The organism is Kiloniella sp. (genome assembly GCF_048259265.1).
Taxonomy (GTDB): Bacteria; Pseudomonadota; Alphaproteobacteria; order Kiloniellales; family Kiloniellaceae; genus Kiloniella.
In genome coordinates this window covers 27870-85540 of record NZ_JBLXHT010000015.1, presented here as the reverse complement: position 1 = coordinate 85540, position 57671 = coordinate 27870, and the positions used below count along the sequence as shown (strand labels likewise).

Annotated in this window: 47 protein-coding genes (1 of these 47 only partly in view); 9 read left to right on the top strand and 38 right to left on the bottom strand. The window is 43.6% G+C overall.

The window, feature by feature from the left end:
* On the top strand, positions 1-420 hold the final stretch of the coding sequence (locus tag ACN0QW_RS18385) for a benzoate/H(+) symporter BenE family transporter (RefSeq protein ID WP_417433585.1). It extends 807 nt beyond the left edge of the window; only the last 420 of its 1227 coding nucleotides appear in the window; the start codon falls outside the window, past its left edge; the stop codon is at positions 418-420.
* Positions 421-452: 32 nt separating this feature from the next.
* Here ACN0QW_RS18385 and parC read toward each other — a convergent pair whose 3' ends face one another.
* From parC to folK, 9 genes are all read right to left on the bottom strand, one after another.
* Positions 453-2705, bottom strand: coding sequence for a DNA topoisomerase IV subunit A (parC, locus tag ACN0QW_RS18380; RefSeq protein WP_417433583.1), 2253 nt, complete (start codon positions 2703-2705; stop codon positions 453-455).
* Between the two features lie 135 nt (positions 2706-2840).
* Complete coding sequence (gene recO / locus ACN0QW_RS18375; protein ID WP_417433582.1) at positions 2841-3554, bottom strand: DNA repair protein RecO; 714 nt, start codon at positions 3552-3554, stop codon at positions 2841-2843.
* 100 nt (positions 3555-3654) lie between these two features.
* On the bottom strand, positions 3655-4605 hold the full coding sequence (gene era, locus ACN0QW_RS18370) for a GTPase Era (protein ID WP_417433580.1): 951 nt from the start codon (positions 4603-4605) through the stop codon (positions 3655-3657).
* Positions 4605-5321, bottom strand: a complete 717-nt coding sequence (gene rnc, locus ACN0QW_RS18365; RefSeq protein WP_417433578.1) for a ribonuclease III — start codon at positions 5319-5321, stop codon at positions 4605-4607. The genes era and rnc overlap by 1 nt, the downstream gene beginning before the upstream one ends.
* Positions 5308-6087, bottom strand: coding sequence for a signal peptidase I (lepB, locus tag ACN0QW_RS18360; protein WP_417433576.1), 780 nt, complete (start codon positions 6085-6087; stop codon positions 5308-5310). Before lepB ends, rnc begins: the two co-directional genes overlap by 14 nt.
* 65 nt (positions 6088-6152) lie before the next feature.
* The gene (acpS, locus tag ACN0QW_RS18355) at positions 6153-6560 is read right to left on the bottom strand and encodes a holo-ACP synthase (RefSeq protein WP_299373728.1); all 408 of its coding nucleotides are present in this window, start codon (positions 6558-6560) and stop codon (positions 6153-6155) included.
* A gap of 43 nt (positions 6561-6603) precedes the next feature.
* Positions 6604-8751, bottom strand: coding sequence for a RelA/SpoT family protein (locus tag ACN0QW_RS18350; protein WP_417433574.1), 2148 nt, complete (start codon positions 8749-8751; stop codon positions 6604-6606).
* A 120-nt stretch (positions 8752-8871) separates the two neighbouring features.
* Positions 8872-9246, bottom strand: coding sequence for a DNA-directed RNA polymerase subunit omega (gene rpoZ, locus ACN0QW_RS18345; RefSeq protein ID WP_299373725.1), 375 nt, complete (start codon positions 9244-9246; stop codon positions 8872-8874).
* Positions 9247-9378: 132 nt separating this feature from the next.
* Positions 9379-9891 carry a 2-amino-4-hydroxy-6-hydroxymethyldihydropteridine diphosphokinase gene (gene folK / locus ACN0QW_RS18340; RefSeq protein ID WP_417433571.1) on the bottom strand — a complete coding sequence of 171 codons (513 nt, stop codon included), beginning with the start codon at positions 9889-9891 and terminating at the stop codon, positions 9379-9381.
* A gap of 375 nt (positions 9892-10266) precedes the next feature.
* Here folK and ACN0QW_RS18335 point away from each other — a divergent pair, with 375 nt between their 5' ends.
* Entirely contained in the window at positions 10267-10926 is a 660-nt protein-coding gene (locus ACN0QW_RS18335) for an NYN domain-containing protein (RefSeq protein ID WP_299379265.1), read from the top strand.
* A gap of 86 nt (positions 10927-11012) precedes the next feature.
* On the opposite strand, the gene smpB is transcribed toward ACN0QW_RS18335, so the two are convergent.
* Positions 11013-11501, bottom strand: coding sequence for an SsrA-binding protein SmpB (gene smpB, locus ACN0QW_RS18330; RefSeq protein WP_299379264.1), 489 nt, complete (start codon positions 11499-11501; stop codon positions 11013-11015).
* Between the two features lie 4 nt (positions 11502-11505).
* The gene (gene dapA / locus ACN0QW_RS18325) at positions 11506-12399 is read right to left on the bottom strand and encodes a 4-hydroxy-tetrahydrodipicolinate synthase (protein ID WP_417433569.1); all 894 of its coding nucleotides are present in this window, start codon (positions 12397-12399) and stop codon (positions 11506-11508) included.
* A 251-nt stretch (positions 12400-12650) separates the two neighbouring features.
* Between dapA and ACN0QW_RS18320 the strand changes: the two genes are divergently transcribed.
* From ACN0QW_RS18320 to ACN0QW_RS18310, 3 genes are all read left to right on the top strand, one after another.
* Positions 12651-14720 carry a lytic transglycosylase domain-containing protein gene (locus ACN0QW_RS18320; protein WP_417433567.1) on the top strand — a complete coding sequence of 690 codons (2070 nt, stop codon included), beginning with the start codon at positions 12651-12653 and terminating at the stop codon, positions 14718-14720.
* Positions 14721-14841: 121 nt separating this feature from the next.
* Positions 14842-15525 carry a haloacid dehalogenase type II gene (locus ACN0QW_RS18315; protein ID WP_417433565.1) on the top strand — a complete coding sequence of 228 codons (684 nt, stop codon included), beginning with the start codon at positions 14842-14844 and terminating at the stop codon, positions 15523-15525.
* Positions 15526-15547: 22 nt separating this feature from the next.
* On the top strand, positions 15548-16531 hold the full coding sequence (locus ACN0QW_RS18310; protein WP_417433563.1) for a threonine ammonia-lyase: 984 nt from the start codon (positions 15548-15550) through the stop codon (positions 16529-16531).
* Here ACN0QW_RS18310 and ACN0QW_RS18305 read toward each other — a convergent pair.
* A complete protein-coding gene (locus ACN0QW_RS18305) occupies positions 16528-17193 on the bottom strand; it encodes a bactofilin family protein (protein ID WP_417433561.1) in 666 nt (221 codons plus the stop codon). The two genes, ACN0QW_RS18310 and ACN0QW_RS18305, sit on opposite strands and share 4 nt — an antisense overlap.
* On the bottom strand, positions 17174-18769 hold the full coding sequence (locus ACN0QW_RS18300) for a peptidoglycan DD-metalloendopeptidase family protein (protein WP_417433559.1): 1596 nt from the start codon (positions 18767-18769) through the stop codon (positions 17174-17176). Before ACN0QW_RS18300 ends, ACN0QW_RS18305 begins: the two co-directional genes overlap by 20 nt.
* A 485-nt stretch (positions 18770-19254) precedes the next feature.
* On the opposite strand from ACN0QW_RS18300, the gene ACN0QW_RS18295 reads away from it, so the two are divergent.
* Positions 19255-21579, top strand: coding sequence for a methyl-accepting chemotaxis protein (locus tag ACN0QW_RS18295; protein WP_417433557.1), 2325 nt, complete (start codon positions 19255-19257; stop codon positions 21577-21579).
* A gap of 89 nt (positions 21580-21668) precedes the next feature.
* Here ACN0QW_RS18295 and ACN0QW_RS18290 read toward each other — a convergent pair whose 3' ends face one another.
* The 6 genes from ACN0QW_RS18290 to ACN0QW_RS18265 all read right to left on the bottom strand — a co-directional run bounded on the left by ACN0QW_RS18290 (position 21669) and on the right by ACN0QW_RS18265 (position 29752).
* Positions 21669-23231 carry an alkaline phosphatase family protein gene (locus ACN0QW_RS18290; RefSeq protein WP_417433555.1) on the bottom strand — a complete coding sequence of 521 codons (1563 nt, stop codon included), beginning with the start codon at positions 23229-23231 and terminating at the stop codon, positions 21669-21671.
* 181 nt (positions 23232-23412) lie between these two features.
* A complete protein-coding gene (locus tag ACN0QW_RS18285; protein ID WP_299379693.1) occupies positions 23413-24420 on the bottom strand; it encodes a hypothetical protein in 1008 nt (335 codons plus the stop codon).
* Positions 24417-24932 (bottom strand): (2Fe-2S)-binding protein, encoded by a 516-nt coding sequence (locus tag ACN0QW_RS18280; RefSeq protein WP_299379690.1) that lies wholly within the window; start codon positions 24930-24932, stop codon positions 24417-24419. The genes ACN0QW_RS18285 and ACN0QW_RS18280 overlap by 4 nt, the downstream gene beginning before the upstream one ends.
* Positions 24925-27696, bottom strand: a complete 2772-nt coding sequence (locus ACN0QW_RS18275) for a xanthine dehydrogenase family protein molybdopterin-binding subunit (RefSeq protein ID WP_417433553.1) — start codon at positions 27694-27696, stop codon at positions 24925-24927. Before ACN0QW_RS18275 ends, ACN0QW_RS18280 begins: the two co-directional genes overlap by 8 nt.
* Positions 27697-27897: 201 nt before the next feature.
* Positions 27898-28851, bottom strand: coding sequence for a nucleoside hydrolase (locus tag ACN0QW_RS18270; RefSeq protein WP_417433551.1), 954 nt, complete (start codon positions 28849-28851; stop codon positions 27898-27900).
* Between the two features lie 4 nt (positions 28852-28855).
* Positions 28856-29752, bottom strand: coding sequence for a ribokinase (locus ACN0QW_RS18265; RefSeq protein WP_417433549.1), 897 nt, complete (start codon positions 29750-29752; stop codon positions 28856-28858).
* A 438-nt stretch (positions 29753-30190) separates the two neighbouring features.
* Here ACN0QW_RS18265 and hppD point away from each other — a divergent pair, with 438 nt between their 5' ends.
* Positions 30191-31294 carry a 4-hydroxyphenylpyruvate dioxygenase gene (gene hppD, locus ACN0QW_RS18260; RefSeq protein WP_417433547.1) on the top strand — a complete coding sequence of 368 codons (1104 nt, stop codon included), beginning with the start codon at positions 30191-30193 and terminating at the stop codon, positions 31292-31294.
* An 82-nt stretch (positions 31295-31376) separates the two neighbouring features.
* Here hppD and maiA read toward each other — a convergent pair whose 3' ends face one another.
* The 13 genes from maiA to ACN0QW_RS18195 all read right to left on the bottom strand — a co-directional run bounded on the left by maiA (position 31377) and on the right by ACN0QW_RS18195 (position 46934).
* Positions 31377-32030, bottom strand: a complete 654-nt coding sequence (gene maiA, locus ACN0QW_RS18255; protein WP_417433545.1) for a maleylacetoacetate isomerase — start codon at positions 32028-32030, stop codon at positions 31377-31379.
* 3 nt (positions 32031-32033) lie between these two features.
* Positions 32034-32531 carry a MarR family winged helix-turn-helix transcriptional regulator gene (locus tag ACN0QW_RS18250; protein ID WP_417433543.1) on the bottom strand — a complete coding sequence of 166 codons (498 nt, stop codon included), beginning with the start codon at positions 32529-32531 and terminating at the stop codon, positions 32034-32036.
* A 75-nt stretch (positions 32532-32606) separates the two neighbouring features.
* Entirely contained in the window at positions 32607-33911 is a 1305-nt protein-coding gene (locus tag ACN0QW_RS18245) for a TRAP transporter large permease (protein ID WP_417433541.1), read from the bottom strand.
* Positions 33911-34438 (bottom strand): TRAP transporter small permease, encoded by a 528-nt coding sequence (locus tag ACN0QW_RS18240; RefSeq protein WP_417433539.1) that lies wholly within the window; start codon positions 34436-34438, stop codon positions 33911-33913. The genes ACN0QW_RS18245 and ACN0QW_RS18240 overlap by 1 nt, the downstream gene beginning before the upstream one ends.
* 78 nt (positions 34439-34516) lie before the next feature.
* Entirely contained in the window at positions 34517-35542 is a 1026-nt protein-coding gene (locus ACN0QW_RS18235; RefSeq protein ID WP_417433537.1) for a TRAP transporter substrate-binding protein, read from the bottom strand.
* A gap of 131 nt (positions 35543-35673) precedes the next feature.
* Positions 35674-37737 carry a CocE/NonD family hydrolase gene (locus ACN0QW_RS18230; protein WP_417433535.1) on the bottom strand — a complete coding sequence of 688 codons (2064 nt, stop codon included), beginning with the start codon at positions 37735-37737 and terminating at the stop codon, positions 35674-35676.
* Positions 37738-37869: 132 nt separating this feature from the next.
* A complete protein-coding gene (locus ACN0QW_RS18225; protein WP_417433533.1) occupies positions 37870-38709 on the bottom strand; it encodes an alkaline phosphatase family protein in 840 nt (279 codons plus the stop codon).
* 71 nt (positions 38710-38780) lie between these two features.
* On the bottom strand, positions 38781-40415 hold the full coding sequence (locus tag ACN0QW_RS18220) for an ABC transporter ATP-binding protein (protein ID WP_417433531.1): 1635 nt from the start codon (positions 40413-40415) through the stop codon (positions 38781-38783).
* The gene (locus ACN0QW_RS18215; RefSeq protein WP_299371865.1) at positions 40415-41236 is read right to left on the bottom strand and encodes an ABC transporter permease; all 822 of its coding nucleotides are present in this window, start codon (positions 41234-41236) and stop codon (positions 40415-40417) included. Before ACN0QW_RS18215 ends, ACN0QW_RS18220 begins: the two co-directional genes overlap by 1 nt.
* Positions 41237-41248: 12 nt before the next feature.
* On the bottom strand, positions 41249-42208 hold the full coding sequence (locus tag ACN0QW_RS18210; RefSeq protein ID WP_417433529.1) for an ABC transporter permease: 960 nt from the start codon (positions 42206-42208) through the stop codon (positions 41249-41251).
* A 10-nt stretch (positions 42209-42218) separates the two neighbouring features.
* On the bottom strand, positions 42219-43805 hold the full coding sequence (locus ACN0QW_RS18205; RefSeq protein WP_417433527.1) for an ABC transporter substrate-binding protein: 1587 nt from the start codon (positions 43803-43805) through the stop codon (positions 42219-42221).
* Positions 43806-44272: 467 nt separating this feature from the next.
* Positions 44273-45766, bottom strand: a complete 1494-nt coding sequence (locus tag ACN0QW_RS18200) for an aldehyde dehydrogenase family protein (protein WP_417433525.1) — start codon at positions 45764-45766, stop codon at positions 44273-44275.
* 58 nt (positions 45767-45824) lie between these two features.
* Positions 45825-46934 (bottom strand): mandelate racemase/muconate lactonizing enzyme family protein, encoded by a 1110-nt coding sequence (locus tag ACN0QW_RS18195; RefSeq protein WP_417433524.1) that lies wholly within the window; start codon positions 46932-46934, stop codon positions 45825-45827.
* Positions 46935-47053: 119 nt separating this feature from the next.
* On the opposite strand from ACN0QW_RS18195, the gene ACN0QW_RS18190 reads away from it, so the two are divergent.
* Positions 47054-47962 carry a LysR substrate-binding domain-containing protein gene (locus tag ACN0QW_RS18190; RefSeq protein ID WP_417433522.1) on the top strand — a complete coding sequence of 303 codons (909 nt, stop codon included), beginning with the start codon at positions 47054-47056 and terminating at the stop codon, positions 47960-47962.
* Positions 47963-47981: 19 nt separating this feature from the next.
* Here ACN0QW_RS18190 and ACN0QW_RS18185 read toward each other — a convergent pair whose 3' ends face one another.
* The 6 genes from ACN0QW_RS18185 to ACN0QW_RS18160 form a co-directional block, all read right to left on the bottom strand.
* On the bottom strand, positions 47982-49607 hold the full coding sequence (locus tag ACN0QW_RS18185) for a GMC family oxidoreductase (RefSeq protein ID WP_417433520.1): 1626 nt from the start codon (positions 49605-49607) through the stop codon (positions 47982-47984).
* A 172-nt stretch (positions 49608-49779) separates the two neighbouring features.
* On the bottom strand, positions 49780-50562 hold the full coding sequence (locus ACN0QW_RS18180; protein ID WP_417433518.1) for an enoyl-CoA hydratase-related protein: 783 nt from the start codon (positions 50560-50562) through the stop codon (positions 49780-49782).
* A complete protein-coding gene (locus tag ACN0QW_RS18175; RefSeq protein WP_417433516.1) occupies positions 50562-52640 on the bottom strand; it encodes an acetate--CoA ligase family protein in 2079 nt (692 codons plus the stop codon). Before ACN0QW_RS18175 ends, ACN0QW_RS18180 begins: the two co-directional genes overlap by 1 nt.
* Before the next feature lie 32 nt (positions 52641-52672).
* Positions 52673-53833, bottom strand: coding sequence for an acyl-CoA dehydrogenase family protein (locus ACN0QW_RS18170; protein ID WP_417433514.1), 1161 nt, complete (start codon positions 53831-53833; stop codon positions 52673-52675).
* Between the two features lie 206 nt (positions 53834-54039).
* Positions 54040-55533 (bottom strand): carnitine 3-dehydrogenase, encoded by a 1494-nt coding sequence (locus ACN0QW_RS18165; protein ID WP_417433512.1) that lies wholly within the window; start codon positions 55531-55533, stop codon positions 54040-54042.
* Between the two features lie 41 nt (positions 55534-55574).
* Positions 55575-56468 carry a 3-keto-5-aminohexanoate cleavage protein gene (locus ACN0QW_RS18160; RefSeq protein ID WP_417433510.1) on the bottom strand — a complete coding sequence of 298 codons (894 nt, stop codon included), beginning with the start codon at positions 56466-56468 and terminating at the stop codon, positions 55575-55577.
* Positions 56469-56628: 160 nt separating this feature from the next.
* On the opposite strand from ACN0QW_RS18160, the gene ACN0QW_RS18155 reads away from it, so the two are divergent.
* Positions 56629-57603: a GlxA family transcriptional regulator gene (locus ACN0QW_RS18155; RefSeq protein WP_417433508.1), complete on the top strand. Its 975-nt coding sequence runs from the start codon at positions 56629-56631 to the stop codon at positions 57601-57603.
* Positions 57604-57671 lie beyond the last annotated feature (68 nt).

The following is a 57671-nucleotide window of genomic DNA, read 5'->3' as shown; positions in this document are numbered from 1 at the left end:
GCCGTTAATCTGGCAGCTATTACAGCAGCAATGTGTGCGAGCGAGGATGCTCATCCGGATCCGACAAAACGTTATTGGTCTGCGGTTATAAGTGGTCTTGGTTATATCGTATTTGGCTTACTTTCCGGGCTTGTGACAACATTTGCTGTTATTGCCCCCGGCATATTGATTGCGGCTGTAGCCGGCCTTGCTTTGATCGGTGCTTTTTCCAATGCTGCTCTGGCTGCATTTAATGCCCCAGATATCAGAGAAGCATCGGCTGTTACCTTTCTTATCACTGCCTCTGGTGTTTCATTTTTTGGAATTTCTGGCGCTTTTTGGGGGCTATTGGCGGGCGGTTTAATTCTTTATATAACGCATCTATTTTCTCTAAGGAAGAATCACGTAGCTTTAAGTCAAGAATACAACGACAAATCATAAGGCGATATCAACATATGATATCGCCTTATGATTTAATTAAATTTGTTTGTTCTTGGGAAGCCAGTCGGCGGCAAACGTCCTGCACTTGCCCTACGTCCATGCCAATCAATGATTTCATTACGTGTCCATGTACGCCCTGACGTATCACACCAGGTTAGTCCCTCACCTTTTTCCAAACCATTTTTAAAGGTTTTGATATCGGATAGACCGCCGTCTTTATATTTTTGGAGAATAACACCGCGACCTCTTGCCATTTCTGGTAGCTCTTCAAGTTTGAAGACCAACAGTTTCCTGTTCTCGCCAATGACGGCCACCATGTCATCGTGCTCACTAATTTGGTAACAGATGAAAGCGCTTGCCCCATCGGCCACATTTAGAACTTGTTTGCCTGTCCTGGTTTGGGCAATGACATCGCTTTCATTTATCTGGAAGCCTCTACCATCTGTAGAAGCCAGTAACAGCTTTTGTCCTGGGCGATAAACAAGAATATCGACAATATCCTGATCATTCGGCAAATCCAGAATAAGACTTAGGGGTTCACCAAAGCCACGGCCACCTGGTAGTTTGTCAGCACCTAATGTATAGAAACGTCCGTTAGTCGCAAAAACAAGGAGCTTGTCAGTTGTTTGTGCAAGTAAAGAGAAACGTCCTGTATCGCCCTCTTTGTATTTGGCATCACTTGTGTCGTCTTGATGACCTTTTAGCGCGCGGATCCATCCCTTTTCAGAGCAAAGGATCGTCAAGGGTTCTTTTTCAATTACAGCTTCAAGCGGTACAATAACATCCGTTGGCGCGTCCGTAACTTCGGTACGACGTTTACCAAGTTCTGTTTTCTGACCATAGGCTTTACGCAAGTCTTTAATTTGATTACCAACGATTTCCCATCGGCGTTCTTCCCTTGCCAAAATATCTTCCAGATCAGCTTTTTCAGCTGTCAGATCATCATGTTCGCCCTTAATGGCAATTTCTTCAAGCTTTCTCAAGGCACGTAAACGCATGTTGAGAATAGCTTCAGCCTGTATCTCAGAAAGCGAAAAGCGTTTTATAAGTGCTTGTTTCGGTTTATCTTCTTCTCGGATAATCTTGATAACTTCATCCAGATTAAGATAAGCAATCAAATAACCTTCAAGAATTTCAAGGCGGTTTGCAATTTTACCCAGACGGTAATTACTTGCCCTGACAAGAATAACATGTCGATGATCCAGGAATGCCTGTAAGACTTCACGCAAATTCATCACGCGTGGAACCTGATCTGCATCCAGAACGTTCATATTTAAACTTGCCCGACTTTCCAGTTCAGTCAACTTAAACAGAGATTCCATCAAGACCACAGGATCGACATTACGGCTTTTGGGTTCAAGAACGACACGAATATCTTCAGCGGACTCATCGCGAACATCGTTGAGCAAAAAGAGTTTTTTATTGTTAATAAGCTCAGCAATCTTCTCGATAAGTTTGGACTTTTGAACCTGAAACGGGATTTCGGTGATGATAATCTGATACTGTCCTGATTTCAGGTCCTCGGTTTCCCATTTGGCCCTAACCCGAAAAGAACCGCGCCCAGTGCTGTAGGCTTGCAGAACGGCATCGCGTCCTTCAACCATAACACCACCCGTGGGGAAATCTGGCCCGGGGATAAAATCTATAAGTTTATCAAACCCAACATTTGGGGTCTTGATCATATATAGAAGCGCATCACATATTTCACCAACATTATGTGGAGGGATAGATGTTGCCATACCCACGGCAATACCCTGTGCCCCGTTTGCTAACAGGTTGGGAAAAGCAGACGGTAAAATGCAGGGTTCATCAGATTCACCGTCGTATGTCGGACGCATATCAACAGTATCTTGATCAATGTCCTTAAGAAGTTCGCCGGCAATAGCAGTCAGGCGGGCTTCTGTATACCGCATTGCCGCGGCATTATCCCCGTCAATATTACCAAAGTTACCCTGACCATCAATGAGAGGAAATCTCAAGGAAAATTCTTGCGCTAATCTGACAAGGGCGTCATAGATCGATTGATCACCATGGGGGTGGAATTTACCCATGACATCCCCGACAACACGGGCTGACTTTTTAAAACCAGATCCGGGATCAAGTTTTAGTTGTCGCATAGCATAGAGAAGACGTCGATGGACAGGCTTTAAACCATCGCGAACATCCGGTAAGGATCTGGACATGATAGTTGATAGTGCATAACTGAGATAACGGTCAGAAAGTGCATCAACGAAACGAATATCCCGAATTTCTTGGGATGGAACTCTATTTGAAGAACTACTCATATACCCCTCACAAACTCTTCTGTCATTTTACCCAACAGTTCCATCGAAGCAACTTGTTTGAATGAATAAGGGGCTGTTAAGAAAAAGAAATCATCAATTAACGGGAAAAGATAGTAAGTTTAAACAATAACTAAGCTATAAAAAATTTTCAATTAGACGATCACGCACCGACGGTAGTGATTTATCGTGGGGATGAAACAGGTGACGTTCTAAAAAATGCCCTGCAATTTTGAGCCCTTGAGAAATTTCGGTCGTCCCGCCGCCGCCTTGCCCTAGTAAGAATAATGGTAGCGGAAAAAGCTTATCTTTGTATGGCTCTCCTGCTGCGAAAGATACCGCTCGGCCGGATTTAGGACTGATGTAAGCAAGCTGATCATTATTACCGCCACCAGCACAAGCAGTAAGGTCGATACCAAACCCCAATGCTGATAGCTGAGCCAGTTCCCAGCGAACGTAAATCTCGCCCCAAAAATCACTTTCGAGATGTTCTAAAAGAACGAGAAAACCTTCATAAAAGGATGAATTTTCCTCGCGTTCAGGAACTGATTGCTCGCAGATTGCGGCAGCAGATAACAAAGCAGCAAGACGCCCAGGCTCATCAAAAAGACGACCAGAAATATTATCCAGAACTTCGCCATCATAATGTCCTAAATGTTCAGCTAAACGCCCACCCCACCGAACATGCAGGCGGTTTCCCGGCTCATATGTTGAGCGTTTTTTGATACTTTGCCCGCCCCTTACCAAGCCAGCATGGCGTCCGTGCTGACGGGTTAAGACCTGTGCAACCAGATCATTTTCACCAAAGGGCCGCGCAGAAAGAAGTATCCCCTCGTCTTCCCAATGTATCATCACCCAACTTTCCAAAGAACAGAAAGTGAACATTGTAATCGTTTTCAAATCAGAGATCTAGAAAAGAGTACAGTGAACCATAAAAAAATATTGTTAGATTTTAACTGTTAAAATCCAACCCCATTTCCCGATATCTTTCCGGGTCATCAGCCCACTTTTCACGCACCTTTACATAAAGAAAGAGATGTACTTTTCGCCCTATTGTTTCTTGTAAATCATGTTGGGACTTGGACCGGATCAACTTTATTGTTCGACCGCCCTTGCCCAGACACATTGCTTTATGTTGTTCTCGTTGAACATAAATTGTCTGGGATATCTTGACGCTACCATCGTCAAACTCTTCCCAATTCTCGGTTTCGACCGTTAAATTATAAGGAAGTTCATCATGAAGGTTCAAAAACAGTTTTTCGCGTGTAATTTCTGCGGCAATAGATCTCATGGGGTGATCTGACAGTTGATCCTCGGGATACAACCACATACCCTCGGGGACAATGCTAGCAAGGTGATCCATTAGGTCGTTTACGCCATCACCTTCTTGCGCAGAAATCATGAATATTTCCGAGAAAACACCCATGGCCATAAACTCTTGCGCCAAAGCCAATAGTTTTTCCGGTCTTATGGAATCAATTTTATTCAGCGCCAAAATTGCTTTACGTTCCTGCTTTTCCAGCCCGGCGATAATAGCACGTGTATCTTCGCCAATTTTCTTTTTAGAGGCATCGTGCAGAACAACCACAATTTCTGCGTCCCCTGCGCCCTGCCAAGCTGATGATACCATGGCACGTTCCAAGCGTTTTTTCGGTGCAAATATGCCAGGCGTATCAACAAAAATAAGTTGCGCATTTTTATGCATCGCGATCCCGCGAATTTGTGACCTTGTGGTTTGGACTTTGTGGGTCACAATGGAGACTTTTCCGCCGACCATCCGGTTCATCAGGGTAGATTTTCCGGCGTTAGGGGCCCCGATAAGCGCGATAAATCCACAGCTCATATCAGAGGGTAAGTCAGAGCTATCTTTCACTTCGGAAGGTGTTTCTTGATTGTTACTCATTATGAGATGCCATTTTCACTGATAAGTCGTAGAAGTTCGTTTGCCGCTTCTTGCTCGCCTTTGCGTTTGGAATTACCTTGCTTAATAACAGGATCAAGACCTTTGACGGAAACTTGGATATTAAAAAGAGGCGCATGTGGCGGCCCTGAACGAGAAATTTCCTGGTAGGTTGGAAGCGGCAACCCACGGCCTTGGGCCCATTCCTGAAGGGTTGATTTTGCATCTTGTGGCGGGGAAAGATCCTGATTTAAAAGTGGTTTCCAGTTCTTTTCAATAAAGCTCTGGGCCGCTGCATATCCCCCGTCTAGATACAGAGCACCGATTAAAGCCTCACAAACATCCGCTTGAAGGGCCGGATTTTCCCGTTCACCACTTTCTTCTTCGCCTTTTGCCAAGACAATCAACTTATCAAAGCCAAGCTTTTGTGCAACAAGCGCGAGGGCTTCTCTACGAACCAATGCGGTAAAGCGTTTTGCCAAAGAGCCTTCGCTTTCCTTTGGAAAACTCCGCAAAAGCATATCTGCAATAACAAGCCCCAGAACTCGGTCCCCCAGGAACTCTAATCGTTCATAGCTATCAGCGACGATCAAATGACGCCCACAAGCACTCGGATGTGTCAGGGCTTGTTTGACTAAATTTGGTCGATTAAAGTTATGTCCTAGTTTATCCGTAACCACAGCAAGATTATGGATAAAGGTTTCATCAGTTGATGCCATTAAAGATGCGTCCAAATCTGATCATTGAGGGCCATTTCCAAACTTCCCACCAATCGCCGTAATCTTCGCCACCATCATCACCGCGGTGTGAGAAGAATAGCATGTCTGCCCGGCCAATAAGGTTTTCATATGGTACAGGGCCAACCTCATTTAATACTCGGCTATCCGTACTATTGTCACGATTATCCCCCATAAAGAAATAATATCCATTTGGTACAAGGTAAGGCCCAAAGTTATCTAAATATCCCGTATCGCTTTTCTCCCAAATTAAATGCTTTACACCATTGGGTAACGTTTCTTCATATTCATAAGCTTTAAGAGGAATTCCATCGCGACCGTCGCCAATTCTGACAAGCTTTCGTGGAACAACTTCATTATTAATATAGAGTTGTCCCTGTTTCACTTGAATTGTGTCACCGGGCAAACCAATAAGGCGTTTAATAAAATCAATATTGACGTTTGTTGGCTTCCGAAAAACGATGACATCGCCTCGCTCGGGCTCACTGCCAAGAATGCGGTCTTCGAAACTATCACCAAATATTTTTGCACCAAAGGGGAAGGAATACTTACTGACGCCGTAGGAAAATTTAGAAACAAAAAGATAGTCACCGATTAAGAGCGTCGGTTTCATTGAGCTTGAAGGAATATTAAAAGGTTCAAACAAAAAAGTTCGTACCGTCAAAGCGATTAACAGTGCGTAAACAACTGTTTTGACAACACCTTCGTCTTCTTTTGTTTTTTCCACGTCTTCTGACCCAGTCGTCATTTGTTAATTCCATTATTACTTCGGTAAAATAAGTACTTTACCTAATTATTTAACTATGTCCCGATTTAACGATGCGCCGGAATAGCAGAGATAATTACAAAAGCCTGCGCATGAGGGTAATCGTCAGATATAGTCACATGTAGTTGTGCTGTCATCCCCTGTGGGACAATATTATTTAAATGTTCACGTGCCACGCCAGTGAGTTCAAGTGCTGGCTGACCTCTGGAATTGTTCGTAACACCAATATCAGTAAAGAGCACGCCCTGTCGCCACAAACCTGTACCAAGAGCTTTTGCACAAGCTTCTTTTACTGCAAAACGTTTTGCATAGGTCGCTGCGGGATCTGGCCGAGATGCCGCCCTCTTCTTTTCTACATCGGTAAAAATCCGATTAACAAACCGATCCCCATATTTATCGAGAGACTTTTCAATCCGCCTGATATCTACAAGATCATTTCCAATGCCCAATATCATCGTGAACCCAGGGTTTCAGTGATATGATACGTAGAAAGGCAGGTCAATTTCGGGCTCTTTCAACTGAATTCACAACCGACATAGCCCGAAGCGCAGCCGTAATATCCGCCAGATGCTTAACATCAGTAACTTCGACGTCGATCATCATTTCAAAGAAATCCATAGAACGATGAACGATCTTTAAGTTGCTGATATTCCCTTGATTTTTTCCAATAACAACGGATAGACCACCAAGGCAACCGGGTTCATTGGCAACAATCAGTTTAAGTCGGGCCGTGTGTTGCGGGCCTTCAACCTCCATGGAATCCCAAGAAACATCAATCCATCTCTCTGGTGTGTCTTGATAATTAACCAAGTTATCACAATCAATTGTATGGATTGTAACGCCTTTGCCAGTCGTAACGATTCCAACTATGCGATCGCCAGGTAACGGATGACAGCAACGGGCATAATGTACGGCCATTCCCGGAATAAGCCCCTTGATGGGGAGTCCATTATCTTTGGAACCTGATGTCTTTTGCTTCTTACGCTGTGATCCTGGGCTTGGGGATTTCGGCAAAACACGGGCGCCGGGATAAACCGCAACAAGCACTTCTCGGGCAGAGTGATGTCCTTGCCCGACACTGACATAAAGATCTTCGGATTGATCCATATGGAACTTGCCAAGAATGCCTTCAATGCCCTTTTCCGTAAACTCGTAACCTTCTTGACGGAAGACCTTCTGAACCATTTGATGGCCGAGAGAGTTGTACTGATCACGTTCCTGAAGTCTTATGTATCGGCGAATACAGGCTTTGGCCTTACCTGAAACAACAAACTTTTCCCAATCCGGTGATGGCTTCTGGTTCTTGGATGTTAAAATCTGGACCTGATCACCATTATGCAAAATGGACCTAAAAGGTACCATTCGGCCATTAACCTTGGCCCCGACACAGGTATTTCCAACCTCGGTATGTACGGCATAAGCAAAATCAATTGGGGTCGAACCACTCGGTAAGGAAAGCAGTGCCCCTTTCGGCGTAAAGCAGAAAACCTGATCCTGAAACATTTCCATCTTGGTATGTTCCAGAAACTCCTCTGGATTTGATGCGTGATCCAAAATATCCAGGAGTTCACGAAGCCAGCGGTATTGACGCCCCTCCATGTGTTCTCCGCCCTGCTTGTAAGACCAGTGAGCTGCGACACCCATTTCCGCAATATCATGCATTTCTGCCGTGCGGATCTGTATTTCAATTTTGTGTTTTTCAGGCCCAATCACACAGGTGTGGATCGACTTGTAACCGTTGGGTTTTGGCGTTGATATGTAATCTTTAAAACGGCCAGGAACAACAGGGTAACTACCGTGGATGACCCCCAAAGCCTGATAGCAGTTAGCCATATCTTTAACGATAAGACGGAATGCCATGATATCTGAAAGCTGCTCAAAGGTGACAGCTTTGCGCTGCATCTTCTTCCAAATAGAATAAGGCGCTTTGAGACGACCAAAAACTTCACCCTCAATTCCCTGAGCTTTAATTACCTTGTTCAGCTCATCAATGATCTTTTTGGCAAGGTTATCATCATCCTCACCTTTCAGGAAATCCAAACGCTTAACGATAGATTCACGCGCTTCTGGATTAAGTTCAGCAAAAGAAAGATCTTCTAGTTTATCTTTAAATCTATGCATACCGATACGCTCGGCCAAGGGGGCATAGATATCCATAGTTTCACGGGCGATACGGCGGCGTTTTTCTTCTTTTTTGATGTATTTAAGCGTTTGCATATTATGCAAACGGTCCGCCAGTTTTACCAATAACACCCTGATGTCATCAGACATAGCCAGAACAAGCTTACGAAAGTTTTCAGCGTATTTACTTTCTTCGGATTGTAGCTCTAGTCGGGTAAGCTTTGTGACCCCATCAACGAGTCTGGCAATGTGGGCGCCAAAAGCCTTTTCAACAGTTTCCAGACTGGCTTCGGTGTCTTCGACGACATCGTGCAGCAAGGCTGTTATGATGGAATTATGATCCAATTTCAGATCAGTAAGGATACCCGCGACCTCAACAGGGTGCGAAAAGTACGGATCTCCTGATGCCCGTTTTTGAGACCCATGATATTTGGTCGCAAAAACGTATGCTCTGTTTATAGCATCTTCATCTGCGTCATGATCATAAGACTTAACGCGCTCAACCAACTCAAACTGACGGATCATGGTGGATCAAACAGCCCTTATACAAAAATATAGCCTTCCAGAAAATGATACGCCCTGAAAAGGCGTAGGCCAAGCTCTGGAAGGCTATATTCTTAGAATTATTTGCTAAACAGAGTTTAGTTACTCAGAATCTTTAGCCAATTCGGTTGGTGTATCTTCCACAGACATACCATCAGCGTTTGCAAACTGTTCGCCAGCATCAGCAGCGATAAGGGCTTCAGGGCCAATCGCATCAAACTCAGGCTCATCTTCATCAACTTCAGAAAATGCGGCTTGTTTTTGAAGACCTTGAACCAAAGAAGCCTTCACAGCATCAAGGCTGATAGTCTCTTCAGCGATTTCGCGAAGAGAAACAACGGCGTTTTTATCGTTATCCCGCTCTACAGTAAGTGGAGCGCCAGATACGATTTCCCGTGCGCGCTGGGCTGAAAGCATAACAAGTTCAAAGCGATTAGGAACTTTTTCTACACAATCTTCGACGGTAACGCGTGCCATAGATGATAACTCCAGTAGTCGTAGTTAACCCTTCAACAGGGTATTGAATCGGTGCAATATATGAAGCAGTCCATGGAAACGCAAGGATAATCAACATAAATCCGCTAAAAAACTTTGCTTTAACAATGCGGATTAATTTTCAGAAGAATTATCAGAATATTCAATTGTTTCCTGATCAACTGGTATTGCCGTTGAAAGCTCTTTAGCTGTCTTTCCCATTATCGGATGAAGCCAGCCTTCATCAATATCCAACAAAGGCAAAAGGACAAAAGCTCGTTCATGCATGCGAGGATGGGGAACAATAAGATGATCCCCCGGCGTGCTTATAAAATCGTCATAGGCGATCAAGTCCAGATCAAGTATGCGCGGGGCGTTAACAAAAGGCCTAACGCGACCAAACTCATCTTCAATGCGATGCAGTAAATTCAACAGCTCGTTTGGGCCTAAATCGGTTTTAATTTGTGCAACAGCATTCACATACCACGGGGCATCAGAAATCGGTACTGGCGCCGTTTTCAACCACCTTGATTGTTTTACGATTTCAGCCCCAAGCTCCTCCAGTCTAATAAGAGCTTCCTTACACGTTTGCATAGGAAGGCCATACTTAGGACTCTTGAGGTTGGCCCCTATTGCAATAATGATCACTTGGTTACTACCTTAACGATTTTCATTCTGACTTATTAGTTCAATATCACATCGACACCAAACTTAATACAGAATTGATAATAGCTTGGCCAAGTTACCCACAATCGGAAGGTGTAATTATCGGAGTAATGCTTGTAAAATTAGAAGGTCATATTTGTAACTAAAAAAAATAGCTAAAATAATAATTTTAATTACCTTTTAATGTCTTTTTACTTTAATTTGATTATTGATAGATGAACAAAAAAGAGTAAGCTCGTATCAATAAGAAAAGAATATAACTTCACGAGATCTGTTACTAAAAAAATATCTCGGTATTTATCATCGTTAATTTATATTCTGGACATTTTTTAAATATATTTTTTTAAGGATTTAAAAATGCAATTTTATCCTCAGGAACGCGTAGCCCTATTTATTGACGGATCTAACTTATATGCCACAGCGCGTGCACTGGGATTTGATATTGATTACAAAAGGCTTTTGTCATTGTTCGCTGAGCAATGTAGTTTAGTACGCGCCTTTTATTACACAGCACTCATTGAAGATCAGGAATACTCACCGATACGTCCCCTCGTCGATTGGCTGGACTACAATGGGTACACCATGGTGACAAAGCCAGCCAAAGAGTTTACCGACGCTGCTGGTCGTAAAAAGATCAAAGGAAATATGGACATTGAACTGGCAATTGATGTCATGGAAATGTCTGAGCATATTGAACACATTGTTCTGTTTTCCGGAGACGGTGATTTCCGCCGCCTTATCGAAGCCGTTCAACGAAAAGGCGTTAAGGTAACTGTTGTCTCTACCGTCCGCAGTCAACCATCTATGATAGCTGATGAACTTCGACGCCAAGCAGATATCTTCCTCGACTTAATTGAGCTCAAAAGCGAAGTTGGCCGCAAAGTTTCTGATCATAATCGCCCGACGCCCCCGACGCCCATTCAGGCACTGGATCAGCAGCCCGCTGATGAAGATGACTATGATGATGAATATTACGACGATGACGATGATTATGATGAAGTCGATGATAGAGATTAATGCTTCACCTTGTTAACTCCCCAAAAAAAAGAGCCACCCAATTTACCGGGTGGCTCTTTTTTTTATGAGACAGAAAACAGAAACTTTTATCCGCGATCTTTTAGAATGCGAGATTGTTGACGCTTCCAATCTCTCTCTTTTTCTGTGTGACGCTTATCAACCGCTTTTTTACCACGGGCAAAACCAAGATTGATTTTGGCAATCCCCCTGTCGTTAAAATAGAGAGACATCGGCACAATTGTGTACCCGTCTCGCCGACACATACCGATCAACTTTGCGAGTTCTTTGCGATGAACAAGCAATTTACGATGTCGTTTCGGCTCGTGATTAAAACGGTTAGCGGCTTCGTAAACAGGTATATTCGCATTGATCAAAAAGAACTCGCCATCTTCTTCGCTGGCATAGGCCTCTTGTATCGACGCCTTACCTGTACGCAGGGACTTTACCTCTGTTCCAGTCAGAACCAGACCAGCTTCCAGGGTGTCCTCAATATTATAGTCATAACGGGCGCGGCGGTTAACCGCGACCGTATTTCCCTTACCAGAAGAAGTGCTTTTCTTTTTTGACTTAGCCATCTATCTAACCGTCGATTAATCCTGCATGCACCATAGCAGCACGAACACGATCTTCAGTCTCTTTGCTTACGGCAAGAAGTGGCAAGCGTAACCGATTAGCTCCCCACCCCAAAAGATGCATACCATATTTCACAGGCCCCGGACTTGATTCAATAAACAACACTTCATGCAGAGGTGTTAGAATATCATTAATCTTGCTTACCTTCTCATAATCACCAGCCCACCATGCTTCATGTAATTCCGAGCAAAGTTTTGGGGCAATATTCGCCGTCACAGAAATGCATCCATGACCACCAAGAGAAAGGAAAGGCACGATTGTCGCATCTTCACCACTCAACAATGTGAAGTCATCACCGCAGGCTAAACGAGTTCTTACAGGCAATGCCAAGTCTGCAGTAGCATCTTTGATACCCTGAATACGCGGCAATTCGGAAAGCCGTTTAACTGTGTCGACATCAATATTCACAATACTGCGACCAGGTACATCGTAAAGGATGATCGGTATATCTGTATTGTCGTGAATAGCCTTAAAGTGTTGATAAAGCCCTTCTTGAGAAGGCTTGTTGTAATAAGGGGTTACAACAAGAGCAGCATCAGCGCCTACTTCTTGAGCGTGGCGGGTGAAATCAATGGCTTCACGTGTAGAGTTTGAACCGGCACCAGCAATAACTGGCACCTTGCCCTTTGCAACTTCAAGACAGAGTTCTGTTACACGTTTATGTTCGTCGTGACCTAGGGTTGGCGATTCCCCCGTAGTTCCGACGGGGCATACCGCCTGGCTCCCTTGATCGATCTGCCACTGTACGAAGTTCTGAAACCGTTTCTCGTCAACATCACCATTTTCGAGCATGGGTGTTGCGAGAGCAGGAAAAGAGCCTCTAAAAAGCGGGCCGGTCATAGCGATACCTCAAAATATCATCGTTGCGTTGTCAAAAGGGCCGAATGCCTTAATGAATGGCGGAGAATAGCGACAGATTTGCATTGCGAAAAGGCCAAATAAAGGCTTCGGTGTTATTTCTTTAATAGTTTAGGGATATCCTTGTTAAATATTTGCGAATTTAACGCCAAATTTAAGAATAGAATCGCGGCTGTCTATTTTGTGATCATCCTTTTGTGGTCACAACCGCGAGTGACTGTTAAGGTTTGATCATGTTTGAATTTACGCGCCGGCTTCGGAAAAAAAAATCATTAAAAATAATCGGGATCATCGGGATTCTAGGAAGTATTGATGTGCTACAGGATACGCCCTATGCATTTCAAATGTCTCCATTAATCCGGGATGCTGAAGCAAATACAGCAGCAACGACAAAAGATTTTATGACCGATAAAGCAGCCTTTAAGTCGGTTGCTCAACACGTCACTCAAAAGCAATACACGCGCGCCCAAGCACAAGCTAAAAAAATTCAAAATTCTCTTATGCGGGATATTGCCCTTTGGATGATCTATTCAAATGACGGCGCTACGCGAGATTTTGAAGCTCTTGCTAAATTTACAGACGAACCTTTGAATTGGCCACGACAAGCAAAGCTGACGCGTAACGCAGAAAAGGTTCTCCCTGATTCGTTTTCTGATCAACAAATCCTAACCTGGTTCAAAGACAAAGCGCCTAGAAGCTATTACGGCCTAACCAGATATACCTCTTCACTTAAAGCAACCGGTCAAAACGGAAAACTGGAAAGCACTGTCAAAAATTTCTGGATACAGCAATATTTAGGAAAAACAGACGAGAAAAAATTTATCAATAAATACCAGTCATTAATTACAGTACAAGATCACATTGATCGACTTGATATCTTGATTTGGAACAAACATTTTGTTGCAGCTCAACGACAATTATCCCGTGTGCCCAGCGATTATAAAAACCTTGGAAAAGCAAGAATCGCACTGCTTACAGGTAAAGGAAATGTAGATGGTTTGATCAATCGAGTTTCCGCTAAATTGAAAAATGATCCCTCTTTGATCTATGCTCGCGCCAGATGGAGATTAAAAGCCGACAGGAACCAAGAAACCATTGAACTTCTTGATCCACCGATACCAACAGCAAGACAAGCCGAGAAATGGTGGCCTATCCGGCATTGGGCAGCAAGAAAGGTTCTTGTACAAAGAGATTATGAAAAAGCATATCGTATTGCTTCCGGACATGGCCTGACACAAGGCGTTGGCTTTGCCGAAGGTGAATTTCTTTCTGGTTGGATAGCCCTCAGAAAATTGTCCATGCCCCGCAGGGCTTATACACATTTTCACCAACTTTATAACGGTGTTAAATCTCCAATCAGTAAAGCGAGAGCGTCTTATTGGGCGGGTCGAGCCGCAAAAGATATCGGCCATGATGACTGGGCAACTCGTTGGTACAGTCTAGCGGCAACATATCAAACAACCTTTTATGGACAACAGGCAAACTATGAGCTTGGTCAAGAACCTGTCATACACGATTCAACCAAGAAAATAGAGCCCGTCCAACAAGGCATATTTAATGACAAGAAAATTGTTCGTGCAATAAAACTTCTGGACCAACTAGATCAAGATAAATTGGTCATAACCTTTTTGACTCGTTTGCGTCTGGATGCACAGACTGACGAAGATCATATACTGGCCGCAGAATTGGCAAACAAAGTTTCTCACCCAAATATTGCCTTGAGAACAGCTAAATCTGCCCGACAAAAGGGAATCCTTTTGCCAGATCTCCTATATCCAGAGATGCAAATTGATACAATTAAAGATTCTCATGCTGATCCTGCGCTTGTTTTAGCGCTCATCAGACAAGAAAGTGAATTTAATCACAAAGCAATCAGCCATGCAGGTGCACGGGGCTTAATGCAACTTATGCCCGCCACAGCTAAATCTGTCGCAAAAAAGGAAAAGCTATCCTATAAAAAGCGCCAGCTAACAGATGATCCCACTTATAACATACAACTTGGCACGGCCTACTTATCTGACTTAATAGGATCATTTGATGGATCGTATGTTATGGCACTAGCGGGCTACAATGCGGGTCCTCACCGCGTTCGTAAATGGGTTAAAGATTACGGAGACCCCAGACATGCAAATGTCAACATTATCGACTGGATGGAACAAATCCCCTTTAATGAAACCAGAAACTACGTCCAAAGAATTCTGGAAAGCCACGTCATGTACCGCAACAAATTAGAACAGACAAATACGGCAATTACGGGCAATCTTCCTTTTTCTTTGTGGGGACACACAAACTCTGGTGGCTAAGAACCGCTGTTTTTCCCATTAATCCTAGGATCTGTTACTAAAATCCACAAATTTCCTTAGCCTAGACATGATAAAATACGCTTAAGGCTTTTCTGCATTCATTCTCTTACGGTTATCTGACATGACAAATCCAGACATCAAGGCATTTGTATTTGATGCTTATGGTACCCTTCTAGACGTGCATTCAGCAGTTCGTAAATTATCAGAAGAACTTGGACCTGATGCACAAAGCATTTCAGATATCTGGCGCACAAAACAATTGGAATATTCCTGGCTCCGTAGCCTGATGGAAGCACATAGTGATTTTTGGACGGTAACCTCAGACGCCCTCACCTATGCACTGAAATATCACGATATGGAAGATCACGATTTGCATGCACGATTGATGTCTTTATATCTTGAGTTAACAGCTTATCAAGATGCACTAAGCACTTTAAAAGAAATAAATAAATATAAATACACAACGCTTGTGCTGAGCAACGGATCTCAGGAAATGCTGGATAAATCTATAAAAAATTCAGGCCTCCAACCGCTTCTCAATAAAGCGATTTCAATAGATGATGTACGTATCTATAAACCGAGCCCACTAGTATATAAATTGGCAACTGATTACGTGGAGTGTCAGCCTGATGAGATACTATTTGTTTCCGCAAACGCTTGGGATGTCGCCGGAGCAAATTATTTTGGCTTTAGAGTGGCATGGATCAATCGTTTTAAGCGACCGCCAGAAGTTTTACCTGGCAGGCCTGAATTTATAATTGATAGCCTTTCTGAACTAAAGCAACTCTACCAGCTCAACACCTAATATTTATTTGGAATTACTGACAATGTCATCGATAGCACTTCCAACTTACAACGATATTTGTAAGGCCCGTGAGAACCTGCACGAAATAGCAATCTATACACCGCTTATCGAAAATGCCGAGTTAAACCATATTACTGGCGGGCGTATTTTCCTAAAAGCTGAAGTTCTACAGCATACAGGCTCCTTCAAATTCAGAGGAGCTTATAATTTCATCTGCACGTTATCTCAGAAGCAGAAAGAACAGGGGCTTCTGACATTTTCATCTGGAAACCATGCCCAAGGCGTAGCTTATGCATCTAAGTTACTTAACGCCAAAGCCACAATAATAATGCCGAGCGATGCCCCTGAAATTAAAATAGAAAACACACGTTCTTATGGAGCAAAGGTCATCCTTTATGATCGCTTCAATGAAGATCGGGAAGCAATTGGTGCTGAGATTATAAATTCCACAGGTGCCCTGTTAATCCCCCCTTATGATCACCCCCTTATTATTGCGGGCCAAGGTACATGCGGCACAGAGATTATTGAGCAATTATCAGATAAAGGCATTATTCTAGACGCCATGGTTTCTTGCTTTGGTGGTGGAGGTTTGACATCCGGTATTGCTCTTGCGATTAAAGAGAAATCCAAAAGTACCAAAATCTATTCTGCTGAACCCATGGGATTTGACGATATGTCCAGATCCTTGAAAGCAGGAAAGCGTGTAAGCAATGATCCGAATGCCAGATCTATTTGTGATGCAGTTTTAACTCCTACTCCCGGCAAGATACCCTTTTCGCTTTGCAGTGAGTTATTGGAAGAAGGTCTTGTCGTTACAGATCAAGAGGTAAAAGCAGCAGTTAAATTTGCCTTTAAAACACTTAAACTTGTTGTCGAACCTGGTGGTGCGGTTGCTTTGGCTGCAGTACTGCACAACAAGCTACCAACAAAGAAAAAGGCCATCGCTCTTACCCTGTCCGGGGGGAACGTTGACCCTTCAACTTTTAAAATATGTCTAGAGAGCTAATTCGAGTTATTCCACGAGGAAGAGGCACCATATATACTTGATTTCTTTTCCTCCTTTTTATCCTCTGACTTAACTTCACTCAAAGGCGCCGCAGCAGGAGTAACACCTGATCCATTGGTAGATGAAGAAGCTGTCGAAGGTTGAGCAGATGAAGATACCGATGCTCCGCCATCGACAGCACTTACAGGGCCACTATTCACATTTGTTGGCGGTGAAATTTTTGCCGTTGTTGCTTCAGGAAGAGTGCTGACAGAAGGTTTTGACGATTGTTCAGGTTTATCAGAGATACGTCTGAACTGTCCCTCAACTTGGGCACCAGCTTCTATCGCTATTGATTTATGTAATATATCACCAACAACCTTAGCTGTGCTTGCCAGGGTAATTGTATCAGCATTTAGCTGTCCGCTTACCATCCCGCAAACTCGGACTTCATCAGCTTTGACAGAACCGGTTACAACCGCTTTTTCACCAATTGTAACTGCACGGCAAATTACATCACCCTGTACATTCCCATCAATTTGCAAATCACCTGTAGAGGTTAAATCGCCAACCAGGCTTAAATCAGGACTCAAAATAGAAGGTATCCCCGAAGGTGTAAGTTTTTTAGGAGTATCAGTTGTAGTGGCAACTTTTGTGTTTGTTTTACTGGACTTTGAAAACATGTCTACCTGCCAAAATAAATTTACGGGGATCTACGGGCTTATTATTATAAAGCACTTCATAATGAACGTGAGGCCCTGTGCTCCGTCCAGAATTACCAAGAAGCGCAATCTTCTCTCTATGAGAAACTTCCTGACCTTGCTTTACGAGCAACTTTCTAAGGTGAGCGTAACGAGTACGGATACCATTTCCATGATCAATCTCAACCATACGGCCATAACGTCCACGCCAACCAGAATAAACAACCTTACCAGGCGCTGGGGCATAAACGGACGATTTCATCGGCGCAGCCATATCAAGGCCATTATGTACAGAAGTCTTACCTGTAACCGGATCGCGACGTTTACCAAACGAACTGGTGATACGATATTGATCAATTGGCGTCGTCAACGGTAACTTAGCAACAACTTCTTGCAGATTTTCCCAGCGCGTTAGTTGCATATCCAGTAAATTAACAGATTCTTCAAAATCTGCACTTTCTTGTATTTCATCGACAGGTATATATGGCCCGCCCTGACCTGTATTCAAATCCTCTGACCCAAGGAGGGTATCCAGATTAAGCCCCGTCATCTCAACTGTTTTTTCAATAACACCTAAACTATATTTTGAACGTTCTGTTAGTCGGTCAACAAGTTCACGTTGGATGTTGGATACTTCAATAAGTGAATTCTGAAGCTGACCGACCTGATCCTCCAGGCCTTCATTATCCTCACGATACATATCAAGGATAGAAGCCTGCTCTATAAATTTATCTCTGGCTTCTTTTGATGATTTGTCTGCAACTCTTCTTGCCTCCATCAAGGAAGACATTTGAGCTTGCTGTTCATCAAAAAGTTCGTCTTTTTCGGCAATCTGCCCCTTTAAGCTGACAATTTCAGCTTCCAGATTTTCGACATTTGCCAGAATTGTAACTTTATTAACTTCCAATTCTTCTTTTGCCGAAGTAACAGACGCAAGTTCTTCTTGAAGTTTCAGAAGTTTACCGCCGAGCATTTTACCAGCTTCAGCAGACTTAAACCTCTCTTCTTCCGAAGTAGCCAAAACCCGACGTAATTGTTTAGCTTGAGTTTCTAAAGCTGCGCTTTGTCCTGCAATCGTCTCTAAATCATCTTCGAACTGATCAAGCTTGTCTTCCAAAACCTGTCGAGCTAAAGCGACACGTGCGCGCTCGTTTTCAGAGTTTTTAAGGCTAACAACTTTGGTGTTTTCATCCGTATCAACCTCATTACCATCAAGAAGACTGATAAGTTGATCCTGGTTTTCCTGCAGATCATTTGTAATTTTAGAGAACTGGGTGTGATACTCACCAACTTGCTGTAAAAGATCAAAATAGTTGAGCTTTTGTTCTTCAATGATTGTATCTTTTTGCGCAAGTCTTTGTTCCGTATAGAACATCGTTCCAGAAGAGAACGCAATCCATCCTGTTAGAGCAAGAACACTGGTTGCAATAGTCTTCTGAAACCTAGGTGTCAGGCGAATAAACTTAACCTGATCATGGGAACGGATATGGATTTCACGCTGAGCAAAAACCTGGTCAACTTTAAGTTTTGCTTTTCGCGCGAACTCATGCACGTCCATTCTTCCCCCCTCTTACCTTCTCGATTGTATTTCTACAAAATACCCCGTAGCGGAATTTTTGTATATAGGATGGCAAATAATTCTGGGCGAATTTATACATCATGATTTCACTTCTTTCAAAGAGAAACCGCGAGCAACGTATATTTGTCTGTACAACAGGAAGCATTTCAATGCTCCGACTTGTTACAAGGGAAGCTAATCCCTTCATAAATAATACAAAAAAACATTATGATATTAAAAGGTTAATAGAAAAATAACATTAACCAGACAACAACAACGACAAAAACTCACTTGCAACAACTTCTTTGAACATAAAATGGCTAGTTATCTGGTACAGCCCCTTTATTTTTAAAGAGCATTTTCTGCAGAAAACAGTGAATAAATTAATAAACGACATTTTATTTACGATATGGCAACACTTATATGAACAAATTTGTTTACGACAAAAATAAGCGCATTAGATAATCATAATAGGGATAAAAATCATGCTTGGGTCGGGGGACCATCAAAAGTCCACAATATGGACTTTACGTAAAATTCTTTTTTTGATCGGTCTATTGGCCTCAGCAGCAATTGTAGCAGCCCAGTTTTGGTCTTTTGAGAAATATAAAAATTTCTCTCTGGATACATTGCAGAAAGAAAGTAGTTCTCAATTTCAGCTTATGGTGCTTGAACGGGTCGTTCAGACCTACGAACCCAAGCTCTATACGCTGGGTTCCGACTGGGCCAGATATGCACATCTCGTCAAAGCGATGAAGACCAACGATCCAGAAGAAATTGCAACGTTTGATAAATGGTACCGCGACAACAAAGAAATCCAAACTGGTGAAATTTCCCTAATTTCAACACACTTTTACAATCCGGATATGGTACTGATTACGTCATCACAAGATGGGCGTATTACAAATAACGAAACAATACTAGAAGAGCTAAAAGCACGAGATAAAAAAGCCAAACGGAAACCTATTTCTTATATTTGGACTGATCCAAATGGAAGACCAGTTCATTCAACAATCTTCCCTATTGGTGGATTTAAGGTTGCTGGCTTTGTTGAACTGGTTACTGACCCCATGCAGTACCTTGAAGGAATTAGTGAAACATTAGGAGCTGATGTTACAATTTATGACCCTTCTAGCGAAACAGGATTTGCATTCCAAGAAAACAGTCACAAGGAGGTCTCTTCTTCCGAAACAGAGGAAGGAACTGAAACAACTGATACTGAAGAGGCAAATGAACCTGAAGCAAATGACAAAACAACAGAAACCAAAGTCGACAGCCTCACATTAAAAGACGGCCTAAAACTAGATGGGTCAACAGCATATATTACAACGACAATAACGGGTACATACGATACTATTTGGGCAAAGGCGACTTTGGTACGTGACGTAAGTGACTTTGCCGAAGGATCTCAACAATTAACTGAGGATGCAATTAAAGTACTCGCTGGCGTTTTCCTAACAACCTGGCTTATTGCTTTCCTTATGCTGCGATTTGCCGTTTTTGGTAAGCTAAAATCCTTTGCCAAAGCGATGACATCCATCAGCGAAGGCGAAGTTGATATTACCCCGCCAACTGTGGGGCCTGACGAATTCAGAACCATGGCAACCGCATTGGATCAACTCAGCAATAGCGTTGCCCAAGTCTTTCAACTGCAAAACATGGTTGAAACAAGCCCCATGTCTACCGTAATGATTGATCTGGAAGGTACGCTTTCTTTTGCAAACCTCAAAGCCAGAAGTTTTATCAATCCTGAAAACACAGATAGTGATTTAACAGAAACAACCGGCAATTTCTTTCAGCTTGATGAAGCAGAATTTAATGAGCTGACTACGCCGGAAAATCTGCCCATGACACGTTTGGTTATCTTCCAAGGTCGTCAACTGGAAGTATCAGCATCCGCTGTGATGGATAATGCTGGTGAATTCAAAGCCTGTATGCTGACTTGGCTTGATGTGACGGATCGTGAAAGTAATAAACAAGCGGCAAGTGAATTGATCAGTAGTGTTCAGCGCGTTGCTGACCGAGTGAGCGCCTTGTCAAAGAATGTTGAAGAGACATCGACGTCTTTGAATACACAATCACAGACCGTTACCCAGCAAGCAGAAAATACACAGCAACTTGCACAAAGTGGTTATGATTCAGCACAAGGAGTGACCCAGACAACGGAAACAATGTCTCATGATATCAGGACAATTAATACTGAATCTGATCACGCAAGAAGCACATCAACAGAGGCCTTAAGTCACCTAACACAAGCATCTGAAACGGTGACCCAACTACGTAGTTCCAGTGACAAGATCAACCAGATTAATGAATTGATTACTACGATCACCAATCAAACCAAGATCTTGGCTATGAATGCGACAATCGAAGCAGCAAGAGCTGGCGAAGCTGGTAGAGGGTTTGGTGTTGTTGCTTCTGAGGTGAAGGCCCTTGCTGAACAAACAGCTTCTGCGACAGATCAGGTAGCGGCAATGATTAAAGAACTACAGGTACATGCCCAGGCCACAACAGATAAAATGGAATCAATTGATACCGTCATGCATCAGGTTGGCGAAACTCAGAATAAGATATCAGATTCTATTAACGAACAAGATCGTGCTGCTGGTGAAATTGCCAAGAACATTGAAAGTATGGCGCAGGGATCAAGACAGATTGTTGATCTGGTAAATGATGTACACCAACAGTCAATAAATACAGGCAGTTCAGCACAAAGTCTTCTTGGAACCTCAAAAGAACTTGCCGAGGAAGCAGAAAAACTAAGTGAACGCTTATCCGAATATCAGAAACATCTAGACCAAGCTGGATAGAGAAAGTTACAGCTATCTTCCAAATTAAAAGGCGATGATTTATTTAATCATCGCCTTTCTTTATGCACGGTAAAATTCTTTATCTTCTCTTAAACTCTGCTGTATTCTCTCTCTAAAACACCATCAGGCGTCAATTGAATATGGCTCATACGTCGCGCGACATAGTTCTGACGCCAGCTGATCATCTTCTGAGTATATGATAACACAATGGAAGTGTAGTCTGGGCCTTCAGCGCGATTAACCGTTTCATCCGGATCTTTTTTCAGATCAAACAACAGTGGTGGAAGAGTTGTAAAGTGAACATATTTATAATTATCATCCCGAATGATTGTCATCACGCATTGATCACTTGTTAAGCCGAATTTTTCTTCTGCTTTGTACGTCTTCAAATCTCGAAAATCCACTTCCCAATGCACCTCACGGCGCCATTTATCAGGTTCATTTCCTTCAATGAAAGGTCGCAAAGAGTGCCCGTCACACTGCATGGGTGGCTTCATTCCCATCACGTCAAGAACGGTCGGCATAATATCGACAGCTTCTGTAAAATGATTATCAATGACCTGCCCGCGTGATGGATTTGCTTCTTTTCTGGGATCTCTGATGATCAAGGGAATATGGCAACTCTCGTCAAAGTAACCGAGTTTCCCCCACAGCCAGTGATCGCCAAGTTGTTCCGCGTGATCAGAAGTGAATACAATGAGAGTCTTGTCATACTGGTTAGTATCTTTAAGCGCTTGAATAACGCGACCTATCTGATCATCAACCTCAGAAATCAAACCATAATAAGCGGCTCTCATTTGTCTAATTTCATGATCAGGAAGGTCACGGACATTTTCCTCGTGCCCCATATAAGCGCCGACCTTGGCCATGTTATCCAGAGCAAAATCCAAATATGGATGTTGCGCTTTCTCTGTCTCGACATCCTTTGCACGATGCGGTATTGCAATGTCTTCGGGGTTATACATTGTATTGTAAGGTTCAGGCGCAAACAAAGGGGGATGCGGCCTCAGGAAAACACCGTGAAGAAACCAGGGATCTTTGTGGATATTAATATAGTTGATAAGCTTATCAGCGATAAAAGCAGTATCACTGCTATCCTTATCATAACCTGGAGGTGCATAACTCAGCCCCCTCGTCTCTACATCAGGATAATCATTTTGACCGATTGTAATATCAAACTGGTTCTCTGGTAGTTGATATCCTTTGGCTTCCAATTCCCCGAACCAGTCAACAGCCATTTCCTCGCTGACCAAAGATCCAACTTTAAAACCGGGCATCACCCCGCAATACGTTTTTAAATCAGGATCATTTTTATCACGGCCTCTGGGATCAACGGGCGTATCCGTATAGCCATAGAGTGTTGGCTCGTATCCCTTTTTACGCGCTTCTAACGCAATATTGGTAAAGGTCGCATCCAACGGCGTTCCATTTGACACATGACGATGGTTCATTGCGTACATAGACGTTAACAGCGACGTTCTGGAAGGGCCACAAGGAACACACTGCGTATAGTGCTTTCTAAAAGCTAGGCCATCCGAGGCCAATTTATCCAAATTGGGTGTCTGTACCATATGCCCCGCAGATGAAAGACACTCCCCGCGCCATTGATCCACAGAAATAAGTAGGATGTTTCTAATTTCTTTGTCTGTCATGTTTTCACCGAAACTAAACGGATTGGCGACTATTCAATTGCTCTTATTTAAAAGCTTGTTCTCTGCACAAGTATAGATCCACTTTGCCATTACTGACCAAGCCACAACAATGAATTTTTTATAATAATTACAGTGAAATATATTCATAAAAAAAGCCCCGCATAAGCAGGGCTTTTTCACATCAGGGTTTACCACCTATGGGGTCAAGCATACAGCCTAACTTTGCCAATTCATCTTTGTCATCATCTTGATAGGCCTCATGACAGCTGAGGATTTCAGACACTGATTTGGCGTAAATCACATTCCATTGCGCTTCGGAATGAAAATTTCCTACGGGCATAAAATGAGACGCAGGATAGGTTTGAGCCCAGGCGTTGGCATTGGGAATATCCGCCATTCCCACGGCTTCTTCGGTGGCCTGACCGCTGGTGAAATCAACACCAAGACGGTGACACCCGACACAAGTGTTGTCACGAGTACTTAAAGAAATTGGTTGCCACTTTTGAAAATCCCGGCCCAGGTGTTTATACCAGCCTTCTGGGTCTGTCGGAACTTTGTCCCAGACTTGCCCAATAAAAGGACTATACATAAAGGGGTCATTATCATGACAATTTCCGCAACCGTCGTCTGAGACTTCTTTAGGTGTATTCCAGAACTGTTTGGCCTCTTCATAGTCCTCAAAGGGTGCCTTTTTCATCGGCGATGGTACCAAAGACCCATCAATGGGAAGTCCGTTTGAGCCTGTGGCTTGAAACCAGCAAGTACTACCATCTTTAGCTGAGTGTGCTACAACATCGATTTCATCGTAATAAATACTGCTTGCTGTTCTGATTTTCTTTTGCCTGCACAGAACAGCAACTTGATTATCACCTTCTGATAGATCGAGCACCCGTGAATAAGGAACACACTGTCCATCAGCATCTTTGCCTAGGGGTAATAACGACGGACGATCACAATCCATGTCCTTATAGTATTTATCAGGTGTCTCCCCACCATTAATAGTGATTGGAATCATCGTACCCGTCTGACAATTAAAGGCTGGAAGATCTCTTATCGCTTCGGCACACATATTTCCATAAGATGCCAGATCCTGCCCTTCTTGTTGCTGTTTCGGCTGATCGCTTGGGGTACAGCTAAGAAGAAAAAGGAGTGATGCACCGGAAACGCTTTTAAGGAATGTTTTCATCATGCCACCATCCCCGGCTGCTTGAGAATGGCAGCCTTAACGGCCTCATAATATCGAATATAGCCTGTACATCTGCAGATATGATCTTTCAAGGCATCATCGACAACTTTATCCAACGAAGACCTTGGAATGGGATTATCCGTTAATCGATCCCATAAGGTCATTGCCGCCATCAAAAAACCGGGTGTGCAGTAGCCACACTGAAAAGAAAAATGATCCAAAAACTCTTGTTGTAAAGGATGTAATTTACCATCCTCGGCAACGCTTTCTACTGTATAGACTTCGACCCCAGACAAGGAAGACAAGGGTGTTGAGCAAGCAATCATTGGCTCTGACGGTGCCCCAGGTTGTCGCCGGACAGATACGGTACAGGCGCGACAGACACCAATACCGCAACAAAATTTTGTGCCTGTCAGATTTAAATCTTCCTGTAGAAAATCAATGAGCGGTAAATCAGCCTCTTCCTTTGAGGCATGAACCGTTTTACCATTTACGGAAAAAGAGATATCAGCCATTTTTATCCATCCCCTTGCGAATTTTTTCTGCTGTTATGGGGAGATCACTGAACCGCACCCCCGTTGCATCATACAAAGCATTTGATATTGCCGGGGCCACAGAACACATCACAGCTTCTGCAATACCCTTGCCCGTTTTGTCATGTTTGAGAGGTTCAAGGGTAATGAGTTCCTGACCGTCTAGCGCCACATCACCAGCACGGGGGACGAAATATTGATTGAGGTTCCAGTCTCCATCTGCTGGCCCGCCCAACCCCGGTGGCATATCTTCTAACAAACTATAACCGATGGCCATTGCAACACCGCCCTGACTTTGTCCTGACACTAACTCTTCCGTGATAATTTTACCTGCGTTTAGAATTGATAAAGATTTTCGAACAACAGCTTCCCCGGAAACAGGGTCAACCGTTAAACCGATGATATTCCCACAAGGCGCAAATGTTGTTCGGGAATAGCGGGACGATGCTGGTGATGGATAAACACCACTATTTGCAATGCGTCGGATAATTTCAGGCGTGCTTTGACCCGACGAATAAACAGCTAGACCATCAATTTCCCAATTATGGGTAATGCCCTTAACATCAAAATCAGCCTTTACCCAATTTTCTTGAAAATATGCGTGAACAAGAGCCGCTTTAACACGTCCTGAACGATAAATAACATCCGCAATAATATCCATAGGGATTGGAGGGAGATCCATGTCTTTTGCGTATAGTCGCTCATTTTCCCAGATTAAATCATCTGCGGGAATATTTGGTAATCCAAATATCTCTCGAGCAACAGGAACGATAGCCGTGTCAAATAGGACCTTCGAAGCTTGATTAATGGCATGCACCTGGTGAAAAGCCGTAAGACAAGCACTGGACGACCCAACCCCGTTTGCTGTCCAATCAGGTTCTTTCCACGATCCTTTACTTGCAGTATTCATCTTGAGTACAGGAAATAAATCTGGGTTACCCATGTCAATTTTTGACGCATTGCGCCCCAAATGATCTGCCGTTGATACGGCGAGTGTTGTTGCAGAACCATTCCCCATATCAACGGCATTTGTTTTCACCGTCAACAGACCTGAACGATCAAGCTCTACATAACCGATAAGGCCATCACCAGAAGTACCAAAAGCCTGCATGGACATTGCAAAACCAACACCATACAAAAGGCCATCCTTGCGCCAACGTTCCTTTTCTTTTTTCTGGTTCTGCCAGATATCATGATTTTCGGACTTATCGAGAATTTCGTGCAGACGTAGCTTTTCTGTTATAGGTCCACCAACGACAGTATTGTCATATTCATCGAGAGTGTTCTTACGTCGGAGCTCTATAGGATCCCAGCGATTGTCTTTTGCAACCTCATCAAGAAGGGTCTCAATGGCAAAGAATGCTTGTGGTCCGCCAAAACCGCGTTGTGATCCCCCGGATATATTTTTTGAATACATCGCGTTAGAATTAATAGCAGCACGGGGGATACTATAAGACCCGCCTGCGCATAATCCGGCAAGCTGGGCTACCCATGGGCTCAGATTTTCTCTCCCGCCACCGTCAAAAGACATCATCACATTCAGAGCCTGGATTTTACCTTCATCGTCAACAGACAGACTTTCAGTCAATTCGCAAGCATGACGCTTTAGCCCGGCTTGAAATTGCTCAAAGCGATCGTATGCCAACCGGATCGGTTTTCCGCCTGCATAAGCGGCTGCAATTGCAAGGTTTAAGGTAAAGACAGAGCTGTCTCGCCCGCCAAAGCCACCACCAGGATAACACGAAATGATATTGACAGTCTCGACTTGAACGACGGGGTTATCCCCAGTAAACATCTCCAGCACGTCAGTCATATCCCCGTCAGGAGATTGCGTGCCGACCAATAAGTTCAGGGTTTTATTCGCAGCATCATACCAACCAAGTCCATTCTCTGGCTCCATAAACATGGGGTCCATTGCCTGCATGGAGCAACTGGTGTCATAGGTTTTCCATTCTCCAGAAGCCATTTGTTCTTGGATGCGAACTCTATGCACCAAAGCTTGTTCCGAATAATTATTATCCCCTCCATTTTGCGCGTAGGAAAAGACGTCTTTTCCTTTTTCATTTGATGCTACACGGACGTAATTTGTCAGAGGATTAAAAGGAAATACGGGTTTGTTTCTTGGTTTTTTGTCATAAATAACAAAATCAGAATTAAACTGGATCGCTTTTTTGGTCGCTCTATAATCTTTACGATCCTTAAAGATCAAAAAAGCCACAGGCTGGCCATAAAAACTTGCTCGCTTGCCCTTAGAGACAATAAAGGGCCAAGTCAGCGCACTCGGCCTTTTAACTTTGACATCCTGCATGAGAGGTTGGTTTTCTGGCTCTTCCTGATCCTGTAACTTATTCGGACGCAGGACTTCACTGATAATCTTTTCGCCGTAAAGAACTTCTATAGGTTGAGCATTCTCTGGGATTAAAGACAGGTCTAAAGCTTTGAATGGATTGTTAACATCCGTCGCCCTGACAATCATCACCGGACGTTCTTCTTTGGGCCACCCAGGCAAATTCCACGCATGATAATCACGGGCAAAAACTTTCTGCCCCGTAACTTTGACCAATCCATCAACCCTATACCGGGCTTTTCCGGGTGATTTTGACCAATCGCCACTATTTAAGGATGTTATCTCGTCCGTTTCATCCGCAAGCAGCTCTGTGACGGGGATCATGTTTACGGTAAACGATACCCCTGCTACGGTTTTAATGAAACTTCGACGCGTCATAGAAAACGCGGTATTTTTCATGAATTCCCCCTGAGAAAAGATTATGGGTAATTGATTTACCTCTTACCTTCGAGTTCCTAGTGAAGCACTTTAACTGTTTATTATTAGTAAAATTTTGTAATTATTATTCCCTTAATAAGGGAATAAGCCAAAGGCGTCATCAATAATGATAACGCCTTTGGTTATTTACGAATGATAGCAAGAAATATTTACTTGCAAATTTTAGTCGGCGAACTTGGCAATTGTCCCTAAAACTTCGCCTTTTATTTCTGTATCTTTGACGTGCATTAAAATCTTGTGGTTACGACAACCATCCCATTCGGTTGAAGGTCCGGGGTGCCCCTTAGGTTTTATCAAGGTTTGCCCAAAAGCTGGTCCTTCACAGCTTACGCGTACAGTTGCTTCAATTGACCCAAACAGTTCAGGATTTACATAGTATGCCGTTGCACAGGGGTCATGGAAATAACACCCATCGATTCCAAATGCGCCATTATAGAATTTGAAATATAAATCTGCTGCATCAAGCAAAAAACCACCAATTCTAGGTACTTTTTGAGCGAGTTCTTCAGCTTCTTTTCTGTGTAAGGTAACTTGATGGGTAACATCAAGCCCCGCCATGACCATGGGCCAGTCAGCCCGAAATACGATATCCGCCGCATGGGGATCGTTGAATATGTTCGCTTCTGCAACAGCAGAAACGTTTCCATATTCTTTGGCCGCACCGCCCATAATAATGACTTCTTTAACTAAGGGGGCAATATCTGGTGCCATACGAAGCGCCATTGCCAAATTTGTTAAAGGCCCAACGGCAATAATGGTTACTTCGCCCGGCTGTTTGCGTACTGCATCAATTATGAACTGCGGAGCATATATCTTTTCAATAGCACCCTTGGGATCAGGCAAGTTAATATCGCCAAAACCATCAGCCCCGTGAATAAAGTCTGGAAAGCCTTTATGAGGTGCCACAAGAGGACCAGAAGCACCTTGAAAAACGGGAATATCCTGACCAGCCATTTCCACCAGAATTTTTGCGTTCTTGGCGGCGGTCTCTACTGGAACGTTTCCAAAAACAGTCGTCAAACCAATCAGGTTAATTTCAGGATGATAAAGGGCATGATGTATTGCAAAAGCATCATCAATCCCGGGATCGGTATCAAAAATAACAGGATTTTTCATTTTATTAATCACTTATTGTCTCTAAAAATTGTTTCACCTCGGCAGAGGTTGGAATGGCAACTGAAGCGCCGGGTTTTGTCACCGCTAATGCCGAAGCAGCACTGGCCCTTAACATCGCGTCTTTTAAAGATAATTCTTGTGAAATAGAGGATAGTATATATCCGACGAAGGTATCTCCCGCCCCTGTTGTATCAACGGCCTCAACTTTAAACGACGAAACTTCAATTGTTTCATTTGCAGAATAGCAAATGGCGCCTTGCGTACCTCTGGTTATAATAACCACTGGGCAAAGTTCGGCAAGTTTGCTCAAATCTCCCTGACACTTTGTTTTTGCAAGTTCTTCTGCTTCCAGATCATTTACAATCAACAAATCCACGAGATCATAATCGATTTCTTTTGCTGCACCGTCAAAGGGCGCAGGATTAACAGCAATGCGCGCCCCCTTTTCTTTAGCCAATGAAATCATCTTATCCAGATTAGGCATTTCATTTTGAAAAAGGACCCAGTCTCCTTTTTCAACCTTTGTCAGCTTGTCAGATAAATTATCCATACTGAGTTCATGATTAGCGCCTGCAAAAAGTAAAATACAGTTTTCTGCATTATCATCGACCTGAATTAAAGCATGTCCTGTTGCAACAGATCCAACTTCGATCGCTGACGTATCAATTTTTGAAGATTTCAGTTCTTCAATGATCCAGGTATGATCATCACCAATCACGCCAATATGCTTCACAGATTCACCGGCTCTGGCTAGGGCAACAGACTGGTTCGCGCCCTTCCCACCTAAAACCCGTTGATAAGACTTGCTTGATAAGGTTTCACCCGGTTTCACAAAATAAGGAACACGATAGACGTGATCGACGTTTATCGAACCAATGTTGATAATTGTATTGTGCTTCACGAAACTCTTTCTGAATAATGCAATAGTTAGCTGATCATACACAGGTCCATAAAAGCCAGACAATAATTTTCTGGCTGGTAAAATTTTTGATTTTATCCTGTTTAAACAAACCACCAATGTCTTAGAATATTATCACCGATATCCCTTGTTATTATTGACTATCAAACTACTTATCAATATAATTTCAAATGAAACTATTATCTTATTTAACTTAACCAAGGGTTACACACGATGAAGAAGTATCACCGTATAAAAACGACCCTTAGTTATGCTGTTTGTGCTTTTCGCCTGATGGCACGCACAAAAATTCTTGCCCCCTATATAGTAATGACAATAGGGCAAACTCTATCCAATGAAAACAGAGGCTTATCCAGAGGATCCCCTCAGTAACAAAGTTAGAAACACCCTAATTTTGATTACTTTCTATGGATAAAAAAGATGACCACAATGAACAAAATGGCTGAACGTTCAGATTTGTTTGATAATCCAATGGGCCTGAATGGCTTTGAATTTGTAGAGTTCGCTGCTCCAGATCCGCAGGTTCTTATTGATCTATTTACAACAATTGGCTTTACGCTTGTTGCAAAACATCGTTCAAAAGATGTTGATCTCTATCGTCAAGGCAACACAAACTTTATCCTGAACAAAGAAAAAAACAGCCCGGCCTATTATTTTGCAGAAGAGCACGGCCCTTCCCCCTGTGGTATGGCATTCAGAGTGGATAACGCACACCAAGCTTATAACAGAGCTCTGGATCTCGGCGCGCAGCCACTGGATATTCCTTGCGGTCCAATGGAACTCAAACTTCCGGCAATCAAAGGGATTGGCGGCGCACCGGTATATTTAATTGATCGATACGAAGATGGCTCTAGCATTTACGATATCGATTTTGAGTACTTACCGGGTGTTGAGAAAAATCCTGTTGGCTATGGCATGGATATCATCGATCACCTTACCCATAATGTATATCGTGGTCGCATGGCCTATTGGGCTGAATTTTATGAGAAGTTCTTCAACTTCAAAGAAATTCGTTTCTTTGATATTAAGGGCGAGTACACAGGTCTAACATCGAAAGCGATGACGGCACCTGATGGTAAAATTCGTATTCCACTGAACGAAGAGTCTTCCGCAGGAAAAGGCCAGATCGAAGAATATCTTATGAAGTTTAATGGCGAAGGTATTCAGCATATCGCGTTAACAACACCGGATATTTACAAAACAATATCAGATATGCGCGCCAATGGTGTTGAGTTTATGGATGCACCTCCAGAGACCTACTACGAAATGCTGGATGAACGCCTCCCCGGTCATGGCGAAGATCCGGAAAAACTTAAAAAACTCGGTATCCTATTGGATGGCGCAACTGAAGCTGGCGATCCGCGTCTTTTGCTTCAAATCTTTACCAAGTGCGTGATCGGCCCAGCTTTTATCGAAATCATTCAGCGTAAAGGTGATGACGGATTTGGCGAAGGTAACTTTAAAGCCCTGTTTGAATCAATCGAACGCGATCAGGTTAATCGCGGCGTGCTAAAAACAGACTAAACTCTTATCGTCAAAAAAATAAAGGGCGCTTGATTTTATAATCAGCGCCCTTTTAGTTTTGATAACAGTCTTTTGCTTATTTTTATGCGCATTCTGCATCCATCTGGTTTTCTGGACGGGCTTTATCGAAGGATTCTAGTTTGAGACAGTGTTCTTCAATTCTTCTTATTTCAGGAAAATCAGTAACGGGTATATCAAAACGATGCGCATTATAAAGTTGCGAAATCAGGCAGCAATCAGCCATCCCCGGTTCAGAGCCAAAACAATATCGCCCCTCTGACTGACGTGTTTTCAAACGTTGCTCAAACGCTGATAATCCCTCTAGAACCCAATGCGCATACCAAGTGGATTTCTGATCTTGAGAAAGTAACATTTCCCCTGCTAAATACTTTAGAACCCGTAAATTATTTATCGGGTGAATGTCGCAACAGACCAGTTGGGATAAACTTCTTATAAACGCTCTATCCGCGGCATTATCTGGTAATAACTTATGCTGGGGTAGAGTTTCATCCAGATACTCGATGATTGCCATCGACTGCGTTAGTATCTCGTTTTCTTTTGTTTCCAAAGCTGGGACGAGTTTCTGCGGATTTATTTCTTTATATTTATTACCCAACTGTTCACCGCCGTTTCTAACAAGGTGAACAGGGATTATGTCGTATTCAACTTTTTTGAGGTTTAAAGCAATTCGAACACGGTAAGCCGCCGTTGATCTCCAATAGCTATAGAGTTTCATAAATTAGATATCCTCGACCAGTTTATCTGCGCCGAAGCATTTATCTGCGTTTTTCAACACACGAGCCATAAGGTTCTCTAGCGTTTCTTTTTCACCGTCACTCAGACCATTAAGGATTTCCTGCTCACGTTTTAGGACAAGCGGGATAAGTTCCTGAAGCGTGTCATTACCCTTCTCGGTCAAAAGTAAATTCACCTTACGCTTATCAAGGTCATCCACATGACGTTCTATGAATTCTCTTTCCAATAGTCCCTTAATTGCTCTGCTAACCTGAACCTTATCCAAACTGGAATAGTCGACTACTTCGCTGGCAGAAAGTGGTTGGCTATTACCCAAAACAACCATTACACGCCATTGATAAACAGTCAGCCCTTTGGACTTTGTATAAACCTCGGCAACGGATTGACTTACTGAGCGGTAAAAAACACGGACTTTATAAGGAAAGAAGTCTTTTAAATCTAAAACTTCATTATCTGGGTTCGTTGTTTTTTGATCTGTCATTTCGTCTTATTCGCCACGTTTTTAAAAATTGAGTTACTTGCTTTTTTCTTCTTCAACAAATTGACATTCCCGTTGCTAATCCATCAACACAGCAGGAAGCCAAAGGGATAGTGCCGGGAAAAGGATCAAAAGAGCCAGCCGCACAACATCCGCCATCAAAAATGCGACTACGCCTCGGCTAATGGTTTGTAATTTTAATCCCGGTGTCCCGGCCATGATAATAAATAAGTTCATTCCCACAGGTGGTGTAATTAAACCAACCTCTACAACGGAAACCATAATCACACCGAACCAAATCGGATCAAAACCCATGTTGGTAATCAAAGGATAAATAAAGGGTAGCGTCAGCAAGATCATTGATAACGCATCCATAAAACATCCTAGAATGACATAGAAAATGATCAAAAAGATCAGAATTGTATATTCATTCCATCCTAGTTCTCCTACGTAAGCGACCAAAGCTTGCGGTAGTCCTGTTGTCTCGACAAAGTAATTGAATACCGCGGTTCCAATGAGGATCATAAAGATCATACCTGTTGAACTCGCCGTTTCTTCAAGACATTCAATGAATGTATGTCGATCCATTTTTCTTTTTAGAAGTGCAAGAATAAAAGCACCAATTGCCCCAATTGCCGCAGCTTCTGTTGGCGAGAACCACCCTGCATAAATGCCGCCAATAACAACGGTAAACAACAGAATAACAGGCCAAACATTTAGCATAGCAACAATGCGTCCAGACCAATCAACAGGCGTATCTGCCGGGGCTAAGTCTGGATTTCTAGCCGTTTTTATGCGCACAGCAAGCATATAAAGTATCGTGGCAAGCAACCCGGGAATTAGGGCCGCGGCAAAAAGACGACCGATCGATTGTTCAGTCAAAATTGCATAGATAACCATAATTACGCTAGGAGGGATTAAAACCCCAAGTGTTCCCCCAGCAGCAATTGTTGCACTTGCCAAGCCATCATCATAATTCCGCCGACGCATTTCTGGCATTGCGACACGGCACATTGTCGCGGCCGTCGCCAAGGATGAACCACATATGGCACCGAATGCAGCGCAAGCGCCAACCGTCGCCATTGCTAACCCGCCCTTATAGTGCCCGATAAAAGCGTGTGCCGCATCATAGAGCGCTCTGGAGAGGCCCGCTTTTGACGAAAAAACGCCCATCAAGATGAATAGCGGAATGACAGATAACGAATAAGGAAAGATTGATTCGAATGGAACCGACCCCATAATAAAGGCCACGGAATCAAAACCGTTTATGATCAAGCCACCGACCATACCAACAATACCCATAGCTATGGCAATGGGCACCCTGATGGCTATCAATCCGAAAAGAACAGCGAAGGCGATAAGGCCAATTGTTGTGTTATCCATTAGCTCTTAACCCGATTTTCATTTGATGGATCTTGTTCAAGACCAAACATGTTAATAAGGCTGTTGATTAATAGGCCGATCGAAACTACGCCTGACAAGGTTGCGCCAAGCAAAAGTGGTATCCAGTAATAAATCATCGGCAAGCCGAGGGTGATAGAGATATCACCATACTGATGCTGCTGTTCAGCTTGTAAAAAACCAAACCACGCTATTGCACTCATAAATGCAGCGCAAAATAACATCCCTAAAGCTTGACAGAAAATAGCTACTTTTTCTGGCAGCCGTTCAGAAAGAATAGCCACAGCAACGTGGCTTTTTTTCAAAAAGGCATAGGGAATTGAAAGATATGCGGCCGAGATAATCATCAATTGAACCAGATCAATCGTACCATAGATTCCAGCATTATCTATCTTTCTCAAAACAACATCTGTCGTTGTAATAAGCATAGCGCCCAACAGAAACAGGACACCTATCCAAGCAACATATTTAACTAATTGGTTGAAATAATTTGATATAATAATAATCATGATTCACACGAACAGTTTTATGATATTTTAGAAAATGATCGTCCTAATCAAGCATTAGAACGACCATTTCAAGAATAATTATTGCTCGTATTTCGCGATGGATTTTACTGCAGCATCGTAAATTTCTTGTGCATTCTTCACACCCGCCTCTTCCAAGTTTTTTAGATAAGTGGCTGTCGTTGGTTCTAAAGCAAGACGCCATTCGTCCCTTTGGCTATCGTCAAGAATAACGACCGGGCTTCCTTTTTTCTGTATGTCTTCAAGTCCGGGCTTATCCCAATTATTCCACCATGGCCCAAACTTCGCGACAAGGGATGCACCGGACATGTCATCAATAATGGCTCTGATCTCTTCCGGTAACGCGTTATACTTTTTCTCGTTCATAATGAAATAAAAACTGGTTGTGTAAGCCTTGGCATCAAGATGATAATCCAGAACCTCGGCAAGCTTAAACCCATGAACACCGTCGTAGGGAAAGATCGTACCGTCAATCACGCCTTTTTGAAGATTTTCATAAACCTGTGTGGGTGGAAGTCCAATCGGTGTTGCTCCCAATTGTTTAAGCATCATAGATGTCGCCGCAGAAGGTGCGCGCACCCGAAGCCCTGCAAGATCATTCATGGTTTTGACTTGCTTGCCTCTTGTATGAATAAGGCCGGGGTTATGAGCATGTAGGGCTAGAACCTTTAGGCCTTTGTATTCTTCGGCAAGATAGGTTGGGTACAAATCCCATAACGTACGGGATGCCGCATCAGAAGATTTTGTCAGAAAGGGTAAATCCATAATCAAAGTACGTGGCAACCGACCACGTGGAAAGCCCGTGAGACCATGAGAAATATCGACGACACCAGCTTTTACTTGATCATATTGCTTTGCGACATGCCCAAAGGCAGATCCCGCAGGAAAGATCGTTACCTTGACTTTACCCTCACTCCGTTCTTCAAGCTCTTTTGCCCAAGGTTCAAGAAACTGGGTTTGCGTTGGATGAGACGACGGTAAAAAATGGCTAAGCTTTAATTCAAATTCTGCCCCGACAGCATTTGAAAAAATAGCCGTTAATGCAGTACTTGCAACTGTTGTCAGCGCAATGAGTGTACGTTTCATCCTGTAACCTTCCTGCTCTTTTATATTTCTGTATGCCTACAGATCTTTAAATTATTTATATGCAGAATGAGTATAGTTTCATATGAAACTATACTGCAAGCTATTCTTCAAGTTATAGGATTGATTCTAATTTACATGTGATCTCTTGGAATGGATTTCTGATAACTGCGGCTAAAGATTTCATTCCCTTCTTCGTAGGCAAGCATTTTCCCTGAAATTTTAAAACTGTCCGCTCTTAAAATCATTGAAACTTCAGTTTCCAACTTGATAGACCAATCATCACGAGACATATAGCAACACCATTGTGAGTGCGCTTGTGCCCCCAAGGGATTATCTGGGCTTATGGACCATTTTACAAAATTCGTGTGCCGAACGCGCAAAGCATGATTCGGAATTTCTGTCGTCCCTGTGTCATCTTCGGTGATGTAGTGCGTCAAGTTACCAGAAAGATCTTTTTCAACCCTGCGGGCCGTTTTAGAGGGTGTTATCTCTTTGTATAGAGGTAGTGGGTTGGCCTCTTCTGGTTCAGGCATGACAATTTCATCATCGACAACCCTTTGATTGCCTATTGCCCTGACGGGCAGTGAAAGAGCAGTATTTTTATCCAGAGAAATTGAGGCCGTCACATGATACGGGGACGGCATAATCAAAGGCCAATAGGCTGTCGAGATTGAAACCCTTATTTTGTGCCCCGGTAAAAAACGATAGCCAATGTGATCCAAGGTAACTGTAACACCTTCCCTTTGCCCTGGTACCATTTCCTTTGGCTTTTCGTTGTCCTGTCGATGCGCCAGGTTCAAAACCCCGAAACACACACGATGGGAAACACCGTCAGGATGCACATCGATTAATCGAACAGCCAGGTTTCCTAATGGTGCATCAATTGCCACGTCTAAAGATAACGTTGGTTGGCCAAGGATCTCAATGGCGTCACTCAGAACATCTGTTTCAAAGACCAAAGATCCCCCGTCATCAATACGTTGATCGCCCGGCGTTTCTGTATCTGGTTTAAGCGCAAAGACCTCGCCACACGCGATACCCGTATCTTCAGGAGAACAAATAGACATCTGCCCCTCAGCATGACTGGTCTTTGAGAGACTGTGATCAGCGTTCAAGTACAGCTTTTGAAATACGATGCTATCAGAAGGCCAGACATTTTCAGCAACCCATCTCCCCTCTTCGTGTTCTCGCCAACGTGAAGGCGTGACGTTTTCAGAAATATAAGCACGATAGGCTGGTAAATTTTCTGCATTATTCTGCTTTCCACAAAGCCAACGGTCCCACCAACGCAAAGCTTCTTGGTGGAAATCTGATCTGGGGTGCGGATAAGCAAAATGCGGGTACTTGTGTACCCAGGGACCATTAATCGCTTTAGCAAGACCCGGCTTGTTTTCTGCTGCAATTGGAGGCGCATTTTTATAAGCGTCAGCCCAACCGGAAATTACCAAACTTGGAATTTCCAAAGCATCATAATCCTGTTCAATAGAGCCATGCTTCCAGAAGTCATCATAACATTGATGAGATAACCATTCATCGAGGATAAAGTTTGCGCCCTCTAAGCGCTCAAGCCACATATCCCGCCATTTATCACCAACCAAGACTGGATCGGGCGGACGGTTAGCATAACATTGCATTACACCAGCCCAAGACAGGTTAGAATTCAAATGGCAGCCGCTTTTATAGTGGATATCAGCATTATAACGATCAACGGTAGAACCGATAGATATGACAGCCTTTAATGGTTTGGGTCGTAGGGCCGCAATTTGCAAAGCATTAAAGCCCCCCCAAGATATCCCCATCATACCTAGCTTGCCGTTACACCAGACCTGTCTTGCAATCCAGTTAATCGCCTCTACGCCATCAGAAAGTTCACGGGGGGAATATTCATCGTCAAAAACACCGTCAGATTCACCAGTACCAGATATATCAACACGGACGCCTGCGTATCCTGCTCGGGCAAAAACAGGATAAGTGCTTTCGTCCCTTTGTGCCGTACCATCACGCTTACGATAGGGAAGATACTCAAAGATCGCAGGAACAGGTGTAATCCCCCCCTCTTCACCCTGCGCCAAATCGGGCATCCAGATACGTGCCGATAATTGTCGACCATCCTTTAGCGGTATCCAGATATTCTCCCAGACGCAAAAACCATCATGTTGAGTAACATTTGATCGGGGTTGAAAATTTATCGCCATATCGCACCTCAAAAAGCTATAACTGGAAATGTAAACAGTCATCAAAAAAACTGGCATAAAAAAACTGGATACGAAGGTCTTATGAAAAGCTTTCGCACCCAGTTACAAATAAAAATCAGAAATATACCTGATTTACTTCAAGAAAGGCTCTGCCTTCATTGTATCCGCAATCGGAGCACCCATTCTGGAAAGGATCGTGGGGGCAAGTTGTAACTGATCAAGAACTATATCTTCTTTGGGACCATTACCGCCACCAAACCAGTACAGAGCAACGTCTTGTTGATCTTCACCGCGCCCACCGTGGTGTCCTCTGTCGGATTGACCATGATCTGCCGTCACGATGACTTCGTAGCCATTTTCAATCCAACGCGGCAGGAAATGCGCAAGCATCGCATCAATGGCAAAACAGGCTTGATCCATCTCGCCGCAATCATGCCCAAACCTGTGCCCCATGGAATCAAGCGTACAAGTATGCAAGATGCCATAATCAATCTTATGACGTTCCGTTAGCATCGTCAGCGTCGCAAACAAATCAGCGTCTGATGGGGTCATCTGATTTATGTGCCCATAGCCCGTCATGGTATGAAAACGACCATGATTGATTGGACCATCGTCTTCGTCATATTCAATATCCCGTACCATATCAAACGGCGCACGATTAAAGAATTCTGACCAGAACGAATGCGTTACAGCGCCTGTTTTTCCACCTGCATCCCGAACCTGGCTAAAAATATCGGCCTGTTTTACGCGGAAGATTGATTGATTGGAAACGACGTGGTGCTGTTGCGGGGTTACGCCTGTATGGATAGACGCATAACAAGACGCAGATGTTGATGGTAACACTGCCCGCATTTTCCAAACACGTGCCTCGCCGGATTGAACCCAACCTTCTAGGTTACCCATATAACGACGCGCATCTCTCCAAGGCTGACCATCAAGAATGATCAACAACACTTTATTTTTAAGAGCCAAGAGATAATCTCCCTAAACAGTACTAATAACTGACCAACGTATGAAATATTGACCGTGGATATAAGTGCCGACTAATTGCCGGCACTTTCCATTTTTCGATGCGCCAAGACTTCTTCCAACCACCCCAATTTCATTTCTGGGACCGAGGAAAGTAAAAGGTCTGTATAGTCATCGAACGGAGGAGACAGAACTTCGGATTTGGTTCCGTATCTCACAAGTTCCCCAAGATACATAACAGCGATGGAATCAGATATTGATTTCACCGTTGCAAGGTCATGGGTAATGAAGAGATAGGCAACATTCTCTATCTTTTGTAAATTAAGCAAAAGCTTTAAAATGCCATCTGCAACCAAAGGATCAAGCGCAGATGTAACCTCATCACAGATAATCAGCTTGGGTTTCGCCGCCAATGAGCGCGCAATACAAACACGTTGCTTTTGCCCCCCGGAAAGTTCCGCAGGATAGCGGTCGATAAACTTTTCGCCCATTTCGATTTCATCGAGCAGCTCAATAACGCGTTTACGTTTTTCAGCACCCTTCATTCCGAAATAAAGTTCAAGCGGGCGCCCAATAATCTGACCAACTGTCTGACGTGGGTTCATCGCCACATCAGCCATCTGGTAGATCATTTGAAGTTCACGAAGATCATCTATGTTTCTATCAGGAAGTGCCGGTGTTAACTCTTTTCCGTCAAAGATAATACGTCCGTCACTCGGCGGTAAAAGCCCGGTGATCACCCGTGCAAGTGTCGATTTCCCAGACCCGGACTCACCGACGACAGCCAGTGTTTGCCCCGGGTGAATATCAACAGAAACATCTTTTAAAACCTGAATTTCTCCAGAATAAGACGCAGAGATATTCTCCACGCGAAGAATTGGGTTATCTGTCGGCTTTTTCTCTTCATGTGTAATAGAATGAGCTTTCACCAATTCCTGGGTGTACTCTTCTTTTGGCGCCTCAATGATTTCTTGAACAGTGCCATGTTCAACCATATTACCATGACGTAAAACAAGAATTTCATCCGAAACCTGTGCCACTACAGCCAAGTCATGGGTAATGTACAGGGCAGCAACACCAGTATCTCTAATCGCCTTTTTAATCGCCGCCAAGACATCAATCTGTGTTGTTACATCAAGTGCGGTTGTCGGTTCATCAAAAACGATCAAATCAGGCTTAGGGCACAGTGCCATTGCCGTCATAACGCGTTGTAATTGCCCGCCAGAAACCTGGTGCGGATACCTATTACCAATGTTTTCCGGATCAGGAAGTCCTAGCGACCTGAAGAGTTCAATCGCACGTTCTTCTGCCTGTGCTTTGTTTGAAAGTCCATGCAGAATTGTGGTTTCAATAACCTGATCCATCAAACGCATTGCTGGATTAAAAGAAGCCGCGGCAGACTGGGAAACGTAAGTTACTTCCCTGCCCCGTAGCTCTCTTAAACCTTGAGCCTGAATTTGCAGGATATCCCGTCCATTGACGAAAACTTCGCCACCTGTAATTTCAACACCACCCCGGCCATAACTCATAGAAGAAAGGCCAATAGTTGATTTACCAGCACCACTTTCACCGATTAACCCCATAACCTGACCTTTTTTTAGGTTAAGAGACACATCATGAACGATGGTAATGTCGTGGGGCTTTTCGCCCGGAGGATAGACGGTTGCACCGATTTTGAGGTTCTTAATCTCAAGAAGATTATCAGACATTATCCGCGCCCTCCCTTCAGATCACTCGTTCTATTGAGGATCCAATCCGCAACAAGGTTTACAGAAATAGCCAGAACAGCAATTGCAAAGGCAGGAATAAGCGCCGCTGGAATACCAAAGATAATACCCTCTTTATTTTCTTTCACCATCCCCCCCCAATCAGCTTCCGGGGGTTGAATACCAAGTCCAAGAAATGACAAGGAAGAAAGGAAAAGAACTGCAAAGATAAATCTTAGGCCAAATTCAGCAACCAAGGGTGATAAGGCGTTAGGCAGGATTTCCCGAAAGATGATCCATCGTGTACCTTCGCCACGTAATCGGGCCGCTTCCACGTAATCCATTACGTTAATATCAACAGCGACCGCGCGGGAAAGTCGATAAACACGTGTACTATCCAAAACCCCCATAACAACAATTAATGTCACAAGGTTGCCCGGTAATACAGATAGAACGACCAACGCAAAAATCAGGGTCGGTATTGACATCAATAGATCGACAAAACGCGACAAGACCATATCAAACCAGCCACCGGTTACCGCAGCAGTGAAACCAAGAACAGATCCCGTAACAAAAGAAAAAATTGTGGCAGCACCCGCGATAAAGATCGTGATACGAGCACCATACATCATTCGCGTAAGAAGGTCGCGACCAACATTATCTGTACCAAGCAGGAATTGGTCAGAAGCTGGTTCCCAAACATCACCAACAATCTCTGCCATACCATAAGGCGCCAATACGGGGGCGAAAATAGCTACAAAGAGAAAACAACCTGTCGCAATAATGCCGACAAGTGCACTCAGGGGAATACGTTTAAAGTTCATTTATACCATCCCCTATTTCGGATGTCTCAAGCGCGGGTTAGCCACGATTGATACAATGTCAGCAATGATATTCAGCGAGATATAAACGCTGGCGAAGATCAGGGCACAAGCCTGAACAACAGGAACATCACGTTTGGAAACGTGGTCAACCAAATACTGTCCCATTCCAGGATATACAAAGATAACCTCTACAATCACCACACCTACAACAAGATAGGCAAGATTGATCATGACAACGTTGACAATGGGAGCAATCGCATTAGGAAAAGCATGCTTTCTGATAACCGTAAAAGGATTAAGCCCTTTTAATTCAGCCGTTTCAATATAGGCAGATTGCATGACATTCAAAATGGCCGCTCGGGTCATACGCATCATGTGCGCAAGAACGACCATTGTCAGAACCACGACAGGTAAGGCAATGGCGTTTAGTTTTTCACCCAAAGTCATTGTTTCGTTCAAAATCGCAACAGAAGGAAACCAGCCGAGTTGAACTGAAACAAAATAGATGAGCAAATATCCGATAAAAAATTCTGGAAGAGAAATAGACGCAAGAGATACACCGGATATAAGTTTATCAGGCCAGCGATTACGGTACTGAACAGCCAACAGCCCTAGGATAACAGCTAATGGGACAGAAAAAGCAGCAGCCCAGCTCGCTAAAAAAAGTGTATTTTGAAGACGTGTGGAAATACCTTCACCGATAGATTTTCCATTTGAAAGTGCGGTACCAAGATCCCCTTGTAAAACACCCGATAGCCATTCGAAATAGCGGACATATGCCGGGTCATTCAGGCCAAGTTCTTTACGAAGATTAGCAACAGCTTCCGGTGTTGCTGACTGGCCTAGAATAGATTGTGCGACGTCTCCTGGCAAAATTTGGGTACCGATAAATATCAACCCAGATGCCAGAAAGAGGAGAAGGAGGCCCAACGCTATGCGTTGGGCCACCAAATTTAGAATGGGATGTCCCATGAGTCGCTGATTACGCCAACCAAGTTTTTGCGAGGGCGAAACCGTTCATCATTTCACCACTTGGATCATCTTCGTAACCGCCGACTTTATCACTGACAGCAGCAATGAAGTCATTAAACATAGGAACGATAACACCACCTTCATCACGAACCATCACACCCATTTCACGGTAGAGTGCAATACGTTTGGCTTGATCAAGTTCACCACGAGCTTCAATAAGAAGCTTATCAAAGTCAGGACGGAAGAAACGCGTGTCATTCCAATCAGCTGTTGATAGATAAGCCGTTGAATACATTTGATCTTGAACCGGACGCGATCCGCCCCAATAAGATGCACAGAATGGTTGTTTATTCCACACTTCTGTCCAATACCCGTCATCAGGCTCACGCTTAACGTCAAGCGTAATACCACATTTCGCAGCAGACTGTTGGAATAGCTGCGCAGCATCAACAGCACCAGCGAAGGCAGTACCTGCTGTCCGGAGTTGAACAGGACCTTCATGGCCTGATTTTTTGAAATGAAACTTTGCTTTATCCGGATCGAAAGAGCGTTGTTCAATATCTTCGGAGAACAGCGGATAACCACCATTGATTGGCATGTCATTACCAACAGATCCGTAACCACGAAGAATTTTATCAACCATTTCTTCACGATCAACTGCATACTTAAGAGCTAAACGTAGGTCGTTGTTATCAAACGGTGCAGTATTGCAATGCATCAGGAATACATAGTGACCGCGACCAGATACACTTTTCACCTGAAGACCGGGAACACGTTCCAGAAGATCGGCAACTTTTGGTTCCACACGGTTAATCATGTGAACCTGACCACCTTGAAGGGCCGCAGTTCTGGCTGTAGCATCGTTTAACACGACAATTTCAACCTGATCTGCATGGCCACGTGACGGATCCCAATAATTAGGATTACGCTCACCGACATGGCGTACACCCGGCTCATTAACAGCAACCTTGTATGGGCCAGTACCGATACCAGCATCAGGCGCATCCATGCCACCGTCGGGCTGAATGATTAGGTGATAATCAGACATTAAGTAAGGTAAATCAGCATTTGCCGTTTTTAGTGTAACAGAGAAAACATCACCATCAGCCTTCATGGACTCAATATTACGCATGACCCCCAATGCACCGGACTTCGTATCTTCGCCCGAGTGGCGTTGCATTGTTTTGAGTACATCTTGAGCAGTTACGCTTTTGCCGTTGTGAAACTCAACACCTTTGCGAATTGTAAAATGCCATGTTTTCGCATCAGCGGTCGGCTCGATGCTCTCAGCAAGTCGAAAATTAATTTCACCAATACGCGAAACTTCAACAAGTGTTTCGCCCCAACACTTACCAAAATCATGAGAAACTTGTGTCAGAAAGGCTGCTGGATCTAGGCTATTTGTGCTTTCCCCACCACCAAGACCAGCCTTAAGCGTTCCACCTTTTTTTGGGCCTTCGGCCATTGCCGCACTGGACAACAGACTACCAGCAGCAGCGGTAGAGACACCGACAGCAGCAGCTTTTCCCATAAACTCACGGCGATCTAATTTACCCTGAGCGGCAAGCTTTGCCAGATAATTAATATGTTGTGTCATTCCTATTCTACTCCCTGTTTGCATAAACCTTTTAGGTGAGAATCACATAAGCGTTTAATCGCTTTTATTTTATCATATGATTCAAATGATTATAAGGTTTAATTAATTTAATTCCCTGTATTAGATACCTAGACAGCGTCAAAATCTACATAAAGACAAAGTCTTGTTCTCTTAACAGAAACATAAAAACCTATACTCACCACCAGCTTTGGTTCTGTTTCCCAGAACCTTATTTTGAATAGAGTCAACTACCCATAACTTTGTCGCATTAAAGACAACAACATCACCAACAGCGACTTTCCATCCAAAAAACGTCAATTTTTGATCAAAAAACCACATCTTAGGGTCGTTTATAGTAAAAATTCAATCAAGTTATTTTTTCTAACCAATCAAATACAATCTTTTATGGAATTTAAGGCCCGCGTCACAACTAATGTATTTTAACATTTTTAAACAAAAAAGTTAATTTAAAACGTCATCGTAATTGCTTTTGTTGTTACATAGTTTCGAAGGGCTTCTACTCCCTTTTCACGGCCAATACCTGATGATTTATTGCCGCCAAACGGTATTTCTATACCACCAGCCCAATAATCGTTAACTGTTACCTGCCCAGAATCAATGGCCTTAGAAAGCTTAAGCGCATGAGTAATGTTTTGTGTATAAACCCCTGCCGCAAGAGCAAAATCAGTGCAATTCGCAGCTTCTATAGCTTCATCAAGACTATCGACAACCTGAACCGTCAACACAGGGCCAAAAATTTCCTCTTGAACCAGTTCGTCATTGTTAGGCACATCATCCATAATTGTTGGCGCATAGAACCAACCATTCTCAGTTTCTTTAGTATTGATCCGTTCACCGCCGCAAGCAACGGTTATTCCTCGAGCTTTGGCGCGCTCCACAAAGCCTTCTATTTTCTCCAACTGTTGCAGAGAATTAATCGCACCATAATTTGGATTAGTGAGAGCATGACCTGCTATTAACTGTGAAGTTTTCTCAACAATCTTTGCCACTAATTCACGATGAATTGTTCTTTCTACGACTAACCTCGAACCAGCAGAGCAAATTTGTCCTGCATTATAATAAATTGCCCAAAGAACACCTTCTGCCGTTTTCTCCAAGTCGCAATCAGCGAGGGCCACAATAGGTGATTTTCCGCCAAGCTCCAGTGTCACACTGTTGATGTTTTTGGCAGCAGCTTCCATCACCAAAGTCCCGGTACCGACTGAGCCTGTAAAGGTGATGTGTTGAACCTTCGGGTGATTGACCAGCGGGCTTCCAGCATCTGCCCCAGTACCGGTTACAACGTTATAAACACCTTTGGGAAGGCCGGCCTCAACAAAGACATCTGCCAACAATAGTGCTGTTAAAGGGGTTTGCTCTGCAGGCTTTACCACAGCTGTACACCCTGCGGCTAAAGCAGGGGCGACACCCCTTATTGTTGTAGCAAGAGGGTAATTCCAAGGAATAATATGTGCGGTAACACCAACAGATTCAACACTGGAAAATGAGAAGACACCATCCCCCAAAGGGAAAGTATCGCCCTGAATTTTATCGGCGCAACCAGCATAATAACGTAGTGCTCCAACAGAGCTCGCGACATCCCCCTTTGCTTCATCCAGCGGTTTACCTGAATCAAGAGCCTCTACTACAGCAAAATAATCAGCCTTTTGTTCCAATATATCAGCAGCCTTGAAAAGTATGAGGCCGCGCTTACTGGGTTTCATATCACGCCAAATATTGACAAAGGCATCCCTAGCAGCTTTGACAGCATTATCAACATCTTCTGACTGCCCAGCACTTACGGACGTAAATACCTTTCCATTTCCCGGGTCCTTACTATCGATCATCTCTGTTGTTGAAGCAGAAACCCACGCTCCATTAATAAATAGCTTATTTGGCAACCCCAGCAATGTACCTGTTTGAAAATATTCGCTGATCAGCGCATCTGTTGATTTGGTCATAATCACACCTAAAGGCCTTATCGTTTTATTTAACTATGTTCTGTATTCAAAGATTTTATCAAAAGCGTGAAGCATTATAGCTCACTTGATAATCCGCACTCGCAAGCCACAGAGGATCAATTTCAATCCCCCACCCCGGTTTATCTGAAAGAATAAGGTTGCCATTCACAATTTCATATCCGGTGTCAAACAAACCAGTCTGCCACGGATAGTAATCCAACCCCTCGATTGAGAATTCGAGATATTTGCCTGGGTTGTTAATTGCCGCCATAAAGTGCGCAGAAAACAACGTTACAAGAGAAAGGTTCGCACAATGTAGCGTACAGGGAATTTTTGCTGCTTCAGCCATTTTAGCAACTTCGAGGCTTCGCGTAATGCCACCCATATAACAAATATCCGGCTGAACAATATCAACAACCCTGTCTTGGATAATCTGGTTCCAAACAACCATGTTGTTATCTTGCTCTCCACCGGACACATCAAGATCAAGTACCTCTTTTACCTGTTTTGTCCAACCCAGTTCCCAATAAGGACAAGGCTCTTCAAAATGGCTAATGCCGTAATCCTGTAATAAATGACCAACTTCAATAGCTTTTTTCGGTGTGTAGGCACCATTCGCATCAACCAAAAGGGTAATATCATTGCCAAGAGTTTCCCGTACCTTTTTTACGATTTCTTCCGTACGTCCCGGCCACTGATCAACATCATGACCACATTCGCGCCCAACCCTGAATTTAAATGACGTGTAACCAAATTGTTCTCGAAGGGCGACAAATCTTTCTGCTTCTTCTTCTGGCGTAATATCGCGCCGCATGCTTGATGCATAGACGGGGAAGATTTTTCGCGTACTTCCAAGCAAGCTTGCAACGCTTTTCCCTGCTCGTTTACCATGGATATCCCAGAGAGCAGTATCTACGCCGCAAAGAGCGCGATAGAGGTAACTTCCTGGAAATTTGTGTTCTCGCTCCAGCACCGATTGGGTTAAAGCCTTGAGATCGGATGCATCCTGACCAAGCGTATGTGGCGCAATGTGCCTGTGTACGATTTGCGATGTGATATCTGCATTATAGGTTGAGACTTGCCCCCACCCCTCATCACCTTCGACTGTTCGGACCCGAACAAAACCGACATATTCATTGGAAAAGGTTTCAATGCTTGCTATTTTCACGCAGAATCTCACTCAATAAAAATCTATGGCGTACTATTAGTCCAAGCTTGCAGATAAAAGCAAACGAAGTATTATTCGTCTAAGACATCATTTTATTTGAAACTGATAATCGTACTCAGATGGCATATCAACTCCCCCCTCTAAACTGGTTGCGCGCGTTCGAAGCCGCCGCCCGTTATAATAACTTCACGACAGCAGCCAAAGAGCTCAACCTCACCCCAGCTGCAGTTAGCCATCAAGTAAGGTCTCTCGAAAAAGAGTTGGATTTCCTGTTATTTGAACGATTAGCCCGCAGTTTAAAGTTAACGGACAAGGGAAGAGCTTACCTGCCAGCAGTACGGCGAGCTTTCGAAGATATATCAGTCTCAACTACCGGGTTGTTCGGCACCAAGGGCAAGCAGACGATCAATATTCTCTGTACTGTTGCCTTTTCCGTTTCCTGGTTGGCACCAAGGTTAAAAAATTTCCTCACAAAGTATCCTGATATCAATATCAGATTACACACCGCGATCTGGACAGAATCACTCGATCACGACAACATTGATATTGATATTCGCAGCGGGCACGGTAACTGGCCTGGTTTTCACAGTCAGAAAATACACACAGAACCTTCAGTTCTTGTTGCAACACCAGACAATGTGAAGCTCCTGAAGCAATCCATTGAGACTGGCAATAAATCCCTTATCAGTCACCTCAGTTGTGTCAGGATTATGGGTTGCGAAGGCCGTTGGCAAAAAATATTCGAGACTCACCTTAAGGGAGCAGATCTCGAGGTAAATATCACAGTGGATACCTCTCTGAATTCGGTGCAGCTGGCATCCTCTGGAGCTTGCGTTTCACTTGTCTTAAAAGCCCATGCCCAACCAGATCTCGATAACGGAAAATTAATGAGGGTTGTCGAGCAAGACTTCGATTACGATGACTCTCATTACCTGTTAACACCAATAAAAAACGAAAAATCTAAACCTGAAAGTTTGTTATTTCGTAACTGGTTATTGGATCAAGCTCAGATAGAACAAAAGCATTGAAATATCTTTCAATAAGTACTTAAGCATCATCCAGCACAAGATCTGCTCCTTTTTCACCGACCATAATAGCGGCTGCATTCGTGTTTCCTGAGGGTACATTGGGAAAGATTGATGCATCAATCACACGAAGGCCATCCACACCATGAACTTTTAATTTATGATCAACGACAAACGTTTCTGGATCAGGCCCCATTCTACAGGTTCCTGAAGGATGGAAACAGGTCCAGGCGTAACCGCGAATATCGGCGATTAACTCTTCGTCTGTTTTACACTCTTTCCCCGGGCGAAACTCCTCGATGATAATATCTTTAAAGGCTTTGGTTTCGGCTAATTTTCTTAGATACTTCACACCCTCAAGCATCTCAGAAACATCTTCGTCGGTAGAAAGATAATTTGGCTTTATCATTGGTGGTTCAAACGGATCATTTGATTTAATATTTATCTCTCCGCGCGAAGTCGGGCGACAGTTTGTTAAACCCAGTTGAAAAGCAGAAAACGGATCGGGGTTGAGCATCGGTCGCGTTCCCGCCGGGGCACGCGTATAGCTCACGGGTGAGAAATATAACTGTATATTGGGTTGTTCCAAGTCCGGTCGGGTTTTAATAAAGCCTCCTCCTTGATTGATACTCAAGCTAAGGGGCCCACGCCGGAACAATACATACTTCAGTCCGGCAACCAGCTTCCCCCACAAGGAATGCAATTCGTCATTAAGACTTGGAACGGTACAGGAATAAAGATAATCCATCCCGATATGATCCTGTAGGTTCTGCCCTACTGCCGGACTATTCTGGACAACCGGAATATTATGGTCATCGAGTAAAGTCTTAGGACCAACCCCTGACAGCTGCAGCAATTGCGGGCTATTGATTGAGCCACCGCTCAGAATAATTTCTTTTTTGGCTGTAACAGTAGAAGTTTTTCCTTTGCGTACATACTGAACACCAACAGCTATTTTTCCCTCAAAAAGGACTTTTGAAACATGGGCATGAGTGACAAGTTTAAGATTCTTACGTTTTAAGGCTGGATGTAGAAACGCTTTGGCTGCGGACTCACGGAAACCATTACGGGTTGTTGTCTGATAAAGACCTATGCCTTCTTGTTCAACCCCGTTGAAGTTTTCATTATAGGCAAGACCAAGTTCCTGCCCTGAGCGGATAAAGTTTTGGCAAAGAGGGTGTAAATCTTTCGAAACATCAGAGACATGCATTGCTCCCTCTGTGCCACGATAGCCATCATCACTCAATTGATTGATTTCTGACTTTTTAAAGTAAGGCAGTACATCCTGATAGCTCCATCCCGGATTTCCGATTGCAGCCCAATCATCGTAATCTTTTTTATGGCCCCGGATATACACCATGGCGTTAATTGAGCTGGATCCACCAAGCACCTTTCCGCGTGGCCAATAGCTCTGCCTGTTTGCTGTACCTTTATCTGCTTCAGTCAGGTACATCCAGTTAACGGACTTTTGGTAATATGTCTTTCCGTAGCCAATTGGAACTTGAACCCAAAATCGTTTATCACTTCCTCCAGCTTCAAGAATTAAAACAGAATTTTTACCGCTTTCACTGAGGCGATTTGCCAAGACACAGCCCGCGGAACCCGCACCAACAACGATATAGTCAAAAGACCGCTTTTCTTTAACCATGTCTCAAAACCTGAAAAATTGCGTACAAAAATGAATTTCTTTTTTTCATTTATGAGCAAATATCCAAGCAGTTCAAACAATATTTTGCCTAATCAAAGCAAGACATTGTTATATTTGTCACTAGAGGTCTGTAGATTTGTTAAGAATGCTTTATGATATTGATATAAATGAATTATCTTCCTTTCCAGACAGGAAATCTTTTTTCAACAAAAGCTAACGATCCTTCTTTAGAGTCTTCACTTCTCAGCATCTTTTCATAATATTTCCATTTTCCTGAACGCATATCTTGATAACAGGCCTCATCATCAAGACCAGACGTTTTTTGCAAAACCTCTTTAACTGCCATAACAGATAAAGGCGCAGCTTCTAAAATTTGATCCGCGAATGCTCTGGTTGCTGTCATAAGGTCTTCGCTTGTCACCACTTTATTCACCAGTCCCCATTGAGCGGCTTCATTCGCATCCATACGCCGCCCAGTTAAAAGCAATTCCATGGCAATTGCCCTAGGAAGCCTTTTTGGAAGACGGAAAGATGCTGCATCAGCGATCAGACCAACCTTTGCTTCTGGTAGGAAAAATTGTGCATGATCTGCTGCAATAATAAAATCAGCAGCAAGGGCTAATTCAAAACCACCGCCAACAGCCATCCCATTTACAGCGGCAATAATTGGCTTATAACAATCATGGAGTTCCGTTATGCCCGCAAATCCACCGGGGCCATAGTCAGTATCCGGGGCTTCCCCGTCGTTACTGGCAACCAAATCCCATCCGGCTGAAAAAAACTTTTCACCACCAGCTGTTAAAATAGCAACCCGAAGGTCGGGATCATCACGGAAGTCACAAAATACTTTTCCCATTGCCTTACTGGTTTCGGCATCAATAGCGTTTGCTTTGGGGCGGTCCAGTGTCACTTCCAGAACGGACCCTCGTCTTTCAACCTTAACAACATCTGACATCAATTCACTCTTTCCTCTGAAACCATTCGGATCATCGCATCTGCTATAACAACGCCTTTTCCTTTTGGAAGAACCATAACCGGGTTTAAATCCATTTCGACAAGTTTATTTTCATTATGCCTAGCAAAATCTGCAACCAATAAAATTGTATCTATTAACGTGTCGATATCGCCAGCACCTTGGCCACGATACCCATTCAACAGCTTATACAGTTTGAGTTTTTTCAAAGCAGCGTGAAGATCATGACGTGAAACTGGTAATAGTAATGCTATTGAATCCTGCATCAACTCAACCCAAACACCGCCAGAACCCACGACAAGAGAAAGCCCGAATTGAGGATCGCGTGTCACGCCGATGATAACTTCGGCAACAACATCTTTAACCATGTTTTCGACAAGAACTTTGTCAGACAAATGCGCCATTCTTTCTGCCGCACATGTTACCTCTTTAGCACTTTGAAGGTTCAAAGCCACGCCACCAACTTCTGTCTTATGGGCGAGATCAGCACTCACAGCCTTAACAACAACCGGAAAACCAATTTGTTCCGCAGTAAAACCCGCTTCTGAAATGGCAACTGTTTCACTCTCCGGAACTATAAATCCGTATTCTTTTAGACGTAATTTTGCTAGGGCTTCATCAAGTAAAACAACCTCACCTTCTACTTCAGAACATATCCCTACCCTTGAACATACGTTATTATTCGCAATATCCTTCCATCTAGTCGCTATCCATGCCGCGGATGAGATAGCCTTCAATCCATCTTCTACGCCTTGTAATGGCACCACGTTATTTCTGATCAAAGTGGATCGTGCTTTTGCCGGAAGATTTTCCGGAAGTGTGGCAAGAACGGCTGCTTGATGCCCGGAGTTTTTCTGTGCCGCAATCATTGCATCCAGTGCAATATCCCACTCATGAGCCTCGCTTAAACTACCTCTGGGGTAATCCAACACCAAAAGGCTGATGTCATACCCACCCTGCATAACACGGGTAAAACAGTTGGTTTTCTCTTCTATATCTCCCCAAATATAGGTGTGGTAATCAAAGGGATTTGATATAGAAACTTTTTCCCCAAGCTGCTTTTGTAACTGAGAAGACTGAACATCTGGGATCGGATTAAATTTTAAGCCAAGTTGACTGCCAAAATCAGCAATCAAAGCAGCATCCCCCCCAGAGCAACTAAGCGAAGCGATGTTATTACCCGATAGAGGTCCCGCGACATGAAGGAGCTTTAGGGTTTCAATCATCTCACTAAGTGTACGAACACGAGCAACCCCAATACGTTGAAACAAAGCAGTATAAAGTTCATCAGACCCAGCCAGAGTAGAGGTATGGCTTAGGGCAATCTCGGCCCCGATGTCAGATCCTCCTGATTTTAAGGCAATCACAGGTATGCCCTTAGTTCTGGCTTTATCTACGGCACCACAAAACCCGGGGATATCATCAACCCCTTCCATATGAAGGCCTATTGCGGTCACACGATCATCATCACAAAGAGCATCAATGTAATCAGGCATAGATAACACGGCCTGGTTTCCAACAGAAATCATATAGGCAATGGGCAGTGATCTTTCCTGCATTGTCAGGCTGATGCCGATATTTCCACTTTGGGTAATGATCGCGACACCTTTATCAACATGCTGCCCGCCATGATGATCAGGCCAGAGAGCAGCACCATCCAGATAATTTAGAATACCGTAGCAATTCGGGCCAACCAACGCCAAATCACCAACGCTGCTCATCAGATTTGTATGATAATCCTGCCCGTCAGAAGTTTCGGAAAACCCAGATGCGTAACAAATTACGCCACCTGCCCCCATCTTCTGCAGATCTTTAATCACGGATATAGCTGGTTCGCGAGGTATCGCGACGAAAGCGGCATCAGGTGCTGTTGGCAGATCGTTTACCGATGCAAAGCACTTTAATCCTTCAATCTCATTTCTGCGTGCATTTACGGCCCACAGTTCCCCCTGAAATCCTGTTTTACGGCTTTGCCGGATGACTTCAGCAGCCTCAGCTCCACCAACAACAGCTATGTTTTGGGGGCAAAGCAGGCGTTTTATATTTGCTGATTTTGACATTTCAGAACTCCCCGGATCAATGACATGCCCGATTACGCGCCAAGAGGTCTAAGTAAACCCCTTGAAATGATATGGCGTTGAATTTCGCTGGTGCCGTCCCAGATCCGCTCAACCCGGGCATCACGCCAAAAGCGTTCGATAGGAAGTTCGGTCATCAAACCCATTCCGCCAAAAATCTGAAGACTTTCATCCGTTACTCTGGCCAGCATTTCTGTTGCATGAACCTTAGCCATGGCAATGTCCTGATCCGCAGGAAGATCCTTATCTAATTTCCAAGCTGCACCCATGGTTAAGTATTCAGCGGCTTGAATGTCTGTCGCCATATCAGCCAATTTGAAGGAAACGCCCTGGAATTTTCCAATAGCCTGTCCAAACTGTTTTCGCTCAGCGGCCCAATTAACCGCCAAATCAAAACAACGTTGCGCCCGACCGACTGACATAGCTGCTACAGTCAATCTTGTGGCCCCTAACCATGTATTCGCTTCGTCAAATCCCTTGCCTTCTTCCCCGAGTATTTGCGTGGCAGGAATGCGGCAGTTATCAAAATTGAGGATGGAATTGTTGTATCCCCGATGTGATACACATTTGTAACCTTCTCTTATTTCAAATCCCGGAGTTCCGCGATCTACAAGAAAGCAGGTGATTTGTTTTTTCTTGCCCCGAGGAGTTTCTTCCTCTCCAGTTGCAATAAAAACAATGGCAAAGTCCGCTTCATCAGCGTGCGTTATGAAATGCTTGGTACCATTAAGTATCCAGTCATCCCCGTCTCTGACGGCAGATGCCTTCATTGACCTTACATCTGACCCTGCATCAGGTTCGGTCATCGCGATACAGTCTATCTTCTCCCCGCGAATAGCTGGCATCAGATATTTTTCGACCTGATCGCCTTTACAACCGCAAAGAATATTAGAGGGGCGCCCAAAGATAACACTCAGCGCCTGAGAAGCGCGCCCCAGCTCTCTCTCTAGTAAGGACATGGTGACGTAGTCTAATCCGCCACCTCCGAATTCTTCAGGTATATTGGCTGCGTAAAACCCTAAATCCAAAACTTTTTGACGTATTTCTTTGGTCAGTTCAGCGGGAACATAACCCAACTCTTCAACAGTATTTTCATGGGGGTACAGTTCTTTTTCAACAAAATTCCGAACAGTATCAACAACCATTTGTTGTTCTTCCGAAAGACCAAAATCCATATCACTTCTCCCTAAACCCTAACTGTTCCTGATTTATGATCTCTAAGCTTTCACCATTAAATCAGGACATCAAAAGGCATTCCACGTTGAAAATCAACACAGATTGAATATCAATATTTCCAAGTGTCATGGCGACACTGGTATTTGACACTTATTTGCAGATCGGATTAAAAATCAAAGACAAAACCCGGCTGCAAGATTATCTATTATTTGGGTGGTGGCACCATCATTTGTCTGCTTAAACGTTCCGGAGCAGGCAGTTTTTTATGTGCATCAAGTATTTTTTCTAACACATTCAGTATTTCAGGTTTCGCAGGACAAGCTCTCCCGGCTTTCATATCAACGTGCAAGACCATTTGCTCTGCTGTTGCGAGTAAGCTGTTGTCCTTTTCCTTGTACATTTTATGATAGAAATGGATGCGTTTATCATCCAGACCAAGTAGTTGTGTCATAACTATCAAAGGCTCATGCACTGAGACTTCAAGAATATTATTTATATGGGTTTCAACAGTATAATACGAATGACCATTAGCATGGTATTCAGCATTTACGCCGACATAACGAAAGAGCGCATCAGAGGCATCGCCAAAAACCTGCAAATAACGAGATTCAGTCATGTGGTTATTATAATCAATCCACTCGGGATGAACTTTGTCTCTATGAAGGTTCAATGGTTTGGTTAAATCATCCTGTTCAGACCATTCTTTAGAACCACTTGCGTCCCCATACAGCCCTTCATCGTCTTCTTTCAGTACTTTTCCAGATGCATAGTTAAAGCTGCGCAAGGACTGCATAATAGACACAAGACAATTGTCTCGTAGCTGCTCCAGATCACGGATTGAATAACCCTCTGCCTGTTGTTGCGTTCCTTCAACCATTCGATCAATAAGTTGATCTGTCAGTTCAGGCGCTTTTAATTTTGTCCAGGGTAACTCAAGCGCCGGACCGAATTGTTCCAGCATATGGCGCATCCCCTGTTCGCCACCAGCAAGATGAAATGTGAGGCATGTCCCCATAAAAGCCCAACGTAGCCCTGGTCCATATATGACTGCCTGATCTATTTCATCTGTTGTTGCAACCCCATCAGCAACCATGTGTAAGGCTTCACGCCATAGAGCTTCCTGAAGGCGATCAGAAATATACCCTTCTATTTCTTTTCGAACCTTAAGGGGTTTCATCCCGATCGAGCTATAGAACGCCATGGCAGCATCTATAAATTGGGCGGTCGTTTTTTCTCCGCCAAGAACCTCGACAAGAGGCAAGAGGTAAACAGGGTTGAAAGGATGACCGATCAAAACACGTTCAGGATGGATACAATCAGCCTGAATAACCGTTGGAAGCAACCCAGAGGAACTGGAGGCGATAATAACATCCGGTTCTGCGTGTTTACTTATTTTCGCAAGAAGATTTCTTTTTAAGTCTTCCCGTTCCGGTGCATTTTCTTGGACGAAATCAGCCTTGGAAATAGCCTCGGCAAGGTCTGTAGTGAACGTCAGTGTGCCCTTTTCCTTACGTGGGGCCAGACTAAGTTGATTCAAAGCAGGCTCAGCATTGGATACAACTTCTCTCAGGCCTCGTTCTGCCCCAGCAGAAACATCCGTCACGACCACATCAATTCCTCGGTGAAGACATCGCGCGGCCCATCCAGCCCCGATAACACCAGCCCCAACGACGGCAACTGTTCTGATTTCACGTGCCATTTTTTAACACCCTGCTCATATCTATGTTTTAAAAATTATAATTAAGCCTGCTTGACGGCATTGAACATTTTACGAGCATCTTCAGCTGTAAGTGTCTTCGCCCCCATTCGTTCAATAATTTCCTTGGCTCGGCTTACCAACTGTCCATTACTCGCAAGGACACCACGTTCCAGGTAAAGGTTATCTTCCAGCCCAACGCGAACGTGACCGCCAAAGATAACTGATTGTGCAGCCATCGGCATTTGAGCTGGGCCAACCCCGAAAGCGCCCCAATTTGCCCCTTCAGGAAGCATATTACGCATCGCAAGCATGGTTTCGCCATTTGCTTCAGCCGCGAAAGAAATGCCAAGACAAAGCTGAAACAAAGGTGGTGCATCAATTAAACCTTCCGACATTAGCTGCTTTGCCATCCAGATATGACCAAGTTCAAAAGCTTCAATTTCAGGTTTCACCCCCATCTTTTGAATAATCGCAGCCATCTCACGCAGCATATCCGGCGTCGAGATATAGGCATAATCGCTGAAATTCAAAGATCCGCAGTCAAAGGTACAAATTTCAGGACGAATAGCATCAATATGTTTGAGACGATCAACAGGACTGAGCATATCAGTTCCCGGTCCGCCGACATTGGGATTTGTTGCATCGGGGACAAACTCTCCCCCCATGCCTGCCGTGATGTTGATAACAACATCCACGCCTTTTCTCTTCATTTTATCCCGAAGAAGACCAACTGTTTCCTGATAAAGTTCCAAATCATTGCTAGCCTGACCGGTATCCGGATTTCTAACGTGCAAATGGGCAATAGCAGCCCCCGCCAATGCAGCCTCAATCGCGGCATCAGAAATCTCGTCTGGCGTTACAGGAACATTCATATGTCGATCTTTTTTGATGCCTGAGCCTGTTACAGGACAGGTGATAATAACTTCATTATTCATAGTAATTCCCTCTTTCACGCTACCCTATCAGAACATCAATTCCAAAGATGAGTCCCTTTATTTTTTTAAGTGTAGGGCGGTTTTTATTTCTCAATTTACACTTTGCGCTAATTATGAAACATTTCACGCCAACCGATATCTAATAGATGAGAACGTCAAGATGTATCTATTTGGAAGAGAAGCTGAAACCAAACCTCAAAAAGTTGCGTTTTTACTCGTACCGGGCTTTTCAATGCTTTGTTTCTCTTCGGCGTTAGAGCCTTTGCGTGCTGCTAATTTTAAGGTCGGTGAAAAAATATATGAATGGAAATTATATTCCATCCATGGCTCAACAGTACGCGCCAGTAACGGTATGGACATTAATGTTGATGCAGAAATTGCATTGGACGACAATATTCCTGTCTTGATCATTTGTGCCAGTTATGATGTGGAAGAAAGTAATACAAAACAACTAGCCGCAATTCTTCGAAGGCTTCGCTCAAAAGGGACCGAGTTTGGTGGCATGGATGCGGGGAGCGAAATTCTTGCCAAAGCTGGTCTTCTGGATGGCTATAAAGCGACCGTTCATTGGGAGAATTTTGAAAGCTTCATCGAGACTTATCCTAATGTACAGGCAGAATTGGATCTTTATATTGTTGATCGTAACCGGTTCACATCAGGCGGGGGCACAACCAGTCTGGACATGATGTTACAACTCATCAGGGTTCAACACGGTTTGAAATTATCCACTGATGTTGCTGATATATTTATCTATCAAAGATTCCGCGAAGGAAACAACCCACAACGACTGATTTCTAACAACCCACAAATCCGGAACAATAAAGTCCTGACCAAAGCGATAGAAACGATGGAAGCAACCATCGAAACGCCGCTCCTCATAACAGAGCTTGCTAAAAAAATCGACTCTACCGTCAGAGAACTAGAACGACTTTTCAAGAAACATTTAAAAACGTCCCCTGCCTCATATTATAGAAACCATCGATTGGATATAGCACAGAGACTATTGAAGCAAACGGACCTGTCTATTCTTGAGATTGCCATTCGTTGTGGTTTTAACTCTGCAACATCTTTTGCCCGAAGCTATCGCAATCGTTTTGGCCAAGCCCCCAAAACAAGTCGGCGTATTATATCTTAATATATTAGATACAATACTTAGTATATATATTTATTAAATATAATTTTTTTAGTTTTAATTATTTTATA

Bases quoted from the DNA above. Each gene is read 5' to 3' on its own strand.
- parC (WP_417433583.1), bottom strand. From the start codon at position 2,705: ATGAGTAGTTCTTCAAATAGAGTTCCATCCCAAGAAATTCGGGATATT.
- recO (WP_417433582.1), bottom strand. From the start codon at position 3,554: ATGATACATTGGGAAGACGAGGGGATACTTCTTTCTGCGCGGCCCTTT.
- era (WP_417433580.1), bottom strand. From the start codon at position 4,605: ATGAGTAACAATCAAGAAACACCTTCCGAAGTGAAAGATAGCTCTGAC.
- rnc (WP_417433578.1), bottom strand. From the start codon at position 5,321: ATGGCATCAACTGATGAAACCTTTATCCATAATCTTGCTGTGGTTACG.
- lepB (WP_417433576.1), bottom strand. From the start codon at position 6,087: ATGACGACTGGGTCAGAAGACGTGGAAAAAACAAAAGAAGACGAAGGT.
- acpS (WP_299373728.1), bottom strand. From the start codon at position 6,560: ATGATATTGGGCATTGGAAATGATCTTGTAGATATCAGGCGGATTGAA.
- ACN0QW_RS18350 (WP_417433574.1), bottom strand. From the start codon at position 8,751: ATGATCCGTCAGTTTGAGTTGGTTGAGCGCGTTAAGTCTTATGATCAT.
- rpoZ (WP_299373725.1), bottom strand. From the start codon at position 9,246: ATGGCACGCGTTACCGTCGAAGATTGTGTAGAAAAAGTTCCTAATCGC.
- ACN0QW_RS18335 (WP_299379265.1), top strand. From the start codon at position 10,267: ATGCAATTTTATCCTCAGGAACGCGTAGCCCTATTTATTGACGGATCT.
- smpB (WP_299379264.1), bottom strand. From the start codon at position 11,501: ATGGCTAAGTCAAAAAAGAAAAGCACTTCTTCTGGTAAGGGAAATACG.
- dapA (WP_417433569.1), bottom strand. From the start codon at position 12,399: ATGACCGGCCCGCTTTTTAGAGGCTCTTTTCCTGCTCTCGCAACACCC.
- ACN0QW_RS18320 (WP_417433567.1), top strand. From the start codon at position 12,651: ATGTTTGAATTTACGCGCCGGCTTCGGAAAAAAAAATCATTAAAAATA.
- ACN0QW_RS18315 (WP_417433565.1), top strand. From the start codon at position 14,842: ATGACAAATCCAGACATCAAGGCATTTGTATTTGATGCTTATGGTACC.
- ACN0QW_RS18310 (WP_417433563.1), top strand. From the start codon at position 15,548: ATGTCATCGATAGCACTTCCAACTTACAACGATATTTGTAAGGCCCGT.
- ACN0QW_RS18305 (WP_417433561.1), bottom strand. From the start codon at position 17,193: ATGTTTTCAAAGTCCAGTAAAACAAACACAAAAGTTGCCACTACAACT.
- ACN0QW_RS18300 (WP_417433559.1), bottom strand. From the start codon at position 18,769: ATGGACGTGCATGAGTTCGCGCGAAAAGCAAAACTTAAAGTTGACCAG.
- ACN0QW_RS18295 (WP_417433557.1), top strand. From the start codon at position 19,255: ATGCTTGGGTCGGGGGACCATCAAAAGTCCACAATATGGACTTTACGT.
- ACN0QW_RS18290 (WP_417433555.1), bottom strand. From the start codon at position 23,231: ATGACAGACAAAGAAATTAGAAACATCCTACTTATTTCTGTGGATCAA.
- ACN0QW_RS18285 (WP_299379693.1), bottom strand. From the start codon at position 24,420: ATGATGAAAACATTCCTTAAAAGCGTTTCCGGTGCATCACTCCTTTTT.
- ACN0QW_RS18280 (WP_299379690.1), bottom strand. From the start codon at position 24,932: ATGGCTGATATCTCTTTTTCCGTAAATGGTAAAACGGTTCATGCCTCA.
- ACN0QW_RS18275 (WP_417433553.1), bottom strand. From the start codon at position 27,696: ATGAAAAATACCGCGTTTTCTATGACGCGTCGAAGTTTCATTAAAACC.
- ACN0QW_RS18270 (WP_417433551.1), bottom strand. From the start codon at position 28,851: ATGAAAAATCCTGTTATTTTTGATACCGATCCCGGGATTGATGATGCT.
- hppD (WP_417433547.1), top strand. From the start codon at position 30,191: ATGACCACAATGAACAAAATGGCTGAACGTTCAGATTTGTTTGATAAT.
- maiA (WP_417433545.1), bottom strand. From the start codon at position 32,030: ATGAAACTCTATAGCTATTGGAGATCAACGGCGGCTTACCGTGTTCGA.
- ACN0QW_RS18250 (WP_417433543.1), bottom strand. From the start codon at position 32,531: ATGACAGATCAAAAAACAACGAACCCAGATAATGAAGTTTTAGATTTA.
- ACN0QW_RS18245 (WP_417433541.1), bottom strand. From the start codon at position 33,911: ATGGATAACACAACAATTGGCCTTATCGCCTTCGCTGTTCTTTTCGGA.
- ACN0QW_RS18240 (WP_417433539.1), bottom strand. From the start codon at position 34,438: ATGATTATTATTATATCAAATTATTTCAACCAATTAGTTAAATATGTT.
- ACN0QW_RS18235 (WP_417433537.1), bottom strand. From the start codon at position 35,542: ATGAAACGTACACTCATTGCGCTGACAACAGTTGCAAGTACTGCATTA.
- ACN0QW_RS18230 (WP_417433535.1), bottom strand. From the start codon at position 37,737: ATGGCGATAAATTTTCAACCCCGATCAAATGTTACTCAACATGATGGT.
- ACN0QW_RS18220 (WP_417433531.1), bottom strand. From the start codon at position 40,415: ATGTCTGATAATCTTCTTGAGATTAAGAACCTCAAAATCGGTGCAACC.
- ACN0QW_RS18215 (WP_299371865.1), bottom strand. From the start codon at position 41,236: ATGAACTTTAAACGTATTCCCCTGAGTGCACTTGTCGGCATTATTGCG.
- ACN0QW_RS18210 (WP_417433529.1), bottom strand. From the start codon at position 42,208: ATGGGACATCCCATTCTAAATTTGGTGGCCCAACGCATAGCGTTGGGC.
- ACN0QW_RS18205 (WP_417433527.1), bottom strand. From the start codon at position 43,805: ATGACACAACATATTAATTATCTGGCAAAGCTTGCCGCTCAGGGTAAA.
- ACN0QW_RS18200 (WP_417433525.1), bottom strand. From the start codon at position 45,766: ATGACCAAATCAACAGATGCGCTGATCAGCGAATATTTTCAAACAGGT.
- ACN0QW_RS18190 (WP_417433522.1), top strand. From the start codon at position 47,054: ATGGCATATCAACTCCCCCCTCTAAACTGGTTGCGCGCGTTCGAAGCC.
- ACN0QW_RS18185 (WP_417433520.1), bottom strand. From the start codon at position 49,607: ATGGTTAAAGAAAAGCGGTCTTTTGACTATATCGTTGTTGGTGCGGGT.
- ACN0QW_RS18180 (WP_417433518.1), bottom strand. From the start codon at position 50,562: ATGTCAGATGTTGTTAAGGTTGAAAGACGAGGGTCCGTTCTGGAAGTG.
- ACN0QW_RS18175 (WP_417433516.1), bottom strand. From the start codon at position 52,640: ATGTCAAAATCAGCAAATATAAAACGCCTGCTTTGCCCCCAAAACATA.
- ACN0QW_RS18170 (WP_417433514.1), bottom strand. From the start codon at position 53,833: ATGGATTTTGGTCTTTCGGAAGAACAACAAATGGTTGTTGATACTGTT.
- ACN0QW_RS18165 (WP_417433512.1), bottom strand. From the start codon at position 55,533: ATGGCACGTGAAATCAGAACAGTTGCCGTCGTTGGGGCTGGTGTTATC.
- ACN0QW_RS18160 (WP_417433510.1), bottom strand. From the start codon at position 56,468: ATGAATAATGAAGTTATTATCACCTGTCCTGTAACAGGCTCAGGCATC.
- ACN0QW_RS18155 (WP_417433508.1), top strand. From the start codon at position 56,629: ATGTATCTATTTGGAAGAGAAGCTGAAACCAAACCTCAAAAAGTTGCG.